Raw genomic sequence first — 57,671 nt, 5'->3', positions numbered from 1 at the left:
GGCAATGGCGTCCAGGGCAAGGCAGGTTTGCCCGGGGTCAACGGCGGCGTCGGCCAGAACGGCGGTAGCGGCGGCGACGGCGGCAACGGCGGGGCCGGTGGTAATGGCGGTGCGGCCGGGTCACTGCTCAACGGCAACGGCGCCGCCGGCACCGTCGGCAAGGCCGGCAACGGCGCGGACGGCGGCAAGGCCGGCACCCCCGGTAACGGCGGAACCGGTGCGGCCGGCACCCTTGCCAACCCCGACGGCGGCAAGGGCGGCAACGGCGGCAACGCCGGAAAGGCCGGCATCGGCGGCGCGGCGGGCACCGGCTCCGGCACACCGACCGCCGGCAACAACGGGGCATCGGTGGTCGGCCCGGCCGGCAACGGCGGTCAGGGCGGCGCGGGTTACAACCCGCTCACCCCGGGCAAGAGCGGCGGCAACGGCGGGGCCGGCGGCGACGGCGGCAACATCGGCAACGGCGGCAACGGCGGTGCCGGCGGCAACGGCGTGTCGGCCACCGTGGTGGGCGCCGACGGGACGAACCCCGGCGACAGCGGCGCGGCTGGCCGCGCCGGCGGCTCCGGCGGTCACGGCGGCGCCGGCGGCAAGGGCGGCGTGGACGGCGGCAACGGCGGCAACGGCGGGGCCGGCGGCAGCGGCGGCAACGGCACCAACGGCGGCAAGGGCGTGAACGGCAACGCCGGCAACGCCGACGCCAACAGCTACGGCAACGGCATCGGCGGCGGCCAGAACGGCGGCAACGGCGGCGCTGGCGGGGCCGGCGGCAACGGCGGCAACGGCGGGCTCGGCGGCTCGGCCACGAACGGCGTGGCGGGCGCCAACGGGGCCGGCGGCAACGGCGGCAACGGCGGCAACGCCGGGACACCCGGCAACGGCGGCAACGGCGCGGCCGGAACCGCTACCAACCCGGACGGCGGCAAGGGCGGCAACGGCGGCACCACCGCGATCGGCCAGGGCGGCACCGGTGGAACCGGCGGCGGCAGCAACGGCACCGACGGCAATGCGTTCGCAGGTGCTGTCGGCAACGGCGGCAACGGCGGCAACGGGTACAGCCCGAGCACCCCGGGCGCCAACGGCGGCAACGGCGGGGCCGGCGGCGACGGCGGGACCTACGGCAACGGCGGCACCGGAGGCAACGGCGGCAACGGCGTGGCCGGCACGAACGGCACCGGCGGGGTGGCCAAGGGCTCCAGCGGCACCGACGGCATGGCCGGCGGGGCCGGCGGTCACGGCGGCGCAGGCGGCGCCGGCGGCTCGATCTCCGGCGACGGCGGCAACGGCGGTAAGGGCGGCAACGGCGCCAACGGCGGGGACGGCGGAGCCGGTGTGGCCGGCGCCAACGGCACCTCGGGTAGCCCCCACGGCCAGGCCGGCGGCAACGGCGGCGCAGCTGGTAACGGCGGTAACGGCGGCAACGGCGGGGCAGGTGGCTCGGTGACCAACGGCGTCGTGGGCACCACCGGCAACGGCGGCAACGGCGGCAACGCCGGCAAGGCCGGAACTCCGGGCGACGGTGGGAACGGCTTCAGCAGCACCGGCACCGGCGTCAACGGCGGAAACGGCGGCAACGGCGGTAACGGCGGCAGCACGACGCTGGGCACCGGCGGGGTCGGCGGCACCGGCGCCACTCCCGGCACCAACGGCGCCGACAGCGTCGCACCCGTCGGTGTCGGCAACGGCGGCACGGGCGGCAACGGCTACAGCCCGACCAACGGCACCGGCGCCAATGGCGGCAACGGTGGCAACGGCGGTAACGGCGGCAACTACGGCAACGGCGGCGCCGGCGGCAACGGCGGTAACGGTGCTTCCGGCAAGGCAGGCACCAACGGAGTCAACCCCGGCGACAACGGCGGCAACGGCCAAGCGGGCGGCGCCGGCGGCACGGGCGGCAACGGCGGCCTGGGCGGCACGGTCTCCGGTAACGGCGGCCAGGGCGGCACCGGCGGCACCGGCGCGACCGGCGGCGCGGGCGGCAATGGCGCGGCGGGCGACGTCGACACCGCGGGCGCCGGTGGCACCGGCGGCGATGGTGGAGCCGGCGGCACCGGTGGTGCGGGCGGCAACGGCGGCAACGCCCTGGGCAAGGGCACCGGCGGCAACAGTGGCAACGGCGGTGCCGGCGGCACCGGTGGGGCGCCCGGCAGCGGCGGCAACGGCGCGGCGGGCGTCTCCGAGGAGACGCCGGACGGCGGCAACGGCGGGGCCGGCGGCACCGGGGGCAAGGGCGGCAACGGCGGCAACGCCGGCACAGTCGGCACCGGGATCGACGGCAACGGCACCAGCGGCGTCGGGGGCAACGGCGGCAACGGCGGCAGCGGCGCCAGCCAGACCGGCGGCAAGGGCGGGGACGCCTACTCCGACGCGGTCAGCGGTAACGGCGGCAACGGCGGCAATGGTGCTAACGGCGGCGACGGCGGCAACGGCGGCGCCACGGGCGGCAGCGGCGGTACCGGCGGCGGGTTCGGCGGAGGCGGTGTGGGCGGTGTCGGAGTGGGCGCCGGCAGCAACGGCACACCCGGCGACCCGGGTAGCAAGGGCGACAACGGCCTGAACGGCTAGGCGCCGTGGACCAGCACTCGGCTGCAGCGAACCCCTCCGCCGCAGCCGGGTGCTTCCACTGCTTAGAACTCCAGCGCGGTGAACCGCCAGTCCAGCACCTGGCGGTCGGGTTGGCCCGCGTCGCCCACCGCATAGACCAGCGACCGCAGCCCAAGCGCGCCGCCGTTCGATGTGGCGGCGGCGGACTCAACGTGCAGTTCGCTGTAGAGCGTGTCGCCCTCGTGCACCGGCCCGGTGTGGTCGCAGGACTCCCAGCCCAGGACCGTCACCAAGTTGGGCAACAACCGGGTGGCCTGGGCGAACGCCAACGAAATGGTGTGCCCGCCGTAGACCAACCGCTGCCCACCGACCCGCGAATCATGATGCGTGGCAGCGATGTTCAGGGTCAGTCTGGCCAATTCCGCTGCGCTGCTGACCAAGTCGGCCGTGCTGCGCAGCACCGTGCCGGCGATGCTTACTGCGTGATCCGCGAAATGCGGTCCGGGTACCCGATTTCGGTAGACCTCGGCGTCCCACTGTTCGGTCGGGTCGGTGGCCGGCGGCACGGCGTCCGCGCCCACGGTGGATAGGTCGTCGGCCGGTGCCGCGGCCGAATCGGTCTGCCAGCCCGGGCTCATGGGCAGCATGGCGCAGCGGTAGAAGTCGAGAACCAGTTGGTCGGCCTGATCGATGGTGGTCATCCGCAGCGCCGCCAACCCCGTCGGCGCACGGCCAGGTTTGACCGAGTTGGCCCGCAGCCCAACCACTTCGGTCCGGGTGTAAATGGTGTCGCCGATCATAGGGAACCGGTGGAAAGTGAGGCCCCGGTAGAACAGGTTGGCTTTGACGCGCTGGGTTGCCAACGTCGACTGGCCGATCGCCACATTGCATACCAGGCTCGGATGCGCCAGCGCCCCAGGCGTACCCGTCACCGCCCCGCACAGGTCGGCGTCCAGGGCCAACCGCAGCCGGTCACCTACGATCGCCTGGTGGGCGGCCGCCAGACCGGACGACAACGTCACCGAGGGCGCCCAGTCGAACACCTGGCCGACCGAGAGGTCGTCGAAATAGGGACCACCCTCGCGCAAGTCCGCATACCCGTTAGTCACAGAGGCACATGCTGGCAGGCTGTGGAACTGAGGGTCAAACCGGAGGGCAGCGCAAGTGAACCATGAACTGAGTGAAGACGAAGGCATGTTGGTCGCGACGGTGCGGGCGTTCATCGACCGTGACGTCAAGCCGACGGTGCGCGACGTCGAGCACGCCAACACCTATCCCGAGGCGTGGATCGAGCAGATGAAGCGGATCGGGATCTACGGCCTGGCCATCCCCGAGGAGTACGGGGGCTCGCCGGTGTCGATGCCGTGCTACGTGCAAGTCACCCAGGAGCTGGCCCGGGGGTGGATGAGCCTGGCCGGCGCGATGGGCGGACACACCGTGGTTGCCAAGCTGCTCACGGCATTCGGCACCGACGAGCAGAAGCAGAAGTACCTGCCGTCGATGGCTACCGGCGAGCTGCGGGCCACCATGGCGCTGACCGAGCCCGGCGGCGGTTCGGACCTGCAGAACATGACCACCACGGCGCTGCCGGACGGTTCGGGCGGGTTGCTCATCAACGGCGCCAAGACGTGGATCAGCAACGCGCGCCGATCCGGCTTGATTGCATTGCTGTGCAAGACCGATCCGGCTGCGACACCGCGCCACAAGGGCATCTCGGTCGCGCTGGTCGAGCACGGTCCGGGGTTGACGGTTTCGCGCGACCTGCCCAAGTTGGGGTACAAGGGCGTGGAAGCGTGCGAATTGTCGTTCGACGGCTTTCGCGCTCCAGCCTCGGCGATCCTTGGCGGGGTGCCGGGCCAGGGCTTCGCCCAGATGATGAAAGGCCTTGAGACTGGCCGTATCCAGGTGGCGGCGCGCGCCCTCGGGGTGGCGACCGCCGCCCTGGAGGACGCACTGGCCTACGCCCAGCAACGCGAGAGTTTCGGCCAGCCGATCTGGAAACATCAAGCCGTGGGCCACTATCTGGCCGACATGGCGACCAAACTGACCGCCGCGCGCCAACTCACCCGGTATGCCGCCGAACGCTTCGACAGCGGACAGCGTTGCGACATGGAGGCCGGGATGGCCAAGCTGTTTGCGTCCGAGGTGGCGATGGAGATCGCCCTGAACGCGGTGCGGATCCATGGCGGTTACGGCTATTCCACCGAGTACGACGTCGAACGCTACTTCCGCGACGCGCCGCTGATGATCGTCGGCGAAGGCACCAACGAGATTCAGCGCAACGTGATCGCTAGCCAATTGGTAGCTCGCGGCGGGATTTAGCCGGGATTAGACCGGTTTTCGACGGCTGCCGACGAGGTCGGTGCTGTATATTTTGCGGAACTTCGGCAGCTCCGAGCCAAGGGGAGGATTGCCATGAGTTATCCGTCGGATCCATATGGCGGTTCCCCGGAGTGGCAGGGGCAGCCCTCGCCCTACGGCCAGCCCTCGCCCTACGGCCAGCCCTCGCCCTACGGCCAGCCGTCGCCCTATGGCCAGCCCGGCTACGGTCCGCAGCCGAACAACTACCTGGTCTGGGCCATCCTCGCCACGGTCCTGTGCTGCCTCCCGTTCGGCATCGTGTCGCTCATGAAGTCCAACCAGGTTGGTTCGCTATGGGCTCGGGGACAATACGGCGAGGCGCAGGCCGCCTCCGCCGCCGCCAAGAGATGGGCCATCGCCAGCGCGGCCGCGTCCGTCGCCGCCTGGCTCATCTTCACCGGCTTCTACGTTCTCTTCAGTGAGTCGGCAGTCTCGAATACGCCGTCCACCGACTTCACCACTTACCGGACTTATTCCGGTTACTGAGTCGGGGCCGCCGCGACGGCGTCTACCAGACCCCAGGCCAGTGCGGTTTGGGCGTCGATCGTCTGGCCGGAAAGCACGAGATACGCTGTGCGCCAACGGCCGATTCGACGGGTGACGCTGACAGTGCCGCCGGCACCCGGGATGAGGCCTAGGCCCAGTTCCGGCAACCCGAACACCGAATTCCCGTTGGCTTCAACCCATCCGCAGAATGCGGCCATTTCCAATCCACTACCCATCACTCGACCGTGGACCTCGGCGCGACACGCCCGGCCGAGCCTGACGGTGAGTGCATCCAACGCCAGGGCGGGGCTGTGCCGGGTGCGGGCCAGGTGAGCGCTCGCTGGATCGGCGAAGGTTCCGAACTCGGCAAGATCACCCCCGCTGCAGAACGACGGCCCGTTGCCGCGCAACACGATTCCGGTGACCGATGGGTCCAATTGGGCGACGGTGAGGGCTTCCAGCAACGCCGCCCGCGCATCGGTGGAAAACGCATTGTGTCGCTGCGGACGGTTGAACGTGACGTGCAGGGTGTCGCCGTCGCGTTCGGCCAGAACCGGATCCGCGATGTCCGGCATGTCAGCCGGGCCACGCTCTTTGAGCCAGCGCGCGAACTCCGGACCGGCCTGCAGGGTCGAGTAGGCCAATGATTCGGTGACCACTCCTCCCAGCGTCGCACCGGACGGGTCGAGGGTACGCAACACGTCGTCACACACCGAACTGGCTTGCGGCCAACGCCTGCACCGCTCCTCCAAGTCGGCCAAAGTCTGCGGTACCGAGTCCACGGTGACCACCCTGCGGTCGGCGCAGGGCTCCTCCGTCAGGGTGAAAGTTGCGCAATCCAGCCAGGATTCATCGACGCGCGGACCGTACGCGACCAGCACGCCCGGCGGCTCCGCAGGACTTGAGTCCGGCGGCGCGTGCTGAGGTTGCGAAAGGTCCACCAACCGCAGCATCGGTCACCCCGAATACTTCTCGATCAACTCGTTCTTGTACAACTTGCCGGTGTCGGTGCGCGGAAGCTGCGACTCGAACGCAATGGATCGAGGACATTTGAAGTGCGACAGTCGATCTCGCAGCCACGCCAGCAGCTCTTCGCCAAAAGCGTCGGTGGCGTCGGCCGGGTCGACGGTCTGGACGGCGCCCACCACCCGCTGGCCCATCTCTTCGTCGGGAACTCCGAATACCGCGGCGTCCAACACTTTCGGGTGGGTGACAAGCATGTTCTCGGCTTCCTGCGGGTAGATGTTCACCCCGCCGGAGATGATCATGTGGTGGCGTCGGTCGGTGAGGTAGAGATAGCCGTCCTCGTCGAGGTAGCCGACGTCACCGACGGTCACCCAGCCGTGCCGGTCCCGCGACGCAGCGGTTTTCGCCGGGTCGTTGAGGTATTCGAAGGGGTAGCCGCCCTCGAAATAGATCTCCCCGGCATGCCCCGGGGGAAGTTCGTTGCCGCCCTCGTCGAGGATGTGTACGGCGCCCTGCATGGGCTTGCCCACCGAACCCGGATGCGCCAGCCAGTCCTCGGCGAGGATGAGTGTGGACCCGCTTGCTTCCGATGAAGCGTAGTACTCGTCGATGATCGGGCCCCACCAATTCATCATCTGCATCTTGATGTCCACCGGGCATGGCGCCGCCGCGTGTATCACCCGCTGCAGACTCGAGATGTCGTACGAATTGCGCACCGCTTCCGGCAGTTTGAGCATCCGCACGAACATGGCCGGCACGAATTGGCCGTGCGTCACCCGATAGCGCTCAATGGCTTGCAGCGTCCCTTCCGGGTCGAACTTCTCCAACACCACCGTGGTGATGCCCGCGGCCTGCACGGTCATCGACCACACCGACGGTGCGGTGTGATACAGCGGCGCCGGGCTCAAATACACCGAGTCGGGAGTCATCCAGAATCCAACCAGGCCCGACATCATTCCTGGAGCGTCTTCCGGACGGACATGCGGCAGTTGGCGTTTGATCCCCTTGGGCCGGCCGGTGGTACCCGACGAGTACTGCAGCAGGTCACCCTCGAGTTCGTCGTCGATGGGGGTATCCGGTTGATCCGCAACGCATTCCGGGTAGCGCTCCCAACCCGGCAAATCGCCATCGGCGATCAGAAGTAGCTTCGGGAGGCCGCCCGACAATTCGTCGGCCAGGCCGGCGCAGGTATCCCGCAGCTTGGCCGAGCCGATGATCGCTTTGGCGTTGCTGTTCTCGATGATGTAAGCGGCCTCGGCGGCGGTGAGATGGGTGTTGATCGGCACGTAGTACAGGCCGCTGCGGCGGGCCGCCCACATGACCACGTGCATGTGCTCGTTGTTTTCCATCAGGATCGCAACGGCGTCGCCCTCGCGCAGACCGTGCTGACGGAATCGGTGCGCCAGTCGATTCGCCCTTGCTTCCAGTTCGTCGAAGGTGATTACCGTGCCCGATGGGTGCAGGATGATCGCTGGCTTGTCAGCACCTACAAACTGCCGGAATTGCATGTGCCGACTGTACCTTCGCCTTCATGGCGAGCCGTTTCACCACCGGCGAGACAGGGGCGCGGCGCTGTTCGCAGCGCCGCAGCGCTGACGAGATGTCAAGATTGGCTGGTGCCCGACGTGCGCGTGGTAGTCGCCGACGACGATGTCCTGCTCCGCGAGGGCTTGTCGAGTCTGCTGCAACGGAACGGGTTCGACGTGGTCGGGCAGGCCGGTGACGGCACCGAACTCCTCGAGTTGGTGCGGCGACTGACTCCCGATCTCGTGATCGTCGACATCCGGATGCCGCCGTCGCACGACACAGAGGGGCTGGACGCGGCCCGAACCATCCGCGCCGAATCGCCCGCGACCGCCATCCTGGTGTTATCCGCTCACGTCGACGTCGAGCACGCGATGGATCTGCTGGCCGGCGGACACTCGATCGGTTACCTGCTCAAGAGCCGGGTCACCGACGTGACCGACTTCGTCGACACCGTCGGACGCATCGCCAACGGAGCATCGGTGATTGACCCCGCGTTGGTCCAGGAGTTGGTGACCGCGCGGCGCCGCGACGATCCGTTGGATGCTCTCAGCGCGCGCGAACGCGAGGTGTTGACGCTCATGGCCGAGGGCCTGTCCAACGCGGGCATCGGGCGCCGCCTCTGGGTCACCGAGGGCACGGTCGAGAAGCATGTGCGCAGCATCTTGACCAAGCTCAACCTGTCGGACACTGCCGACGATCACCGCCGCGTACGGGCCGTCATCATGTACCTCGACTCGCTGTAGCGGTTGACCGCTAGTCGTCGCGAACCAGCAGTGCCCGGATCGCCTGGGGAGACAGTGAAATCTTCGAGACGAAACCGAGAGCCGGACTGTCCGCGATCAAGTCCTGCAAGTCCTGTTCGGAGTGCGTCGAAATAAGGATTACCGACGGCGCCAGACTGTTCGCCTCGTGCAGTGCACGCGCCAGGTCAAACCCACTCTCCGCCCCCAGGTCGACGTCCACCAAGGTGACGTCCGGACGCAATCGTCGGAAACACTCCAGCGCTTCGGCACTGCTCGAGGCCATTCCGACCACGTCAAAGCCCGCGCACTGCAGCATCGAGCGCGCGGCGTCACGAAACGTCGGGCTGTCGTCCACGATCAGACAACGCAGCGCGGTCGTCATGGTTACCACCCCTGCCACGTTGCCACCTCGATCGGCTCCGGACATTCCGGCTAGCGGGAAACTTCGCTGCGCTGGCACTAATCTGCGCTGAATGGGCGAATCACTCGAGTCGGACCGCACTGAGCAGGCGGGACGCAGCTCGTGGCGCGGTCGGCTGTTGGCGATCGTGCTGCGCCCGACCGCGCGACCACTCGGCTGGGGCATCGTCGCCATGCTGGGTCTGATTGCCGGCGAAACCGCCCTGGTGTTGCTCATGAAGCGAGCGGCACCGCAAAACTCCTACGGCGCGATATACCTGCTCGGTGTGCTGCTGGTAGCGGCCGGTTGGAACTTCGGGCTGGCCCTGGCGACCGCCCTGATCAGCACGGCGATCTACGTTTACTTCCACGTCCAGGACGGCGACAACGCGCTCGCCGCGATACTTTTCTTCCTGCCCCTGGCACTGTTGGCCAGCGCGCTGGCCAGCCAGGCTCGCCTGCAAGCGGCGGAATCCGAAGAGCGTCGTCGCGAGGCCGCCGCCCTGGCCCGCCAGCAGGCGGCGCTGCGCCGCGTGGCCACGCTCGTCGCTCGAGGCGCCGAGCCGGGTGAGGTCTACCCCGTCGCGGTAACCGAATTGGCCCGAGGCCTGACTGTCGAGCATGTGACGCTGGTGGAATTCACCGCCGACGACACCGCTGTGGTGCTCGCCTCGTATGACTTCGACGACACCAAACTTTTAGTGGGCGAACACCTTTCGCTTGACGGCGACAGCGTGGCCGCGCGCGTCCGCGGGACGGGCGCACCGTCGCGAATCGACGACTACCGAACGGTGCCGGGCCCCTTGGCGGATCGGCTACGAAACTTGGGAGTTAGATCGGGCGTCGGTAGTCCCGTCACCGTCGCCGGCGCGACGCGGGGAGCAATGATCGTCGCTTCGGTGAGCGCCGATCCCCTGCCGCAGGAAACCGAAACGCGTATTTGTGATTTCGCCGATCTGGTGGCCACCGCCATCGGTAATGCGGAGGCGCGCGCCGAGGTGCAGGCGTCCCGGGCTCGCATCGTCGCCGCGGCCGACCAGGCTCGGCGCTCGATCGAGCGCGACCTGCACGACGGTGCGCAGCAGCGCGTCGTCTCGCTCGGGCTGGGGCTGCGAGCGCTGGAAGCCTCGCTCTCCGACCAGGATCCCGCCGTATCCAGGCAATTGGACAACCTCATCAACGGAATGTCGGATCTGTACACCGAACTGCAGGAGCTGTCCCGGGGCATCCACCCCGCAATCCTGTCCAAAGGCGGGTTAGGTCCGGCTCTCAAGACACTGGCTCGTCGCTCGCCGGTGCCGGTACGTCTCGAACATTCCGTCGAAGCTCGACTGCCCGAACCGGTAGAGGCTGCCGCGTACTACGTGGTCGCCGAGGCACTGACCAACGCCGCCAAACACGCACGCGCAGCAAGCGTGACGGTGCGCGTGCACCGCCACGGCGCTGACCTGGCACTCGAGGTCACCGACGACGGGGTGGGCGGGGCCGTCTCCGGTGGCGGTAGCGGACTAGTCGGACTCCGGGACAGGGTCGAGGCGGTGTCCGGCCGATTCGAGATTTCCAGTCCCCCAGGCCAGGGCACCACGGTAGCGGCCCGCATACCGACGGCTCAGGGCCAGTAGCCATACCACCTGGGACTCGGTAGCGGATTCCTGCTAGCCGGTAGCTGGGCGTCCTGTTTTCTTCCATTCAGGTTGGCCGTTGGCAGCGATGCCTCAGCGCGCGCCGGCGACCAAAGTCTTACGCAGCGGCCACATCCGCTCCCCACCAGCGAGAAAGGTTCCAGCCGATGTCCAACACCAACACGGTTCACACAGTTCACGATGTCACTTACGAGCTGCTGCGCACCTTGGGATTGACCACCGTCTTCGGCAATCCAGGATCCACCGAGCAGTCCTTCCTGCGGGACTTCCCCGACGATTTCACCTACGTGCTCGCGTTGCAGGAGGCGTCGGTGCTGGCCATCGCCGACGGGTTCGCCCAGGCGACCGGCAAGCCGGCGCTGGTCAATCTGCACACCGCGGCGGGCACCGGAAACGCGATGGGATCGTTGGTGGCTGCGTACAAAGCGAACACCCCGATGATCGTCACGGCCGGACAGCAGACCCGCGAAATGCTCTTGACCGACCCGTATTTGGCGAACCGGGAGGAAACAGTTCTGCCGCAACCATGGGTCAAGTGGGCCTACCAACCGGCCCGTGCGCAGGATGTGCCGGCGGCGTTCATGCAGGCCTACGCGGTGGCCATGCAGCCTCCTCGCGGACCCGTGTTTCTGTCGATCCCGCTCGACGACTGGGACCAACCGGCGCTGGGACCCGCGGTCGTCCGTGAGGTCAGTGGCCGTGTCGCGCCCGACGCCGATCGGCTGCGTGCTTTCGCCGAACGAATCAGTCGAGCCCAGCGCCCCCTGCTGGTGCTTGGCCCGGAGGTCGACCGTGACGACGCCTGGGACGCCGGGATCGCCTTCGCCGAGAAGCTCAAGGCTCCGGTGTTCGGCAGCGCTCTGCCCGACCGAGTGTCATTCCCCGAGGATCACCCGCTGTCGATGGGACCGCTTCCGATGACCATCGCCGGGGTGAATGAGACCGTCCGCGGCCATGACCTCGTCATCGTGATCGGCGCGGCGGTGTTCCGGTACTACCCGTACGTGCCCGGTGATTACCTGCCCGAGGGCACCGAGCTGCTACACATCACTTCCGATCCGCACCTGTCGTCCGTGGCCCCAGTGGGCGACAGCTTGATCGGCTCCGTTCGCACCGCGCTTGAGCAACTTGTCGACATGATCGAGGTGCCTGCCGATCGAGTGGCGCCACAACCACACCCGCGGCCGGCCAACACGACCGTGGAGCCGGGGACGGCACCCTTGACCGCCGATCAGGTGTATCACGTGATCAGCCAGGTCAAGCCCGACGATGCCGCGTTGGTCAACGAGTCCACGTCGACGCTGGCCGAGCAGCTCAAATGGTTGCCTACCACCCACCCGCGCAGCTTCTTCGCCACCGGCAGCGGCGGCATCGGGTGGGGCGTGCCGGCCGCGGTCGGCATCGCACTTGGCGACCGAGCCCGCGGAGTCGATCGCCACGTGGTCGCCACCATCGGCGATGGATCCTTCCAGTACTCGGTGCAAGCCATCTATACGGCTGCTCAGCACAAGCTGCCGGTCATCTTCGTGGTGCTCCGCAACGGCGAGTACGCCATCCTGAAGTCGTTCGCGGAATTGGAGAAGACGCCCGGCGTCCCCGGCCTGGACCTTCCCGGGCTCGACATCGCCTCGCTGGGAACGGGTTTCGGGCTGCACTCGGTCACCGTTGACAGCACCGATGCACTCGCGGCCGAGTTCAAGACCGCACTCAACGCCGACGGTCCCACCGTCATCGTCGTGCACACCCAGCCAGAGAAGCCCTTCCTGGGCTGATCAGCCGCAGCCGGGCAGCCGCACCCGCTGAACAGACACAAGGGCCCCCATTTCCGGATCGGAATGGGGGCCCTTGCGTCTGCTCGGTACTATTCGGCCTCGTCCAAGCGGTGCTTCAGCGCCTCGAACTCGTCCTTGATGCCCGTCGGCAGCTTCTCGCCGACGAACTCCAGCCACTCCTCGATCAGCGGCAGTTCCTGACGCCACTCGTCGACCTTGACCTCCAGCGCGGCGGCCACGTCGGCGGGGTCGACATCCAAGCCCTCGAGGTCCAGGTCCTCGGCGGCGGGAACGGTGCCGATCGGGGTGGTCCGGCCGCCCGCCCGGTGCTCGATGCGGTCGACGATCCACTTCAGCACGCGGCTGTTCTCGCCGAACCCGGGCCACAGGAACTGACCCTCGTCGCCGCGGCGGAACCAGTTGACGAAGAACACCTTGGGCAGCTTGGACTCGTCGGCGTTCTTGCCCAGGTCGATCCAGTGCTGGAAGTAGTCGCCCACGTTGTAGCCCAGGAAGGGCAGCATGGCCATCGGGTCGCGGCGCACATTGCCCACCTTGCCCTCGGCCGCGGCGGTCTGCTCGCTGCCCAGGGTGGCACCGATGAACACGCCGTGCTGCCAGTCGCGCGCCTCGGTGACCAACGGAACGGTGGTCTTGCGGCGGCCGCCGAACAGGATGCCCGAGATCGGCACGCCCTGCGGGTCATCCCACTCGGGAGCCAGGATCGGGCACTGCGACATCGGGGTGCAGTAGCGGGAGTTGGGGTGAGCGGCGGTGGTCTCGGTCTCGCGGAAGTACCAGTCGTTGCCCTTCCAGTCGATCAGGTGCTGCGGGTCGCCTTCCAGGCCCTCCCACCACACGTCGCCGTCGTCGGTCAGCGCCACGTTGGTGAACACGGTGTTGCCGGCAGCGATGGTGCGCATGGCGTTCGGGTTGGACTTCCAGTTGGTGCCCGGCGCCACCCCGAAGAAGCCGAACTCCGGGTTGACGGCATACAGGCGACCGTCCTTGCCGAACCGCATCCAGGCGATGTCGTCACCGAGCGTTTCGGCGCGCCAGCCCGGGATGGTCGGCTGCAGCATTGCGAGGTTGGTCTTGCCGCAGGCCGACGGGAACGCCGCGGCGAAGTAGTACGCCTTGTTCTCCGGCGAGATCAGCTTGAGGATCAGCATGTGCTCGGCCAGCCAGCCCTCGTCGTGGGCCATTGCCGACGCGATGCGCAGTGAGTAGCACTTCTTGCCCAGCAGCGCGTTACCGCCGTAGCCCGACCCGTAGCTCCAGATCTCGCGGGTCTCCGGGAAGTGGGTGATGTACTTGGTGTCGCTGCACGGCCACGGGACGTCTTTCTGTCCCTCTTCGAGCGGCGCGCCGACCGAGTGCAGTGCCTTGACGAAGAAGCCGTCGTCACCGAGCTTGTCCAACGCGGCCTTGCCCATCCGGGTCATGGTGCGCATCGACACGACGACGTACTCGGAGTCGGTGATCTCCACGCCCAGCTTGGGGTCCTCGGCACCGAGCGGACCCATGCAGAACGGCACCACGTACATGGTGCGACCGCGCATGCAGCCCCGGTACAGGTCGGTCATGATCGCCCGCATCTCGGCGGGGTCTTTCCAGTTGTTGGTCGGGCCGGCGTCGATCTCGCGCTCGGAGCAGATGAAGGTCCGCGACTCCACCCGGGCCACGTCGGACGGGTCGGACAGCGCGAGGAAGGAGTTCTTGTGCTTCTCCGGGTTCAACCGCTTGAACGTGCCGGCCTCGACCAACTGGTCGGACAGGCGCTTGAACTCTTCGTCGGAGCCGTCAGTGAACACCACCCGGTCGGGCTGCGTGAGCTCGGCGACCTCCCGCACCCAGGACAACAGTCCCTGGTGTTTTGTCGGCGCGGTGTCCAACCCGGGGATGGTCGCTGAGGTCATCGAACTCTCCTGAAATCTGTAGCGATGTAATGGCCAGTTGTCGGTTTGTCAGTTTTCGTACACAGCCGCCAGCAACAGTTAGCGCTTTTATACAGGTTATCGCGCATCACTTGTCGGGTAAGGCGCGGAGGGGTATAAGACTGCTCACAAGACCGATTCAGAAGCCCCCCCGCCGGCTGATTTCTCGCCATCGGTGCCCCTTGAGTCCGGTCCGGCCACCCCTCGGCCGTCGATGCTGGGTATACCCGGTTCGCCCAGCTCTGCACGTATCACATCCAGCGCCGCCTGGATCGTCGGCATCTCTCGGTCGCGCATCGCGGCGGCCCGGGCGGCGGCTATCGCGTGTTCCCGAAGTTCGGTGTCGATCGCGCTCACCCGGTCGGCGACTCGCGCGTTCTCGACTTCGTCGCTGGCACTGATTTCGGTGTTGATCATCGAGTCCGCCAACACCACCCGAATTGCAACCAGCTCTTCGGTCGTTGACCGCAGCGAGGCGATCACCTCCTCGATCCAGCGCTCCAAGACGGCACGGTCGGCCAGCAAAGCCCGGGTGCGCACCACCAGGAGGGTCAGTGCCAGGCCGAGCAGCACGCAGCCCGCGATCCCCGCCCCCACCGCGGCGGGCGCAAAGCGGGGGGCCAGACCGGCGACGACCCGACTCAGCGTCAGCGCCACACCCAGACCGAAACCGGCACCCAGCAACACCATCAGCCGATTCTCCAGCCGCCGCGATTTCAGCGGCGGGGCGGCGAACTCGACCGTCGGGGTCGGATCGGCGGGGGGTGCCTGTGGCGGCACGCCCAAGGTCTCGGCAACCTCGGCCAGTTGGGTGTCGACACCCTCGGCGACCTCGGCGACCACCTGTTCGGCCCGGTCGCGGGTGTACGCCTCGAATCCGGCTACCTGCTTCCGAGACAGGCTCGCGATGTCCTGCTGCAGTTCGCTGCGCAGCGAGGCGCACCGGTTGCGGGCGAAGTGGGTCAGTTGCACGCGCGCTTGCTGGATCTGGCCCCGCAGCGCAATCGTGGTATCCGACCGCGCCTCTCGGCGCCGCCGCAGCGCCGTGCTGCGTTCCTCGCGCAGCGCGTCCACCCTCGCCTGCCGACCCGCACCCTCCACGTCGCGGTCGAATCGCTGCGCGACCGCGTGCAGCCGAGATTCCCACGCCCGCAATCTGTTTCGCCGGGCTAGATCCGAATCGGCGAGCTGCTCCCGGACGGTGGAAACCAACTCGTCCACTTGCGGCTCACCCAACTCGGGCGCGGCGGCCGCCCCCACCCAAGGCACCAGCCGGTAGCGCGGTGCGTGCGCGGCCAACCGGTCGCGGTTGACTGCCAACACCTCACGCCAGTTTCGGTGGACGTCGATCTTCGACACCACGCAGACCACCGCGTCGGTGTCTTCGGTGGCGGCGTCAAGCAACCTGCAGTCGGATTCGGTGATCGGCGCTGCCGCGGAAACGACGAAAACCACCGCCGTCGGCGCATCGCCGGGTGCCAAGTCCGACGACTCGACGACGCGTTGCGGCAGCCGCTCACGCAATGCGACGACCACGCCGGTCACCCCCGCCAGCCAGGGGCCGGTCACCAGGACCACCCCCCGACGGTTGATGGTGGGCGCACCCAGCCGTGGATCGATCGCCGTCACCATCGCGTCGACCCGTGCGGTTGGGTCATCGCGGGAGGCGCCGATCACCATGCTTTCCCCGCCACCATCCCTCCTGTCCGGGACCAAAGACGTAGCGATCCCCTGGAGATATCGGTACCGCACGCGCGGTGCAGCTCGTTCACCGACTCCCTGCTGTAGCGCTGCCACCGCATCGCCCGCGCCAGCGGTTCGTCCGGCCCGAGCTCCAACCCAGCAGCGCCGACCACGTCCGCCGCGGCAGCCATTCGGGCCAGCACGGTGTCGTCCGCGCGCAGGAAATCGCTGATCTCCGGCTGGCTGGCGGCCAGCGCTTCGAGCTCCCCGACAGCCTCGAGCACCCGGCGATAGCGCACCTCGGCCCCGAGGGCTCTCACTCTGGCGGTGACGGGGTCGACACCGCTGAGCAGACGCAACAGGGCACGCACCTTGGCCTCGCCGAAACCGCACCGCAACGCCGCCACGACGAGCGCGGTGCCAAACACGTCCAACGAGTCCAGTAACCGCTGGCGCACCTCGATGGTGACGGGAAGATCCGCCGTTAAGAACCCGGCGAAGGATCGGTCAAGGCAGGCCCCGCCGTCGGGGTGCGCGGCCAGCGCCCGCAGCGCCGCCCAGCACACGTCGTCCAGGTCGTCGAACGCGGCGACGGCGAGCAACCCCATCAGCGGCTCTACCGGCAACCGCGCCCGTTCGGCCAGCTGCGCACACCGAGCCCGCGCCGCGCCCGACGGCCGACCGGGCGAGCCACCGAATCCGGTCAGATCCGCCTTGTTCAACAACACCAGCGCAGGCGGACGGGCCTGCAGCGCGTCGAGGTCCTCGGGCTTCAATACTTCGGCGACGACATACACCTCGATCTCGGCCGGATGAGCAAGCTCGACCCCTTCGCACGAGACAGTGACGCCGTCCGACCACGCCTGCAAAGCGCGCGCGACCGTGCGACAGCCGACGCCTCGCCGCCCACGGACGGCCACGCGGATCGGTTGCGCGGCCCGCTCCGCGATGGCGCCCACCCGTGGATCAGCGACTCCGGCCGCGAATCGGGCCAGTTCGTCGACAAAAATCGGATGCCCCCTTGTCCCCGGCCTGCGCTGCCCGGATGCTTCCCTGATGGTGGCATTCGCGTCGTCGATCAGCGAGTCAGATGACGTCCCGCTACCAGCCGAAAGCAACTGTTGGATATCAATCTGGACCACGGGCGGCTACACCACAGGATCATGCGCCACCATGGACAAATGCATGCGCGGCCCGGAGTGGGGGTGTGTCCCGTTCCCATGAACTCCGAGCCTATGAATTCCGAGCACCCTAGCCCCGAGCCCAGCGCCTGGGGCTACCTCCCGCCCACCAGCTTCCGCGCCCGTCGATCGGCGCTGTCGAATGCTCAGCGCGAAACGTGGGATCGGCTGTGGCCACGGCTCGGGATGCAGGCCCCGTCGCACCACCAATCGCCGGAGCTACGGCCGCCGGAGCCGCTAGACACGCAAGCCTGGTTCGGCCGCGACGCTCCGGTGGTCCTTGAGATCGGATGCGGCTCCGGTACCTCGACGCTGGCGATGGCCCAGGCCGAGCCCCACATCGACGTCATCGCGGTCGAGATCTATCGGCGCGGGCTGGCTCAGCTGCTGTGCGCGATCGACAGTGCCGGGGTGGAGAACATCCGGCTGATCCGCGGCAACGCCCTCGACGTGCTGCAACACCTCATCGCCCCGGAGTCACTCACCGGTGTCCGGGTGTTCTTCCCAGACCCCTGGCCCAAGGCGCGCCACCACAAGCGCCGATTGCTGCAGCCGGCGACGATTGCCTTGATCACGGACCGGCTACACCCTGGTGGTGTCCTGCATGCTGCGACCGACCACCCCGGCTACGCCGAACACATCGCCGCAGTCGGTGACGCCGAACCCGGACTCGTTCGCGTCGACCCCGATTCCGAAGCGCTGCCGATCTCTGTTGTCCGCCCCACCACCAAGTACGAGTCGAAAGCCCACGAGGCGGGCAGCGCCGTCGCCGACTATGTATGGAAGAGGCGGGGGCAAGTGACACAATCCGGAGACCAGAACGCCCCATGAGCCTCACCGAAGAAGTGACCGTGCACCCGCCCGAGCCGCTGGTTCAGCCGGCGCTGACCCCCGAGGGTCTAGCCCCCGAGGGTCTCACCGGCATCCCCAAGCCGGTCGGGCGTGTCCTGCTGGTGTGGGATGCCCCCAATCTCGACATGGGTTTGGGCTCGATCCTCGGACGCCGGCCGACGGCCCTGGAGCGTCCCCGCTTCGACGCGTTGGGTCGTTGGCTGTTGGCTCGCACCGCCGAGTTCGCGTTGAGTCGCCCCGATGTCACCGTCGAACCCGAGGCCACCGTGTTCACCAACATCGCGCCCGGCAGCGCCGACGTGGTCCGGCCGTGGGTGGACGCGTTGCGCAATGTCGGGTTCGCCGTCTTCGCCAAGCCGAAGATCGACGAGGACAGCGACGTTGACCGGGACATGCTTCAGCACATCGAGCGGCGCTACCGGGAGGGGCTCGCGGCGCTCATGGTGGCGTCGGCTGACGGGCAGGCGTTCCGTCAGCCGCTGGAAGAGGTCGCGCGCGGCGGAACCCCTGTTCAAGTGCTCGGATTTCGTGAACACGCTAGTTGGGCGCTAGCGTCGGATAGCTTGGAGTTCGTAGACCTTGAGGACATCGCGGGTGTTTTCCGGGAACCGCTCCCGCGAATCGGCCTAGATTCGCTACCCGAGCAGGGCGCATGGCTGCAGCCGTTCCGGCCGCTGTCCTCGCTGCTGACCTCGCGTGGGTGACAAACAACCGCGTCTGACTCGACGCGACTAACCAGAACTAAAGAGCAATGCGCGGGTCGCTACAGATCCAGTAAGGAGCTTACGTGTTCGCCTGGTGGGGTCGAACTGTGTACCGGTACCGGTTCATCGTAATCGGGATCACGGTGGCACTGTGCCTCTTCGGCGGCGTGTTCGGGCTCAGTCTCGGCAAGCACGTCACGCAGAGTGGTTTCTACGACGAGGGCAGCCAATCGGTAAAGGCGTCGATCCTGGGCGACAACGTCTACGGTCGTGACCGAACCGGTCACATCGTCGCCATCTTCCAGGCACCGGAAGGCAAGACCGTCACCGATCCGGCGTGGTCCAAGAAGATCAACGACGAGCTCAACAAATTCGTCGACGACCACCCCAAAGAGGTTTTCGGCTGGGTCGGCTATCTGCGCGCCCCGGACAGCAAAGATCCGCGCATCACCGGCATGGTCACCGATGACAAGCGCTACACCTTTATTTCGATGCCGCTCAATGGCGACGATGACGACACCATCCTGACCAACTACAAAAACATCGAACCGGATCTACAGAAGCTCGACGGTGGCACGGTCCAGCTCGCCGGGCTGGAACCGGTGGCCAACGCTCTGACCGGGACCATCGCCACTGACCAGCGACGGATGGAAGTGCTCGCGCTGCCGCTGGTAGCCGTCGTGCTGTTCCTTGTCTTCGGCGGTGCGGTCGCCGCGTGCCTGCCCGTCATGGTGGGCGGTCTGAGCATCGCCGGAGCCCTCGGCATCCTGCGCTTAATCGCGGTGTTCGGTCCGGTGCATTTCTTTGCCCAGCCCGTGGTTTCGCTGATCGGTCTCGGTATTGCGGTGGACTACGGCCTTTTTGTGGTGAGCAGATTCCGGGAAGAGATCGCCGAGGGCTACGACACCGAAACGGCCGTGCGACGAACCGTGATGACGGCCGGACGAACGGTCGCGTTCTCGGCGGTGCTGATCATGGCGTCGGGCGCGAGCCTGCTCATGTTGCCGCAGGGCTTCGTGAAGTCGCTGACCTACGCGCTGCTCGCCGCGGTCGGCCTGGCCGCCATCCTCTCGATCACCCTGCTGCCCGCCGTTCTGGCCGTTCTGGGCAAACACGTCGACGCGCTCGGTGTCCGGACGGCGTTCCGGGTGCCGTTCCTGCGGAACTGGAAGGTGTCGCGCGCCTATCTGAACTGGCTCGCCGACCGGCTGCAGAAGACCAAGACCCGCGAAGAGGTCGAGGCCGGCTTCTGGGGCAAACTGGTCAACTGGGTGATGCGGCGGCCGCTGGTCTTCGCCATCCCGATCGTCATCGGCATGTTCGCGCTGGTACTCCCGCTGTTCAATCTGTCGCTGGGTGGGATGAGCGAGAAGTACCTGCCGCCGAACAACTCGGTCCGGCAGTCACAGGAGCACTTCGACAGTCTGTTCCCGAAGTACCGCACCAACCCGCTGACCCTGGTCATCCAGTCGACCGACGGCAAGCCCGTCACCGACCAGCAGATCGCCGATGTCAAGAGCAAGGCGATGACGATCAGCGGCTTCATCGCGCCGGAGAACAACCGCGACGACATGTGGCAGGAGCGTTCCCAAGCACCGGGTGGCTCGAAGGATCCATCGGTGCGCGTCTTGCAGAACGGGTTGGTCAACCCGGGTGACTCGGCGACCAAGCTCCAAGAACTGCGCGCGATAACGCCACCCAACGGGGTCGACGTCTACGTCGGCGGCACGCCCGCGCTGGAACAGGACTCGATCCACAGCCTGTTCGACAACATGCCGGCGATGCTGGTCATCCTGCTCACCACCACCACGTTGTTGATGTTCCTGGCGTTCGGTTCGGTGGTGCTGCCGATCAAGGCCGCGGTGATGAGCGCGCTGACACTGGGCTCCACCATGGGGATTTTGACCTGGATCTTCGTCGACGGACACGGCTCCGGCTTGCTGAATTTCACGGCAACGCCGCTGACCGCGCCCGTCATCGCGCTGGTGGTGGCGGTCGGTTACGGCTTGGCCACTGACTACGAGGTATTCCTGGTCTCCCGCATGGTCGAAGCGCGCGAAAACGGCATGTCGACCCAGGAAGCCATCCGAATAGGTACGGCGACAACTGGTCGCCTGATCACTGCAGCCGCGCTGGTCCTTGCCGTGGTCGCCGGGTCGTTCGTGTTCTCCGACCTGGTGATGATGAAATACCTGGCCTTCGGGTTGATGGCCGCGCTGCTGCTGGACGCGACCGTGGTGCGGATGTTCCTGGTGCCGTCGGTGATGAAGCTGCTCGGTGACGACTGTTGGTGGGCGCCACGCTGGATGCGCCGCCTGCAGACACGCATCGGCCTGGGCGAGATCAAGTTGCCCGACGAGCGTAAGCGTCCGGCCGGGGTCAACGGGCGCGGTCCGCGTCCGCCGGTTACCGCGGGGCTGGTTGCCGCGGGTGCCCGCCCCCGGGCGCCGCACGACCCGACTCACCCCGGTGCCCTCGAGGCCCCGCGACGGTCGCAACCGACCGCGCTTCCGGAAGGCAGGACCACCCAGAGCGGCCCGTCTACCGCGGCCACCAACAAGATGCCGGCTCCCTCCGCCCCACAACCCGCGGAGCCACCGACGGCACGCCTGTCCGCACCCGGCGGCACGCAGCCCGCGCGCGGCCCGCTCAACGCAGCGCCATCACCTCCGCCGCCGCCACCACCTGCGCCACCGAGGCCCGCGCCGCCGTCATCACCGTCGGCGAGCGAGACCGGCAAGATGGCGAGCCCAGCCAGCGGTCCGGGCCGGGACGAGGCGGCCGACCGGACCGCTGCGACGCAGGCTCAACAGGCCGACGGCGACGAGACCGAGGCGGCCACCGAGAAGTTCAACGCTCAGGCGGGCGGCGAGAACGGCACCGACAACACGCGTCAGCGCCGCCGTGCGGGCGGCGGCTTGTCCGCCCAGGACCTGTTGCGCCGCGAGGGCCGGCTCTAGCGGTTTGAACTGGCCGTCTGACTAGCCGTCCCCGGCTGGGGTATCGGCCGAGCCGCCGTCGAGGTCGTCGGGTTTCGCGGTGACTATCGCTTTGTCGCTTTCGGCAGGGCTGTCCACCTGCTCGGCGGCTTCCTCTTCGGGATCCTGGGCCAGCAAGACCTGCATGGCGTTGTTCAGGAACGCGACCGTGGGGACAGCCAGTAGGGCACCCACGATGCCGGCGAGCACGCCGCCCGCGGCGATGGCCAGGACCACCGCCAGGGGGTGGATCGACACGGCGCGGCCCATTACCACTGGCTGCAGGATGTGGGCCTCGAGCTGGTTGACGATGATCAGCAAGGCAAGGGTCAGCAACGCATAGAGCAGGCCCTTGGCCAGCAGGGCCACCACCACGGCCAGCAGGCCCGATATCAGGGCGCCGATCAGCGGGACGAAGGCGCCGAGGAAGACGATGGAGGCCAGCGGCAACGCCAGCGGCACACCCATGATCGCCAGACCGGCGCCCACCCCGACCGCGTCGGTGAGCGCGACCAGGAACGTCGCCCGCACGTATCCGGTCAGCGCCCCGTATCCCGCGATCCCGGCTTCATGGACGCGGTCGCGGACATGGGCGGGGATCAACTTCTGCACGTACTGCCAGATGTTGCGGCCGCCGTACAGGAAGAAAATCAGTGTGAACAGCACCAACACCGCGGCCGTCAGCAGTTCGGTGATGGTGGCCGCGGTGGACAGCGCGCCGCTGGTCAGCTTCGCCTGGTTGTCGCGCAGCGCCTCGATGGCGGCGTTGCCCGCATTTTCGATCTGTTCACCCCGTACGTGTGCGGGGCCTTCCATCAACCACTTGCGGCTGGTGTCGATGCTGCGCTCGACCTGTTTCACCAGATCGGGCAGGCCAACGATGAATTGGGTGACGACGAACGTCAGGATGCCGCCCAAGATCGCAAACCCGCCCAGGATTACCACCGTTACCGCGGCACCGCGCGGTAACCCCTGCTTGTCGAGCCAGTCGACCGCGGGCACCAGCAGTGCGCTGACCATCAGCGCCAGCAGCACTGGCACCACGATCACTTCCAGCTTGTCGATCACCCACAGCAGCGCCCACGCGGCGGCCAGAATGACCAGCAGCCGCCAAGACCACGCGGCGGTCTTCCGGACTAGAGGGGATACCGATTCGTCGTCCAGCCTTGCCGACACTGGGCAAGCGTATCCGGACGTGACGCATCTCAAATGCGAGGGATGATGTGGGTGATCGCGGGTACTCCCTGGCGTATGGGCGCGACAGTGACACGAAGCGAAGAGTTCGGTGTGATCCGGCGCAACGTCGGCGAGACGGTGGTGCTGCAGGTCAGGGGCGCCCTGGACCAGATGACCGCCCCGTCGCTGGCGACCCATTTCGACTTGGCTCTGACGAACTTGCCAGCCGTCCTGGTCGTGGACCTCACCGACGTGGACTTCTTGTCTTCGGCCGGGATCACCCTGCTCGTCGAGGCCAATCGGCTGACCGCGAAGATCCCGACAGCGTTGCGCGTGGCGGCCGACGGCCCGGCCACGGCTCGGCCCCTGAACATCGTCGGCGTCGACCAGGTCATCGACCTGTATCCGACGTTGACGGACGCGATGCGCGGACGTTAGCCAACGGGGGCCGTCCCGGCCACGCCCAGCACACGCCCGGCACGATCCGATCACGGCCCTAGAACGACCCCGACACGGTCCGCGACGTGCAGGTATGGCCTTGCAACCTGCGCGGTTACCCTAAATCGGTGTCGCATGACGCACCCGTCCGAAAACACCGCCAGCGTCTGGGTCCGCTCCCGGCCGCTCGCGGCGGCGACGCCCCGCGCGGCAAGTACTGGTGGTTGCGGTGGGTGGTGCTCGGCATCGTGTCGATCGTCCTGGCCCTCGAGGTGGCCCTGGGCTGGGACCAACTGGCCAAGGCGTGGCGCAGCATGTTCGAGGCCGACTGGTGGTGGCTGCTCGCCTCCATGGTGGCCGCCGCGGCCTCGATGCACAGTTTCGCCCAGATCCAGCGCACGTTGCTGGCGTCGGCCGGCGTGCAGGTCAAGCAACTGCGGTCCGAAGCGGCCTTCTACGCCGCCAACTCGCTGAGCACCACGCTGCCCGGCGGGCCGGTGATCTCGGCGACGTTCCTGCTCCGTCAGCAACGCATCTGGGGCGCGTCGACGGTGGTCGCGTCGTGGCAGCTGGTGATGTCGGGTGTGCTGCAGGCGGTGGGGTTGGCGCTGCTCGGTCTGGGCGGCGCCCTTTTCCTGGGTGCCAAGAACAACCCGTTCTCGCTGCTGTTCACCCTGGGTGGGTTCGTCACGTTCCTACTGCTGGCGCAGGCGGTCGCTTCGCGGCCAGAGCTGATCGAGGGGATCGGCGTCCGAATCTTGGTGCGGTTGAACTCGATTCGCGGCAAGCCCGCCGACACCGGGCTGGCGAAGTGGCGCGAATTGCTGATGCAGCTCGAGTCGGTGAGCCTGAGCCGACGCGACCTGAGCGTTGCGTTCGGCTGGTCGCTGTTCAACTGGGTCGCCGACGTGGCCTGTCTGGGTTTCGCCGCCTACGCCGCCGGGGGTCACGCCTCGGTGGCCGGGCTGACGGTGTCCTATGCGGCGGCCCGCGCGGTCGGCACCATTCCGCTGATGCCGGGTGGCCTGCTGGTGGTCGAGGCGGTGCTGGTGCCCGGCCTGGTGTCAGCGGGCATGTCCCTGCCCAATGCCATCTCGGCGATGCTGATCTACCGGCTGATCAGCTGGCTGTTCATCGCCGCGATCGGCTGGGTGGTGTTCTTCTTCATGTTCCGCACCGAGAAGGTCGTCGACGCGGATTCCGACGACACGCCCACCGATCCGGAACTACGACTGCCCACGCAACGGGGCGCTGAGGATCCCGCCGAGAGTGCCCTGCAGGGGCCGTTACCACCGCTCGACCTGGAGCCGGAACCTTAACCGTCGCGCGAAGCCGTCGCCCGAGCGCGGTCAGCGGGGATTCGACCGTGCCGGTCCCGGCAGCGGTCCCACCGGCTGCCCAGCCGCCGGCGCGGTTGCCGGCGTGCCACCCGCCGCAGTCCCACCCAGCGGTGACGTGCCCGGCGTGCCCTGCGGCACGTTGGGCAGGCCGCCCGCGCCCTGAGCGGCCTGGGCCAGGCTCAGCGCCTGCGGCAGGGTGATCGGCAGCTTGCATTGCACCGACAGCACGGTCAGGGGCTGCGCGATCCCCTGCAGGTCGCTGGCGACCTTGGGATTGGCCTCGAAATAGCTCTTCACCGTCCCGAGCGACTGCGGACCGGCCTGCTGCTGCAGGGCCGACGTCATCACCTGGTTGGCGTCGGGATGCTCGTCCAGGTAGTCACCGGTCTTCTTGGCGACCGAACCGACGGTCCTGGCGACTTCGCTGGCCTTGCACGGGTCCGGGGCGCCCGTTGCCGCTGGGGTGGCGAAAAGCGCGCTCCCGGCACACGGGATCGCGGCTGCGGCCACAACGGCGAAAACGCCGCGGCGTATGGGCACAGTGCTTGGCTTCATGGATTACTCCTTAGGGGTCTGCGCATGATCTCCCCCCACGCGCGGCCACGGATCATCCTGCCATCCCGGACCGTGTCGCCGCCAAGCGAAGCCGATGTGATGACGCCCCGCCAACAGGGAGACAACGGCCCGACAACGGGCGCGTAACGAACCCCCGGATTCCGGGAAAAAATCACGTCGTCGCAGCTCAGATGCCGCAAACCCACTTAAATACATAGGTTGCTGCGGTAGGCTCGTCCGCACGCGTAACGCGAGTAATACGGGGAGTGAAGAAATCCAGCAGTTCATGATGCGGCTGAGCCGCAACTTGCGCAGATTTCGCTGGTTTGTCTTTGCCGGCTGGTTGCTCGCACTGGTGCCGGCGATCTACCTCGCGATGACGCAGTCGGGGAATCTCACCGGCGGCGGCTTCGAGGTCGCCGGCTCTCAGTCGCTGGCCGTGCACGACGAACTCGTCGCCCAATACCCGGACCTGGGCGCGTCGTCGTTGGCCTTGGTGGCGGCACCCCGCCCCGATGCCAGCTACCAGGACATCAACGACGCGGTCGCGGAGCTCCGGCGGATCGCCGGCGAGATCCCGGGCGTCACCGAGGCGCCCAATCCCACCCAGCGGCAACCCCAACCCGACCGGCCCTATGTGGTGTCGCTGCGGCTGGACGCCCGCAACCCGGGCACCAGCGACGTCGCCAAGAAGCTGCGCCAAAAGGTGGGCATCGAGGGTGATCGGGCCGGCGAAACCACCAACGGCCGGGTGCGCCTGTACGTCATCGGGCAGGGCGCGTTGTCGGCCGCGGCGGCGGCGAACACCAAGCACGACATCGCCGAGGCCGAGAAGTGGAACCTGCCGATCATCCTGATCGTCCTGCTCGCGGTGTTCGGTTCGCTGGCGGCCGCGGCGATCCCGCTGGCCCTGGGCATCTGCACCGTCGTGGTGACCATGGGACTGGTCTATCTGCTGTCCATGCACACGACCATGTCGGTGTTCGTGACGTCGACGGTGTCGATGTTCGGCATCGCGCTGGCCGTCGACTATTCGCTGTTCATCCTGATGCGTTTCCGCGAGGAATTGCGCACCGGCCGACAACCGCAGGACGCCGTCGACGCGGCGATGGCGACTTCCGGCCTCGCGGTGGTGCTGTCCGGCATGACGGTCGTCGCGTCGCTCACCGGGATCTACCTGATCAACACCCCGGCCCTGAAGTCGATGGCCACCGGTGCGATCCTCGCGGTCGCGGTCGCGATGCTGACGTCGGCGACGTTGACACCGGCGATCCTGGCCACGTTCGGCCGGGCCGCGGCCAAGCGGTCGCCGCTGCTGCACTGGTCGCGGCGCCCGGAAACCACCGTCTCGAAGTTCTGGACCCGCTGGGTCACCTGGGTCATGCGCCGGCCCTGGATGTCCGCGCTGGCCGCGTCGGCCGTCCTGCTGGTCATGGCCGCGCCGGCGACGCAGATGGTGTTGGGCAACAGCCTGCTGCGTCAGTTCGACTCGTCGCACGAGATCAGGTCCGGTGTGGCGGCCGCGTCCCACGCACTGGGTCCCGGCGCCATGGGCCCGGTGCAGGTCCTGGTCACCTTCCCGGACGGCAACGCGTCCTCGCCCGAGCACGCCCAGATCCTCGCCGGGATTCGGCAGCACATGACGCAGGCACCCAATGTCGCAACGGTGGCGCCGCCGGAGTTCGGCGACGACAACCGCAGCGCCCTGCTGAACGCCGTATTGACCGTCGACCCCGAAGATTTGGCGGCGCGGCAGACGGTCGACTGGATGCGGACGCACCTGCACGCGGTGTCTGGCATCGGAACCGCGCGCGTGGAGGTCGGTGGCCCCACCGCGCTGATCAAGGACTTCGACGAGCGCGTGTCGACGACGGAGCCACTGGTATTGCTCTTCGTCGCGCTGATCGCCTTCTTGATGCTGTTGATCTCCGTCCACTCGGTCTTGCTGGCGCTCAAGGGCGTGCTGATGACCCTGCTTTCGGTGGCGGCCGCCTACGGAAGCCTGGTGATGATCTTCCAGTGGGGTTGGGCCGAGCGACTGGGCTTCCCCGCGCTGAACTCGATCGACAGCACGGTGCCGCCGCTGGTGCTGGCGATGACGTTCGGCTTGTCGATGGACTACGAAATCTTTTTGCTCACCCGGATCCGGGAACGCTTCCTGCAGACCGGCCATACCCGCGACGCCGTCGCATACGGCGTGAGCACCAGCGCTCGCACGATCACGAGCGCGGCCCTGATCATGATTGCCGTCTTCTGCGGCTTCGCCTTCGCGGGCATGCCCCTGGTCGCAGAGATCGGGGTCGCGTGCGCGGTGGCGATCGCCGTCGACGCCACCATCGTTCGTCTGGTGTTGGTGCCGGCTCTGATGGCGGTGTTCGCCAAGTGGAATTGGTGGCTGCCCAGCTGGTTGGGTCGGGTCTTGCCGTCGGTCGACTTTGACCGTCCGCTGCCCGACGTCGACCTTGGTGATGTCGTGATCATTCCGGACGACATCACCGCAATGGTCCCACCCAGCGCGGACGTGCGGATGGTGATCAAGTCCGCGGCGAAGCTGAAAACCCTTGCGCCCGACGCTATTTGCGTGACGGACCCACTGGCCTTCACCGGCTGCGGGCGCACCCAGCCCGAGGACCAGGAAGTCGCCGGCGACGAGCTGGTCCTCGCCTCCGCGGACAGGCCCGCCGGCAACGTTTACACCGACCCCCGCGCGGGGGCTCGCAAGAGCGTCAGCCAGGCGTACCGCACCGGTATCGCGCGGGCGAAAACGTGGACCGAGCGCCCGGTCCATCCGGTGACCGTGTGGCGCGGACGGCTGTCGGTCGCCCTGGATGCCTTACAGACAAGCGCGGCGACCAGCTCCTCCTTCGAGCGGAGCAGCCCCGTCGAAACCACCAACGTGCAGCTGCCCACCGGCGACCGCCTCTCGATCCCGACCTGTGCCGAAGCGCTGCGTCTCAAGGGCTACCTGATCCTGTGCCGTAACAGCAGACGCGACTACGCCGAACTTGCAGACATGGTCGACGCAGTCGAGCCCGAGACCGCCGCGGCGGTGCTCAGCCACATGGACAGGTATTACTGTTGTCAACCGCCCGGCTCCCGGGCGCGGCGGCAGTGGATGGCCACTCAGCTGGTCCGGCGCCTGGCGGATCCGTGCCCGGCCGACCTGGATGAGGGCGAACCCGGGCCGGACGACAAGGCAGACTGGGAGCAAGTCAGGCGGCGTTGCCTGGCGGTGGCCGTAGCGATGCTGGAGGAGGCGAGGTGACGTTGGCTGCCGACCGCTGGAAGGGTGCGTCCGCACCGCCGCCTCACCGAGACCACGGTGGCCGGCTCGAAGACCAGCCGGTGGAGTTCTGGTCCACCGCCGCGATCCGTGAGGCGCTGGAGAGCGGCGACATCGCCACGTGGAAGCGCATCGCCACCGCGCTCAAACGCGACCCGTACGGTCGGACGGCGCGGCAGGTGGAGGAGATCCTGGCCGGTGCCCGTTACGGCATCTCCAAGGCGCTGTGGGAGGTGCTGGACCGCGCCCGCTCCCACCTGGAGGCCAACGAGCGTGCCGAGGTGGCGCGTCACGTGAAGCTCCTCGTGGACCGGTCGGGTCTGAGTCAGCCGGAATTCGCGTCCCGCATCGGCGTCGGTGCCGACGACCTGACCGCCTACCTGGACGGCACGGTCAGTCCGTCGGCGTCCCTGATGATCAGGATGCGGCGACTGTCGGACCGGTTCGTCCGGGTCAAGTCGACGAACGCCGAATCCAACTAGCGGGAGTTCAGCGGCGTCACATCCTCGACCAGCCAGTCGTCGCCACGCTTGGTCAGCGTGACCCGCACCGCCGGAGCCGCCCGACTGGTCTGCTCGCCGGGCGCGTTCTGCGTCACCCGCAGGATCACCGCCACGCTGGCCGCCGTCGGTCCGATCGCCTCGACTCCCGCCGACAGCGTCGTCGCCTGAGCGGTGACCTTGCGCTGGATCATCTCTTGACTGGACTTGGCGTACTGCTGCTTGAACTGCTCCGCCCGCTCGGGCAGCATCATCGCCGCCGCGCGATCCATCGAAGCGCCGGGCGCACCCGGGGAGAACGACGCCACCGCCTCCGCCACTCCACTGGCAATGCGGACCACCGTTCGGCTGTTCTCCTTGAACTCGCGGTCCGGCTTCGTCCAGTGGGTGTATCCGGTCACGACCGCCGCACACAGCGCGGCCGCACACAAGAAGGCGATCGCCAGGCGCAATCCGGGGGCGTCGTCGTCGGTACCGACGGTCACCGCGTCGCGGCGGAACAGCCAGAAGTTGACGACCACTCCCTGGACGATCAGCAGCACCAAGGCCGTGCAGGCCGATATCCACCACCACGGCCACACCAGCACATTGCCGATCGCCAGCAGCCCGGCGACCGCCGCCAACGGTGCCAGGATGTCGAAGGCCAGCAGCCGAAACGCGTTTCTCATTTGATCGACTCCAGCTTGGAGATCATCAGTTTGCCCTCGATGTCGGAGACCTCGAGCCGCAGGTTCCAGTGCACGGTCTGCGGTTTTGCGCCGGCATTCTCGGCGACCGACGTCGCCACCACCATCACCGAATCCGCCCGACTGGCGAAGGCGGGCAGTTTCGTGGTCACCACCTGCCTAGCCACGCCGGGTTGGCTGTCCAGGTCGTGGTGCACCGATTCGACGGCAACCGCTTCGATCCGTCCGACGCTCTGTGTCTGCAGCTTTTCCACCACCTGGCGGTAGGGCTGGACGGCCGCATCGAAGTCGGTGTTGAGCTGTCCGACCGTCCCGTCACGCAACTTTTGCAGGCTGGGGTTGACGTTGCTGGCGTTCATGTTGATCAGGACGTTCGTCCATTCGGCGGCGGCCTGCATGACCTTGGTCAGATAAATCCGCTCACCGGAGTCTTGTTGGCGCGCCTGGTAGATGAGCACACCGAGCACGATCGCGACGATCGAGACAACGCCGAGCACCGCTGATGCGATGCCGTAAATGGTGAACGTCGGGTCGGACAGTTCCTCGTCGGTGTCCGGGTCGGTTTCGGGGTCCGTTTCCGGGTCGTCGGCACGGGCCACCTTGGTGGCTTCCTCCTGGTCAGGCATGGCCCGATCGTCGCACTCGAAAATAGGTGTAAGTATGGCGGGGTGACGTATGCCGCCATTCGCTCCGGTATCGACCTGAGCCATGTTGACCCCGAGGCCCGCCCGCAAGACGACCTCTTCGGCCATGTCAACGGCCGTTGGTTGACCGAGTACGAGATCCCCGCCGACCGGGCCACCGACGGTGCCTTCCGCCACCTGTACGACCGGGCCGAGGAGCAGGTCCGCGACCTGATCGTCGAGGCCAGCCGGTCCGGCGCCCCCGCGGGCACCGATGAGCAGCGCATCGGCGACCTCTACGCCAGCTTCCTCGACGAAGAAGCCGTCGAGCGCCGCGGTGTGCAGCCTCTGCTCGACGAACTCGCCGTGCTCGAGGCCGCCACCGACCGCAGCGAGCTCGCCGGCGTGATCGGCGCATTGCAACGCACCGGGGTCGGCGGCGGCGTCGGACTCTACGTGGACACCGACTCCAAAGACTCGACGCGCTACCTGGTGCACTTCTCGCAGTCCGGCATCGGCCTGCCCGACGAGTCCTACTTCCGCGACGAGCAGCACGCCGCGGTGCTGGCCGCCTACCCGGGACACATCGCGCGCATGTTCGCCCTGGTCTTCGGTGGTGACACCGCCGACCATGCGGAGACGGCGGCGCGCATCGTGGCGCTGGAGACGAAACTGGCCGCCGCGCATTGGGACGTGGTCAAGCGCCGCGATGCCGAACTCACCTACAACCTGCGCACCTTCGCCGAGCTGCAAAGCGAAGGGGCGGGCTTCGACTGGACCGGCTGGGTGCAAGGGCTGGGCACCACGCCCGAGGCGGTTGCGGAACTGGTTGTGCGCCAGCCCGATTACCTCACCACCTTCGCCGAGTTGTGGACAGGCGAGGATTTCGAAGACTGGAAGCGTTGGGCGAGTTGGCGTTTGATCCGCTCACGGGCGCCCTGGCTGACCCAAGCCCTGGTCGAGGAGGACTTCGACTTCTACGGCCGCACGCTGACCGGCACCGAGCAAATCCGGGACCGCTGGAAGCGCGCCGTTTCGCTGGTGGAGAGTTTGATGGGCGATGCCGTCGGAAAGCTCTACGTGGCAAAGCATTTCCCGCCGGACGCCAAGGCCCGCATCGACACCCTGGTGGACAACCTGCGCGAGGCGTACCGGATCAGCATCAGCGACCTGGACTGGATGACGCCGCAGACCCGCGAGCGGGCGCTGACCAAGCTGAGCAAGTTCACCGCAAAGGTGGGGTATCCGGCCAAGTGGCGGGATTACTCCAACCTGGTGATCGACCGCGACGATCTCTACGGCAACTACCAGCGCGGCTACGCCGTCAACCACGACCGGGAACTGGCCAAGCTCGGCGGTCCGGTGGACCGGGACGAGTGGTTCATGACCCCGCAGACCGTCAACGCCTACTACAACCCGGGAATGAACGAAATCGTGTTCCCCGCAGCGATTCTGCAGCCTCCGTTCTTCGACCCGGATGCCGACGACGCGGCGAACTACGGCGGCATCGGCGCGGTGATCGGGCACGAGATCGGGCACGGTTTCGACGACCAGGGCGCCAAGTACGACGGCGACGGAAATCTGGTCGACTGGTGGACCGATGACGACCGCACCGAATTCGGCGCCCGCACCAAGGCCCTGATCGAGCAGTACGAGGCCTACACGCCGCGCGGACTGAACGGCGGCCACCACGTCAACGGCGCATTCACCGTCGGAGAGAACATCGGTGACCTCGGTGGACTGTCGATCGCATTGCTGGCCTACCAGCTGTCACTGGATGGCGAGCCCGCACCGGTCATCGACGGCCTGACCGGCGTGCAGCGGGTGTTCTTCGGCTGGGCCCAGGTGTGGCGGACGAAATCGCGTGACGCCGAAGCGATTCGGCGTCTGGCGGTGGACCCGCACTCGCCGCCGGAGTTCCGCTGCAACGGGGTGGTCCGTAACATCGACGCCTTCTACCAGGCGTTTGACGTCGCCGAGGCCGACGCGTTGTACCTGGAACCCGCCCGCCGCGTCCGCATCTGGAACTAATCCCCGCGAGGTCCCCTCTTCCCGCGAGCAGACGCAAACTCGTACGAAAACGCCCTCAGGCGTACGAGTTTGCGTCTGCTCGGCACGGCTCGATGCGGGCCGGCACGTGCTTGTGCCACGGGGTGCCGGCGTAGGCGTCCCGCCAGGTCGACGATGTCAGCGAGTTGGGGGCGACGCCCGGCACGACGGTGCGGCCGTCCTCGTCGACGTAGTCGAGCCCAAACCCGTTGGGCAAAGACGCATGTCCGGCCAGCATCGTCTCATTGACCTCGACCGTCGCCTCCGCGCTGCCCGCCGCGGTGGTGATCCGTGCCCGCCCGCCGTCCACCAACCCCAATTGCTGCGCATCTTCCACACTCACCCGCAGCGCGCCGTCGGCGTCGCGTTTGCGCCACGACGGATCGCGGAAGATGTCGTTGGCGGTAAAGGCACGCCGCTCCCCCACCGAGAGCACGATCGGCATGTCCGGCGTGGTCAGCTGCGTGGGCGCGGCGGCCAGACCCCTTAGGTCGCCGAGCATTTCGGGGATTTCCAGCGCGATCTTGTGATCGGAGTGGCTGATCAAGGCGAAGTCATCCGCGTAGTTGTGCGCGGTGAAGGTGACCCCCGACGGGTTGTCCATGATCGCGTCGAACAGCGCATTCCCGTCGGCATGCCCGGCCCGCCGGACGGCGTCGGGGTAGGTCATGAACACTTTCTGCGCCAGCCCCCACAACGCGGCCGCGCCGGCCATCCCGTCAGGCAGTGTCGGCCCCAACGTCTCATACAGCACGTACGGAAGCAGCTTGGCCACGGTCGGATTGCCCCCTACCGCACCGAGAAACGCCTCGGTGTAGGCCTGACGGCCCTGCCGAGCCGCTTCCCGCAACGGCCGCAGATCCTCGTCCTGCACCACTCCGAGCGCCCGTACCAACCGCGCCCAGATCTCCGGCTCCGGCAGCGTCCCCGGCAACGGGTCCAGTAGCGGCCGGCGCAACTGAAATCCGTTGTGCGGGAACTCGAAGTTGAAGAAGGTCGCCTCCGGCTTCTCGAACTGCGAGGCCGTGGGCAGCACGTAGTGGGCCAACCGCGCCGTCTCGGTCATCGCCACGTCGACGACCACGAGCAATTCCAAGGACCGGAACGCTTCGCGGCAGGCGGTCGAGTCGGCCAGCGAGTGGGCGGGGTTGCCGCTTTCCACGATCATCGCCCGGAACCGGTCGGGGTGATCGGTCAGGATTTCCTCGGGTATCACGTTGGCCGGCACCAGTCCCGCGATGATCGGCGCACCGGTGACCGGGGTGCGGCCGGTAGCGGTGCCCAGCAGGGGCGCCAGCGACGAATGCAGGTGCTGCGTGCCTTTTCTCGCGAAATTGCCGGTCAAGATCCAGAGCAGCTTGTTCAGATACGAGCAGAGCGTGCTGTTCGGCGCCTGCTGCACGCCGAGGTCTTCGAACACCGAGACGCTGCCGGCGGTCCCGATCCGCCGCGCGGCCGCCCGGATCAACTCTTCGTCCACTCCGCAGTGCTGGGCATACTCGGCCACCGGGACGTCCTGCAGCGCGGCGCGGACCGCATCGACGCCATGCACATGCTCGGCGAGAAACACTTCGTCGCAAAGGTTTTCCTGTACCAGCACGGCCGCCAGGGCGGCCAGGCACCACGCGTCGGTGCCCGGCTTTGCCCGCAGGTGGAAGTCGGCCATCTTCGCGGTGTCGGTGAGCACGGGATCGAGAACGATCATCGACCGGTTCGGGTCTTTGGCAATCTCGTTGAGCACCACCCGCGCTCGCGGAAAGCTCTGCGACATCCACGGGTTCTTGCCGATGAACACCGAGACTTCGGCGTGCTCGAACTCGCCCCGGGTGTGACCGCCATACAGACGGGCGTCCACCCATGCCTCGCCCGTCTTTTCCTGCGCCAGCGCATTGGAGCGATAGCGCGAACCGAGCGCCTTCAGGAATGCGCTGCTGTAGGCCCCACCAAGGTGGTTGCCCTGCCCGCCGCCACCGTAATAGAAGATCTTGTCCCCGCCGTACGTGTCGCGGATGCGCTTGAAGCCCTCGGCGATCTCGACAATCGCTGTGTCCCAGTCGATTTCTTCGTAGCTGCCATCGGGCCTACGGCGCATCGGAGAAGTCAGGCGGGCACGGTTGTTCTGATAATGGTCCAACCGAAGCGCCTTGTTGCACGTGTAACCCTGCGAGGCCGGATGGGCCTTGTCGCCGCGGATCCGGGCGAGTTTGCGGCCTTCGAGCTGCACCACGATGCCGCAATTGCACTCGCACAGAATGCATGCGGTCTGCTGCCAGTCGGTGGTGGTCATCATCAGGTCCTCTCCGGCAGCTGGGCCGCCAACAGGTTGCGCAGTTGTCGGTGCACGGCGTCGATGGGCGCCAGGTCGCGCCGCACGCGGGCCAGCACGATCGCGCCTTCGAGGGCCGACGTCGCCAACGCCGCCAACTCGTGCGCGCTCGCCGCAGCTATTCCGTCGGCGATGAACCGCTGCGCCATCAGATCGGACCATCGGTCGAATGCCGCCGCCGCGCGTTCGACGACCGGAGCCATCCGTTCCCGGTCCGCCGCCTCACCCGCTTCGACGGCCACCGCCACGACGGGGCAGCCGGCCCGGAAGTCGCTGTCCAACAGCTGCTGGCGATAGGTGTCCATCAGCGTGTCCAGCAACTGCATGCTGTCGGGCGCCGCGGTGATCAGGTTGGCGACGTGCTCGGCAGCGAAATCGACCGCCTCGCAGAGCAGCTGCGTGCGCCCGCCCGGGAAGTAGTGATACGCCGACCCGCGTGGCGCGCCGCTGTGTTCCAGGACGTCGGAAATGGCGGTGGCGTGGGCGCCGCGCTCGCGGATCAACAACGCAGCCGAGACCACCATCCGTTCGCGCGGGCTTCGCATATGTATGATGCTATACATAATCGCCCGCCACGAACAGACACAAAACCGCCCTCCTCCGGTTCCGCCGGAGAAGGGCGATCTTGCGTTTGGCGCGGGCTAGTTCGCGGCTAGTTGAAGACGCGCATCCAGTCGTTGGAGCCGTCGTTCCTGGTGTAGCTGCCGGTGGAGTTCTTCACGATGATGGGATCGCCGGGACCAAAGTTGGCGAAGAACCACTTGGCGTTGGCAGGGCTGAGGTTGATGCAACCGTGGCTTACGTCGCGCCTGCCCTGATCGTCGACCGACCACGGCGCACTGTGCACGAAGTTGCCGCTGTTGTCGAAGCGGACGGCGTCCGTCACCGTGATCCGGTAGCCGTTCGCCGAATTGACCGGGACCCCGTACGTCGAGGAGTCCATCACCACCGTCGCCATCTTCTCCTGGACGTAGTAGGTGCCGTTCGCGGTTTGGTGTCCACCCGAAGCCATTCCCATCGATATCGGGAACGTCTTCTCCACGACACCGTTGCGGGTGACGGTCAGCTGGTGCGTGGCGTCGTCGGCGGTCGCCACCAGCTCATCCCCGGTTCGGAAGCTCGACACGGTGCCTCCCGCGTCGACGGTTACCTCCGTATGGGCGGGCCAGAAGCTGTACGGACGCCAACGCAGCTGCGTCGGGGTCTGCCAGTAGAACACCCCGGGAACCGACGGGACCGACGAAACGCGAACCGCGGCTTCTGCGGCGCCGGCGTCATCCACCAGCGTGGGGAAGTCGATGATGATCGGCTGGCCCACACCGACCGTCGCGCCGTTGGCGGGGTTGATCCTCGGCGGTCCGAACGGCGCCACACCGATGAAAGGCGGGGGCGGCGGGGGCCCTTCGACCGCGGGAGCTCCTGGATCGCCCGGCGGGGGATCGGGCTCTGCCACCGCAGGGCCCGTGCCCAGTACCAGTGCCCAGCCCAGCACCAAAGCCATCAGGGTTGCCTTCAGGGCACCGAAGAAGCGCCCCTTCTTCCGTCCCATACGCGTCCCTCCCGGTGTTGCGCCCGCATCTCGGCGCCCAAGGGATCCTTCTGCGTCTGCTCGCGGCGCGTTACATTTGCCAGTCTGAAGCGCCGTCGGGCTTGTTGTAAATCCCGACGGAGTTCTTGACGACGACCGGATCCCCAGACCCGAAGTTGTCGAAGAACCACTTCGCGTTGGCCGGGCTCAGGTTGATGCAGCCGTGGCTGACGTTCCGTCTGCCCTGATCGGCCACCGACCACGGCGCGCTGTGCACGAAGTTTCCGCTGTTGTCGATCCGGACGGCATCCTGCACCGTCACCTTGTAGCCATTGGCCGAGTTGACCGGCACCCCGTACGTCGACGAGTCCATGACCACCGTGGGCATCTTCTCGAGCACGTAGTACGTGCCGTTTGGCGTCTGGTGGCCGCCGGACGCCATCCCCATTGACATCGGGAACGTCTTAACGACGGTTCCGTTGCGGGTGATGGTCATCTGGTGGGTCGCGTCATCGGCGGTGGCCACCAACGCATCACCGGTACGGAAGCTGGACTTGGTGCCGGCCGCGTCGATGTTGACGGCGGTGTTCGGTGGCCAGAACTGCAACGGACGCCAACGCAGCTGGGACGGTGTCATCCAGTAGAACTTGCCCGGCACCGGCGGAATCGACGAGATGTGGATGGCCTGCTCGGCCAACGCCCGATCAGCGATGGGCACCGCGAAGTTGATGATGATCGGTTTGGCCACGCCGACCAGCGCGCCGTTGACCGGGTTGAAGGTCGGCGGCCGAAACGGCGGCTCGCCGACGAACGGCGTCGGGTCCTGGCCGGCGACGGGCCCAGCGGCCACCGGCACCGCAAATGGGTCACCGGGCGGCGGTACGACGGCCGGGTCAGCCGGCGGCACCGCGAACGGGTCAGCAGGCGGCGGCACGGCGAACGGATCCGGCGGCAGAGCCAATGGCGGGAACGGGCCCGGCTCGGCCGGCTCGACTACCCCGGGTGCGGGCGGCGCGTCTTCAGGGTCGGCCAGGGCGAGGCCCGAGCCCAGGATCAGCACCGCAACCGCGCCGGCTGCGTTCAGTGCGGCGAAGAGGCGCGCCCTTTTCAGGGTCCTCATCGTGCGCGACATAATGCATCCCTTCAGTCACATTGCGACCCAGTGTGGCATAGCGAGGTGGTCGATTTCCGCTTCGTCAACGGCTGCACGCCCCGCCAGAGTCAAATTTCGCGCCGTTGACCTGCCGCGTTACTGAACATGTGAACTTGCTGCCGCATCGTCGAACGGCTGCCGGGTAGTGGCCATCCCGACCAGGGCGATCGCCATCAAGACGGCCGAGGCGGTGAGCATCATCGCGACGCTGCGCTCGTACAGCAGCCCGCCCAGCAACGATCCGGCCATGATGCCCACCTGGAACGCCGTCACATACAGGCCCGAGGCACCGTCCGGATCGTCGGCGCCGCTGCGCATCGCCGCCGACTGCAGCATTGGCGACACCGCGGTAGCCATCGCGCCCCACAGCACGATCGCCGCTGTCCCGACGAGCAACGACGTCAGCGGGGCGCGATGCCCCCCGAACGCCAGCGCCGCCAGCAGGACGAACGGGATCGTCAACCCGGCGATGCACATGACGATGGCGCCCTTGGGCCGACGGTCCAGCGGCCGCGCCACCAGGGCCACCGCGATCACCCCCGCGGCGCCGTAGGCGGCCAACATCCACGCTTGGTTGGGCCCTCGGATGCCGACGACCTCGCGGATGAGCACCACGATGTAGGTGTAGGAGACGAAGTGGCCGGTGACACCGACCATCGTGATCAGGCTGACCTTGATCAACTGCGAGTTGCGGTGATGCCGCGCCCGCGGTCCCACGTGCTGCAGTTGGTCCTCGCTGAGCGGCATTTCGGGCAGCAGCAGCCGGGCCGCGACGGTGACGACGGCGGCGGCGACCGTGACGCAGACCGCAGCCAGTCGCCAACCCCACATCAGGCTCAGGACGGCGGTCAGCGGGCTGCCCACCACCAGCGCCAGGCTGGTGCCGATGTAAATCGACATCGTGGCGCGACCGGCGTGGCTAGGCGGCACCAACCGGGTGGCGATCGGTGCGATAACCGACCAGAGCAGGCCGTGCGTGACCGCGCAGAGCACCCGTCCAGCGGCGAGCACCGCGAAGTTGGGCGCCAGCGCCGAGATCACCTGCGACGCCGTCAGACAGACCAGGCTCAGGAGCAGCGCCCGACGCCGCGGCCAGTGTGCGGTCCAGCGCACCAACGGCACCGTGGTCAGCGCCGCGACCAGCGCGTACCACGTCAACAACGTGCCCACCCAGACGACGCTGACGTGCAGGTTTCGTGCTATCGCCGACAGCGCACCGACCGGCAGGATTTCGGCGGTGACGTAGATGAAGGCCGCCGCGGCGAGCACCGATAGCTGCGCGGCGATCCGTGGCGTCCACGTGCGCGCAGCGGCAGGGGTCTTGATTTCGGCAGTCATGGCTCGTTCGGCGGTCAGGGAGGCGGGCTTGGCCACCGCACTCACCGTACGCACCGCACCGCAGGCTTTTCACCTCTTGGCGCCTTAACACGCCCGCGCGATCAAGAACGAATGATCAAGAACGCACCAGACGCGCAATGGCGGCAGAAGCTTCAGCGATTTTACTGTCCGCCTCCGCGCCGCCTTCCGCGACGGCGCGCGAAACGCAGTGGTTCAGGTGCTCATCGAGCAGGTTCAACGCCACCGACCGCAGGGCGCTGTTGACGGCGCTGATCTGCGTGAGGACATCGATGCAGTACTTGTCCTCGTCGATCATGCGCGCGATGCCACGCACCTGGCCCTCGATACGGCGCAGCCGCTTGGCGTAATTGTCTTTCTGCTGCGTATAGCCGTGCGTTTCGACTGCTTTTGTCATCGCCTCGTCATCACTCCCAAACCCGGTGGCCATTCCGTCTCGATTCTATACCCCAGCGGGGTATCGGCCCGGATTTTGGCTCAGCTGAGCGGCGCGCGCATACTTGCAGAATGGCCCTTGTGACTAATCAAGCCGCAGATCAAGCCGATATCAAACCCCGCAGCCGCGACGTCACCGACGGTCTGGAGAAGGCCGCCGCCCGCGGGATGTTGCGCGCGGTAGGTATGGGCGACGACGACTTCGCCAAGCCACAGATCGGGGTCGGGTCGTCGTGGAACGAGATCACCCCGTGCAACCTGTCCCTGGAACGACTGGCCAAGGCGGTCAAGGAAGGCGTGTTCCAGGCCGGCGGCTATCCGCTCGAGTTCGGGACGATCTCCGTTTCCGACGGCATCTCGATGGGTCACGAGGGGATGCACTTCTCCCTGGTCTCCCGCGAGGTGATCGCCGACAGCGTCGAAACCGTGATGCAGGCCGAGCGGCTCGACGGCTCGGTGTTGCTGGCCGGCTGCGACAAGTCGCTACCCGGGATGCTGATGGCCGCGGCGCGCCTCGACCTGGCCTCGGTGTTCCTCTACGCGGGCTCCGTGCTGCCCGGGGTGGCCAAGCTTTCCGACGGCAGCGAGCGCGAGGTCACCATCATCGACGCCTTCGAGGCGGTGGGCGCCTGTGCACGCGGACTGATGAGCCGCGCTGACGTCGACGCCATCGAACGGACCTTCTGTCCCGGTGAAGGCGCGTGCGGTGGCATGTACACCGCCAACACCATGGCCAGCGCCGCCGAAGCGCTGGGCATGTCGTTGCCGGGCAGCGCGGCGCCGCCGGCCACCGACCGCCGGCGCGACGGGTTCGCCCGACGCAGCGGGCAGGCCGTGGTGGAGTTGCTGCGCCGCGGCATCACCGCCCGCGACATTCTCACCAGGGAGGCGTTCGAAAACGCCATCTCGGTGGTGATGGCGTTCGGCGGCTCGACCAACGCCGTGCTGCACCTGCTGGCCATCGCCCACGAAGCCGACGTCGACCTCACGCTGGACGACTTCAGCCGGATCGGTTCCAAGGTTCCGCACCTGGCCGACGTCAAGCCGTTCGGTCGCCACGTGATGACTGACGTCGACCACATCGGCGGGGTGCCAGTGGTAATGAAAGCACTGTTGGACGCTGGCCTTTTACACGGTGATTGCCTGACGGTGACGGGCCAGACGCTGGCCGAGAACCTCGCCGCGATCGCCCCGCCCGACCCGGACGGCAAGGTGCTGCGTGCCCTGACCAACCCGATCCACCCCACCGGGGGCATCACCATCCTGCACGGATCGCTGGCCCCCGAGGGCGCCGTGGTCAAGTCGGCCGGCTTTGAGTCCGACGTGTTCGAAGGCACCGCAAGGGTTTTCGACGGCGAACGCGCCGCGCTGGACGCCCTCGAGGACGGCACCATCACCCACGGCGACGCAGTGGTGATCCGCTACGAAGGGCCCAAGGGCGGCCCCGGTATGCGGGAAATGCTGGCCATCACCGGTGCCATCAAGGGTGCCGGTCTGGGTAAGGACGTGCTGCTGCTCACCGACGGCCGGTTCTCCGGCGGGACGACCGGCCTGTGCGTGGGACACATCGCCCCCGAAGCGGTCGACGGCGGCCCCATCGCATTCCTGCGCGACGGGGACAAGATTCGCCTCAACGTCGCCGAGCAGACGCTGGACGTCGTACTGGACGACCCGGCGGAATTCGAGGCCCGCAAGCGGGACTTCACTCCCCCGCCGCCGCGCTACAAGACCGGCGTGCTGGCCAAGTACGTCAAGCTGGTCCGCTCCGCAGCAGCTGGCGCAGTCTGCGGATAGTTCGAGGCTCGCGCTATCGACGTCGCCGACCGTCTGCGACTCGACGTTCCGGTCGGACAGGCCGGGATGGGCGGGGGCCTGGCCGGCGCACCCTTGGCCGCGGCGGTCGCAAAGGCCGGCGCCCTGGGCACGCTCGGTCTCGCGCCACCCCGAGAGTTGCGCGACGCAATCGAGCAGGTGCGGTCCGAGGCGCCGGGCCGGGCGGTGGCGGTCAACCTCCTGCTGCCCTTCACCGGTCGCCGGCACGTCGAGGTTTGCGTTGCAGCGCGCGTCGACGCCGTCGTATTGGCGTTCGGCGAGCGACGTGGGCTGGTCGAGCAGCTCAGGGACGCCGGCGTCTTCGTCTTCGCGATGGTCGGCACGCGCCCGCAGGCTCAGCACGCCGTGCGACAGGGTGTGGACGGTTTGATCGCGCAGGGACGCGAGGCGGGCGGGCACCTGGTGGGAACCACGCCGGCCCTGGACTTTCTGCCGCAGGCGCTGAGCGTGGCGGGCGACCGCCCGGTCTTTCTGGCCGGCGGAATCGCCACCAGCGCCGATACACGTGCGGCCCTGGACACCGGAGCCACCGGGGTCATCGCCGGCACCCGATTCTTGCTGACGCACGAGGCCAATGCGCACCGGGAGTATCAGCGGCGAGTCACCGTCGCAGACGAGACGATCGAGACCAACCTGTTCGGTTTCACCTGGCCGCTGCGACACCGGGTGGTGCCCAACGACGCCACCCGCCGATGGTGCCGCGACGACGGCAAGGCCAAGGCATTACCGGCAGCCCTCAACGCTGCCAGCGGACACCTGGCGATCCCGCTCTACCGCGACCTGAACGCCCTGCTGCGGCTGCAGTCGGCGAATGGTCCGCTGTTCTCGCCGATCGCGCCGAACCGTGAGATGCCGGACCACTGGGTCGACCGGGCGGCGCTGTATGCCGGCGACTCGGCGCTGCGGATCAACGAAGTCACCTCGGCCGAGCAGGCGGTCAAAGACCTCACTCCGGCCTGACCGCCGCAATGGCGAACCCGTCCCACGTCTTGGAGCCCACGGTCTGCAACGCGGCGGCATCCAGACGTGGATGAACACCCATCATTTGCAGCGCCAGACGCGTGGCGACCAGCCTGGGGTCGTCGCCCTCCACCAGCACCCTGCCGTCACGAACGACGTTGTCCAGCACGATGATTGCGCCGGGCCGGGAGAGCCATATCGCCCAGTCCAGATACGGCAGGTTGTTCTCTTTGTCGGCGTCGATGAACACCAGATCGAAGGGCTCGCCGGTGACCGTCGGCAAGGTGTCCAGCGCGGCGCCGACCACTACCTCCACCCGGTCAGCCACACCGGCTCGCTGAAAGTTCGCACGAGCCACCTCGGCGTATTTGGCTTCGTATTCCAGGGTGACCACCTGACCGTCCGGATCCACGCCCCGCGCGAGCCAGATGGTGCTGTAACCGCCCAGCGTGCCGAGTTCGAGGATGCGTCGCGCCCCGATGGCACCAGCCAGCAGGCTGAGGAACTTGCCCTGCTGGGCCGAAACGGTGATGGCCGGTAGGCCGGCCGCACGACTGGACTCCAACACCGCAGTCAACACCGGATCATCGCCGATCAGCGTGCGATCCAAGAATGCGTCGACGTCGCGCGGGGTTACTTCGTTAGCCATACCAGTGTGACTAGCCGGGATCCGGACGTCCCAAACGGTTTACGGGATACCCGTATGGGGTATATAGTGGGCCGCGAGGCAACAACAGGGACCCTGGTCCCCAGCACAGAGAAGGTGGAAATCGAATGTCTCACTACGAAGCAGGAACCGTGCTGACCTGCGGCCACGAGGGCTGCGGCTGTCGCGTTCGCATCGAGCAGGAATGCCACTGCTCCCACAGCGACCAGGCCTACCGCTGCACCTGCGGCGAAGAGTTGGTTCCCGTCAAGTAAGCCGCTGCCAGTCGTGCGTTCGGGCGAGCCCCTTAGCGCCCGAACGCACGGCCGGCCAGTTCGACCTCGGCCGTGAACGCGAACGCCGCCGCTGATGCGCCGACCGCGACCGAGTAGCTGCCCGGCGTGATCCGCCAGGCGCCGTCGGCATAGTCGGCAAGCAGGCGAGGATCGGCTTCGATGCTCACCCGCCGCGACTGCCCGGGTTTGAGGTCTACCCGCTCAAATCCCAGCAACCGCAACCGGCGTCCCCCCGGGGCGCCGATCAGATACAGCTGCGCAACGTCCGCTCCGGCCCGGTTGCCGGCGTTGACGACGTCGACGCCCGCAACCACTGTCTCGCCACCCGCCACCACCAGGTCGCGGTACTCGAAGCGGGTGTAGGACAAACCGTGCCCGAACGGGAACATGGGCCTTTGTCCCGTCCGCGCGAACCAGCGATAGCCGACGTCGGCGCCTTCGGAGTAGTCGATGGGGGTGGCCGTACCCACCGGTTCACCCAGGCCGGGCAGCTCCGGTCGAGGTGTCTGGCTGAGATCGACCGGGAACGTGATCGGCAGCCGACCCGATGGATTCACCTTTCCGGCAATGATTTCCGCGATGGCACGGCTACCCGCTTGCCCTGGATACCAGGCCTCGATGATGGCGTTCACCGAGTCCCGCCACGGCATTGCGGCCGGGTTGCCCGTCTCGAGGACCACCACGGTGTTCGGGTTGACGGCGGCGACGGCGGCGATCACCTCGTCCTGGCCCCACGGCAGTGACAGATCGGCGCTGTCGAAGCCCTCCCCTTCGACGCGGATCGCGAAGACGATCACCGCGTCGGCTCGCCGCGCCACCAGCACCGCTTCGGCCGGGGTGAGGCCGCGGTCGAATTCGATTTGGGCGCTGGGGAATTGCTTGCGCAGCTCCTCCAGCGGGCTGGACGGCAGCAGGTACAGGTTACGGGTGCCGCCGGTCAGACCGGGACCGCCGATCGGGATCACCTCGGCATATCCTCCGGGCGGCACGACCGTGCTCGACCCGCAACCGGTCGGCACACCGACCTGCGCGTAGCCGCCGATGACGGCAATGCGCTCAACCGAGGCCAACGGCAGCGTGCCGTCGTTCTTCAGCAGCACGGTCCCTTCGCGGGCGATCTGTAACGCAACCTTGTTGTGGGCGTCCATGTCTGGTTCCGGCGGGTCTCCCCGTCGGTCTATCCCGACCGCGAACATCGACCGCAGGATCCGACGGACCATGTCCGACAGGCGCTCCTTGGGCAGCCTTCCCTCGGCGTAGGCCGCTCGTAATCGGTCGGTGAATTGTTCGGCTCCCCACAGGATGGCGTCGATCTGCGCGCCACACTCCTGGTCCAGTCCCGCCAGCGCACACTCCCAGCTCGGCGTCCCACCCCAGTCCGACATCACCCAACCCCGGTATCCCCACGCGGTTTTCAGGATGTCGTTGAGCAGCACGGAGTTCTGGGCGGCATAGCTCCCGTTGACCTTGTTGTACGCGGCCATCACCGCAGCGGGCCGCGCCCGCTCGATGGCGATCTCGAACGCCAGCAGGTCCGACTCGCGGTGGGCGTCGGGGTCGATGATTGCGTCCAGCCAGTGCCGGTTCGTTTCGTTGCAGTTCAACGAGAAGTGCTTGACGGTGGAGATGACGCCCTGTTGCTGGATGCCGCTGACCGACTCAGCGGCCAGCACACCGGTCAATAGCGGGTCCTCCGAGAGGTATTCGAAGTTGCGGCCGTTGCGGGGGTCGCGCGCCAGGTTCATCGAGCCCGCTAGCTGGACATTGATCCCGCGGCTGCGCGCCTCGCGGCCGATCACCTCACCGGCGGCGCGGGCGAGCGCCGGGTTGAAACTGGACGCCAGCGCCAGCCCGGCCGGAAGCGCCGTTGCGCTGTCACCCGGACGGTAGCCGGGATTGGTGACGCCCAGGCCGGCATCACTCATCATCAGCGCCGGAACTCCCAACCGCGTGACCCCGGGCACGTACCCGGCGCTCATCGACACGTCTGGGGGGATGCGCTCGTCGCGCAGCGGCCACAGGTCACCCTTCCCCAGCACACCGACCAGCAGCGAAAAGCGTTCGTCGTCGGTCATCTGCAGTTCGATCTCGCGTGCGCGGGCGTCGGGATCCTCGGGTTGGCGCTCGTTCATCGAACCCCCTCCTTCGCGTACACCACGCGCAACACGTGCCCCACCTCCGGTCCCATGACCATTTCGCTGAGTGTGCACATCGTCGCCACGAACTCCGGGCCGTGCGGCGGCGGCACCTGACACAGGTGGTGCGCGATTTCGTGCAGCACTACCAACTCGCGCATCGCCCAGTCCGCCGTGGAGCGGTCGGGCACGGCGATAATCCCTGCGCCGTCGCGGTTTTCGTAGTGTGCCGCGGTGGCAGCGCGTCGCGCTCGCACCCGCAGCGGCGACACCTCGGGCCACTGTTGGCGAACCGCCGGCACCGCGAGGACGTCGTCGACATACCGCTGCACGGAGTCCACCGAACCGAACCGCGCCTCCGGGGGCAACGTCAACTGCGTCCCGAAGAACTCCACGCTGGGTAAGCCGTGTTCGGCCGCGCGGTCGAACAGCGTCCGGACGAAGTCCTCGGCCGCGTAAACCTTCGCGCGCTGTGAATCCTTCTCAGCCAGCCCGAGTCACCGGCCCACTGCGGTGCGCGCCCCCGGCAGTTCGGGGCTGGAGCCCAGCCGCGCTCGCCGCCCAGCCCGGTCACCGGCGCGGCGCGCCGCCGACGAATACCCGGCCGAGGCCCTGGTCGCCCGCCAGGTACCGCGGGCTTTGGACGCTCTCCGATAATAGTCGTGCAATTCGAGTTCCTTGTCCCGCAAGGCGATAGCCGTTCCGGGCGCGCGCTCGCGGTCCTTGTCTACCTCCCGGCGCGCCTCCTCGCGGGCCTCGGCCAGCCGCTGGCCGACGCGAGCCCCGAACGCCAGTTGGAAGTTGAGCCGGGCGGTGATCGTCGGGGTGGGCCGGTGTGCACCGGTGGCGAGGTAGGCGTCCGACGCCCGGACCATCTGAACCACCAGGCTGGCGTAGAGGGCGTGGGTCGCATCGATGTCCTGGGGGAACCCGTAGGCATAGACGAAGGTCGAATTCGTGGCGATGTCACAGCGCACGTCGTTGGCCGCCGCGATGAGCACGAACAGCTGCACGTAGGTGCGCAGCCCGCGGGTGCCCGCCTCGCCGATGGTGATGGTGCGTTGCGTGGGGCCCTGGGCGGCCGAGCGGGTGGCCGAATGGGATCGTGCCACCGCCAGATCGATGGACGTCGCCGTCGCCAACCGTTGCGCGGCGGCCATGAACGCATCAGCTTCGTGGGGATTGTCGGTGCCCTCGGCCTGGCGGAGCAACGCCGCGATGCGGGACAACATCTTGTCGTCGGTCATGGCGCCAAACTACTTCAGCCGTCCGACATTTCCGGTTCGCGCGCCGTCACGGTCGCTTACAGCCGCTCGTTGATCCAGGCCACCACGTCGTCGAGCACCTTGTTGCGCTCGGGCTCGTTGAAGACCTCGTGGTAGAGCGGGGCGTATTCCTTGAGCTGGACATCGGTCGATCCCACGCATTCGACCAGGCGACGGCTGCCCTCGATGGGAATCAACCCGTCGTCGGTGCCGTGCACCACCAGCAGCGGCGCGGTCAGGGCCGGCGCGCGCCGCGGCATGGTCTCGCCGACCTGAATCAGCGCCCGCCCGATGCCCGCCGGCACCCGGCCGTGGTAGACCATCGGGTCCTCGTTGTAGGCACGCACGACCTCGGGATCACGCGAGATCAGGTTGAACTCGAGCTCCTGCACCGGCAGGCCGGGCACCACGGCACCAAGGATTTTCGCGGCCAGCACGACAATGGGTGACACGATGTCCTGGGCCGCCACCGCCGGCGCCGACAGCACCACCAGGTCGTAGTCGTCCGGGCGTTCGACGGCGTAGGCGAACACGATGCCGCCGCCCATGCTGTGCCCCAGCACGACGCACTTCAAGGTGGGGTTCTCGCGCTTGGCGATGCCGACGAGGGTGCCGACGTCGGCGGTGAACTCCGTGATGTCGCGTACCAGCATCCGCTTGCCGCCCGAGCGCCCGTGTCCGCGGTGGTCGAGGGCATACGTGATGAATCCGGCCTCGCCGAACCGCTCGGCGACGTGGTCGTAACGGCGGGCATGCTCGCCCAGTCCGTGCGCCAGCACGACCACCGCACGCGGCGTGGTGTCGGGAGTCCAGACGTCGTACACGATGTCTACCCCACCGTCACCGACGAAATTGCGTTCAGTTCGGGTCGTAGTCATTACCGGCAGCGTAATAGCTCCGCGAGAAGGGCTGTCAGAGACTCTGCGTAGGCTCAATCGGGTGAGTCTGCTCGCGAAAGAAGACAACGATTTCTCCGCGCTGGCCGAGCCGTACCGGCGCGAACTGCTCGCACACTGCTACCGAATGGCCGGATCGCTGCACGACGCGGAAGACCTGGTCCAGGAGACACTGCTGCGGGCCTGGAAGTCCTACGACCGCTTCGAAGGCAAGTCGTCGCTGCGGACCTGGCTGCACCGGATTGCCACCAACACCTGCCTGAGCGCGCTGGAAGGTAGACAGCGCCGGCCGCTGCCCACGGGCCTCGGGGCGCCCAGTTCGGACCCGACCGGCGAACTCGAGCAACGGGGCGAGGTGCCCTGGTTGGAGCCCCTGCCGGACTGGGTCGACGACGAGTCGGACCCGTCGGTGATCGCGGGACACCGGGAATCCGTCCGGTTGGCATTCGTGGCCGCGCTGCAACACCTGTCTCCCCGGCAACGGGCCGTCTTGTTGTTGCGCGATGTGCTGCAGTGGAAGTCAGCCGAAGTGGCCGAAGCGATCGGTACCACCACCGTTGCCGTCAACAGCCTGCTGCAGCGAGCCCGGGCCCAGCTTGACGCCGTCCGCCCCAGCGCCGATGACCGCCTGGAGGAGCCGGAATCGTCGGAAACGCAAGACCTGCTGGGTCGCTACATCGCCGCGTTCGAGTCCTATGACATCGACCGGCTGGTGGAGCTGTTCACCGCCGAAGCCATCTGGGAGATGCCGCCGTTCACCGGCTGGTACCAGGGTGCGCACAACATCGTCACCCTGATCCACCAGCAGTGTCCGGCCGAATTGCCCGGCGATATGCGCATGATCCCGCTGACCGCCAACGGGCAGCCCGCAGCCGCCATGTACATGCGGCAAGGGGAGGTGCATGTGCCCTTTCAGCTGCACGTGCTGGACGTGCAGGGTGGTCGGGTTTCGCACGTGGTCGCCTTCCTCGACGACTCGTTGTTCCCCAAATTCGGCCTACCGAGTGCCCTCTAGACGCATGGCCGTCGAATCCGTACCGGGGAAGCCGTTATTGCTGTTGGGCGCCTTCGACATTGGCGACGTCGGCTATGTAGCCGAAGAATTTTTCATCTCGGGGACGGCGTCCTCGTGCACCCAGGAGTCGCAGTCCGCTGACTACACCACCCGGATGGTCGTGCTGACCCCCACCGACCGCACACGGTTCAACGGAACGGTGCTCGTCGAGTGGCTCAACGTCAGCGGCGGCATCGATGCTCCGGCCGTGTGGATGATGGCTCATCGCGAGATCGTCCGGTCCGGTTATGCCTACGTCGCGGTGTCGGCGCAGAAGGTGGGCGTGGACGGGGGTGTGAACCTGCTCGGGATGGACATGTCGCTGAAGAGTCAGCACCCGAAGCGGTACAGCGCTTTGCGTCATCCTGGTGACGCGTACTCCTACGACATCTTCTCGCAGACCGGCAGATTGGTCCGAGAAGTCCTCGCCGACCTGCGTCCGGAACACGTGGTCGCGCTGGGGGAGTCGCAGTCCGCGATGTACTTGACGACCTACGTCAACGAGGTCGATCCGCTCGCCCAAAGCTACGACGGCTTCTTGGTGCACTCACGATTCGCCGGCGCAGCACCGCTGGACGACAGTTCGATCTTCGAGGAGGCGGAGAGCCCGCAAGCGGTGCCGTTCCGGACCGATCTGCGCGTTCCGCTGCTCACCATCATCACCGAGACCGATCTCTTCGGCGGGGTGCGGCACGGCTACTACTTCGCCCGGCAGCCCGACGGGGAACTGCTGCGGGTGTGGGAGATTCCCGGTGCGGCGCATGCCGACAACTACACGATCCAGGTCGCGCCAATCGACAGCGGATCCGCCCCACTCGATGCCCTGGTCGCCGCCTATCAGCCGACCAATAACTTGATGGGCCAACAACTTAGCCACTACATCAATTTCGCTCCCCAACACCACTACGTGGTGCAGGCCGCGATTTCCGCGCTGAACGACTGGGTCCGCACCGGGGTGCCGGCCCCAGCCGCCGCGCCCATCGAGGTACACGAGGCAGCCGCGCCCGAACCCGTTCTGGACGCCAACGGTCTGGCCGCGGGCGGCGTTCGGACCCCTTGGGTCGACGTGCCGCTCGCCCGTACGTCCGGTCTCGGCGCAGACGAGAGCGTGATGGCCATGATCTTCGGCTCCGGCGCACCCTTCGACGCCGACACCCTGCAGCGGCTGTATCCGGGCGGTGTCGACGAGTACCTAGAGCGGTTCACCGCAGCGTTGGACAGCGCGATTCAATCTGGGTTCATCCTGGCTGCGGATCGGGCGGAGATCCTTGAGTTGGCGGCGGCGACGTATCCGAGTGCTTAAGGCCGCCAGCGCGAAGCCGCACCAAAGAAAATTCAGTACTTAACCATGTAAGGGTAGGTAATGGGTTGTCGGAAAAGCACGTCGAAAACGAACGTCAATGGTTGGTTCAAAATCAGAAACGGCGCTAAAGGCGCGAGCGGCCAAAAGAACGGAATCAGAGTAAAGGCCAGCACCTGCAGGGCTGAGAGTGTAAGCACTTGGCCCAATGCCATGCGGGCGGTGTCGTAATAGCTCAGCTCCGCATTTAATCCCTGCATGAGGTAGGCGATAAGTTCCTCGATGCCAGCATATGCCTCCGCATTTGCCCGCAAGTTTTGAACAAACCCCTCCTGGTAGATCGCTGCGTCCTTTGCCATCAGCTGGTAATCCTGGCCGTGCTTGGAGAGCAACTGCGCGATACCTGCCGACACCTCATCCGCTGCCGCAGGCGCGACAGCGAGGATGGATGGGAACGCCAGCCGATGGACATCTTCGAGGGTCGAACCGATGCTCATCAGTTGCGCTGCTGCCGCGGTCATGCTGTCCGGCGACGCGATTACATATGGCATCTCTGCGCTCCCGCGTGGTACTTGGAATCCGCCGGGCCACTCGGCGGATCAACCTTCTGCACTCGTAGGATCGCTTGGGTCGGCCCGCGCGGCTGCAGTAGTTACTTACTCGAGTTGAGACGGCGAAAAGCCGAGTTATCCAAACCCTCACAGTCGCTTCGCACAGAGCAGAACAACCGTGGGCTCGACACTGCCCGAACTCGACGCCACCCTCCGGCACGCCAGGCCATTTTGGCCGAACTACCCTGACAGTCATGGCTGCCACCGTGGAGATCAGGCGCGCAGCCGACCGCGCCGTAACTAAAACCTCGTGGCTGAACTCGCGGCATTCCTTCTCGTTCGGCGACCACTATGATCCCGGCAACACCCACCACGGTCTGCTGCTGGTGAACAATGACGACCGCGTGGCGCCGGCCACCGGGTTCGATACTCATCCGCACCGAGACATGGAGATCGTGACCTGGGTGCTCAGTGGCGCACTGGCGCATCAGGATTCCATGGGCAACCGCGGCGTGATCTATCCCGGCCTGGCTCAACGCATGTCGGCGGGATTCGGCGTACTGCATTCGGAGAAGAATGATTCCGACACGGAGCCAGTGCATTTCGTGCAGATGTGGGTCATTCCCGATGAGTCCGGTATCGCACCGGACTACCAGCAACACCCCATTGACGACGAACTCCTCAGCGACCGTCTGGTTACCGTCGCCTCCGGAATCGCCCGACACGACGCCGCCATCACCCTGCACAACCGGCACGCCGCCCTCCATGCGGCGCGCTTGACGCCCGGCGCCTCGGTCGAACTACCCGCGGCGCCATACCTACATCTGTTCGTTGCGCGCGGCCGAGTCGCGCTGGAAGACGCCGGATCCCTCGCGGAGGGCGATGCGGTCCGCTGCACCGATGCCGACGGTCGCCGAATCACTGCCGACGACACGTCGGAAGTCCTGCTCTGGGAGATGCACGCCAAATTGGGCGGCTAAACAACATAGAGTGACCTCGACGAGGGGAGCCTAAATGTCTCAGACGCGAGCGCGGCACGCAGCGCCCAACCCCAACCGAAACATAAAGGCGCTGAGGACAGTGCGGTTCTGGTTGGCGCCGATCATCATCACCTTGGCACTCATGTCGGCGCTCGCGGCGCTGTATCTGGGCGGCATCCTGAATCCAACGTCCAACCTGCGCCACTTTCCCATCGCGATCGTGAACCAGGACGCCGGACCCGCGGGCAAGCAGATCGTCGACGGCCTGATGTCGGGTTTGGACAAGAACAAGTACGACATTCGAGTGGTGTCCAAGGACGAGGCCAAGAAGCAGCTCGACAGGGCCCAGGTGTATGGGCAGGCGTTGATTCCCCCTGGCTTCTCAACAAGCCTGCGGGAGTTCGCGACTGGCGCGGTGGAGCCGAAACGTGCAGAGCGGCCGACGATCACGATCACGACCAACCCGCGAGCGGGCACCCTGGGCTCCAGTATCGCCGGCCAGACCCTGACCCAGGCGCTTGCCGTCGTTAATACCAAAGTAGGTGAACGCCTTTCGGCAGATGTGGCGGCGCAGACCCAGGGCGCACCACTGACCGGCGTAGCAACGCTGGCCCTTGCCAGCCCGATCGACATCAAGTCAACGGTGTACAACCCGTTACCCAACGGCACCGGTAATGGCTTGTCCGCCTTCTATTACTCGTTGTTGCTGCTGCTTGCGGGGTTCACCGGAAGCATCGTGGTCAGCACCCTGGTCGATTCGATGCTCGGTTACGTACCAGCCGAATTCGGCCCCGTGTACCGCTTCTCCGAACAGGTGCGCATTTCGCGATTCCGCACGCTCTGGGTGAAGTGGATCCTGATGGTGATCCTGGCGCTGCTTACGTCGGCGGTCTACCTGGCGATCTCACACGAGCTCGGCATGCCCAATCCGGCCGGCTGGAAACTCTGGCTCTATGGAGTGTTCGCGATCAGCGCGGTCGGCATCACGTCGAGTTCCCTGATCGCCGTGCTGGGTTCGATGGGGCTGCTGGTCAGCATGTTGATCTTCGTGATCCTCGGGTTGCCGTCCGCGGGCGCCACGGTGCCACTCGAGGCGGTCCCGGAGTTCTTCCGCTGGCTGGCCAAATTCGAACCGATGCACCAGGTGTTCCTCGGCACGCGGTCGTTGCTCTACCTCAATGGACTGGCGGATGCCGGGTTGTCCCACGCCTTGTTCATGACCGCCATCGGCCTGATCATCGGCTTGCTGTTTGGCGGCATCATTACTCACCTGTACGACCGGAAGGGCTTTCATCGCGTTCCCGGCGCGGTCGAGTTGGCCATCGCCGCCGAACACCAAGCGCAGCACCAAGCGCGGGAGAGGGACCGCAAGGCGGCCAGCGAAGGCAAGCTCGAGGCGAAGACGGAAACCGAACCCGAGGCCAGCGCCGAATCCGAGTCCCAACCCGACGTCGCACCCGACGTCGAAGCTGCGGACGCCACGGCACCCACGGTCGAGTACCCCGACGAAACCCCAAGCGACAAAACGTAATTCCCGCGCGGCCGAACCGTCACACTGTCGTGACTTTAGTTGACAGTGTTGCTGGTGTGGTTAATGTTATTCATGTTGCATGCGGTCCGCCGAAAGGGCTATCGTGTTGTCCCCTCCTGCCGGCCTCATCAGATTGGTGAGGCGACTGACGGCGTGCTGCGCCGCCGCCGCGGCGGCCGCTACGCTCTCGGCTACCACGGGACAGCCGCTAGCCCGGGCCGCTGACGCGCTCGAGATGCTGCAGAGCGCGATCGCCAACACCAAGGGCTCCTACCTGGTCTACAACTTCGGCGCCGGCCATCCGATGCCGCTGCTCAACGGCGACGGCAGACGCTATGAGATGAACAACGGCGGCCATCTGATGATCATCAAGAGCGCGGCATCGCGGCTGCAGCCGCACCTGCTGGTCGATACCCACCGGGGTGACCAGGCACGGTGCGAGAACAACCCGGGTGCCCGCACCAGCGAAGGACTCATGCAGGCATCGGAGATCTACCCGCCGCTCAAGGCGTGGGAACGCATGGGGCGCCCAACTATTGCGATCAACGCGAACTTCTTCGATGTGCGGGGGCAGAAGGGCGGCTCCTGGCGGACAACCGGATGCAGCTCTCCCCTGGGCGCTTTCGTCGACAACACCAATGGGCAGGGCCGCGCCAATCAGGCCGTCACCGGTGCCGTCGCCTATCCCGGCAAGCAGGGACTGTCCGGCGGCAACGAGTCGTGGACGTCCTTGACGACGATGATTCTCCCCGTCGGCGGCGCCCCGTACGTGTTACGGCCCAAGGGAAGAGAGGACTACGACCTCGCCACGCCGGTGGTCGAGGACTTGCTCAACAAGAACGCGCGCTTTGTGGCGGTGGCCGGCATCGGACTGTTGTCGCCCGGCAACACCGGACAGCTACACGACGGTGGTCCCAGCGCGGCCCGCACCGCCCTCGCGTACTCGAGGGCCAAGGACGAGATGTACATCTTCGAAGGCGGCAGCTACACGCCGGACAACATGCAGGACCTGTTCCGCGGTCTGGGCAGCGACACCGCGATCCTGCTGGACGGCGGCGGTTCGTCGGCGATAGTGCTGCGTCGCGACACCGGCGGCATGTGGGCCGGGGCGGGGTCACCGAAGGGTTCGTGTGACACCCGCCAGGTGCTCTGCGACTCGCACGAGCGGGCACTGCCCAGCTGGCTGGCCTTCAACTGAGGCGCCACCCTCGTCGAACGTGGGGCTAATGCACCGCGTCCCAACGATTGCGGTGCTTTGCACGCACGCTCGGCGCCCGCGAGGCTCGGCGGCCTCCGGGGGCGTGGCCTTCCCGCCGTCAGCTGGTAAACGCCTCAGGCGATTCGCTGTCGCCGGCACCGAAGCGGAAGATCACCATGCTCACCGCGATCACCAAGGCGGCAAGCGCGAATACCGGTGCGACGGCAACCCGCGTCAGGGTCGCGCCGAGGACGGCCCCACCGCACATCGTGGCGATGACGCCGTAACGCAGCAGTTCGTTCTCGCCGGTCCCGCCGGCCAACCTGCTCTCGAAGCCGAGCGCGACGATGGTCGATGTCAGCACGGTGGTGCTCAATTCCTGTATCCCGAATTGGCGCGCTGTCGCATTCTGCAAGCCGAAGGTCATCGCGAGTCCGCCGATCAGGAACAGCTTCGTGTTGTCGTGATAGTGGAGCACCCCGGCGCCGCCCAGGATGGACAACGTGAGCAGAACGGCCACCTCGATGCCAAGCGTGATCGTGAGCCAGCGCCGAGGCTGATGACTCAGCCCCCGGGTCAGCCGACCACCGACGATGGTGCCCGCGACGAAGCAGCCGAAGGCCACGACCGCGGCGGTCATGTCTACCGCCGACTGCACAAACCAGAAGCCGAGGAAAATGACGTTCCCCGTCATGTTGGCGACGAACACATGCCCCAGCACCAGCACGCTGACGGAATCCGCCAGGCCGGTGGCGAACGTCAGCAAGAGCAGTGCCGCAATCGTCAGCCGGTGAAAGACCGGCGAGCTTACGGCCACGGACTTAAAGCCGAGGCGTGAGGTCCAGCGAGGTGATGGTCGTCATCCGGGTCACGAGCCAGCGATCGTCGTCCCGGCGCATGATCAGTCGGTAGGACAGATACTTCAGGCTCGGGATGTTCTTGGTCAGCGGGCTGGTGGTGGTCGTGTTCGTATAGACGATGGCCACCGCGTTGTCGCGATCGAGGGATTCGACGGCGACGCCGGTGACCTCGGTGCTGTTGGTCACCTTGGCCTGTTTGTTGGGTGCCGCGATCGAGTCGACGAATTTGCGGTACTGGGCGCCGAAGTCGCCGCTGAGGTAGGTCGCGGCGCGGTCGGCGAGGCTGTCCATGTTCTCGGGCGTGTAGGTCCACAGCGTCGTGATCGCATTCGCCGCGGTTCGCGCCACCTTCAGCTTGACCGCGACGGTGGCTTTGTCGGCGAGGTAGGGCTGCACCGACGCGCCCGCGAACGCGGCGGAACCGATGAACAGCAGCGACATCACGATGGTCGCCGCTACCGCAAGTCGCTTGCCGCCCAGCCTCTTACGGCGAACCTTCTTCTTCGGCTTCTCGGTCGCATCGGCCTCGGCGGAGTCGGTGGTGGAGTCGGAGTCGGTGTCGGTGGCCTCGGCGCTGTCGGTATCGGCTTCGGCGGTGTCGGTTTCAGTTTCAGCCGTGTCGGTTTCGGCTTCGCCGGCTTCGGCCTTGTCGTCGTCAGCGGCCTCGGCGGTGTCAGTCTCGTCCACCTGAGCGGAGCCGGCCTCATCCGTAACAGCCTCTGCCGCAGCCGCTTCGGCTTCGGCCATGTCCTCGGCTGCCGTGACTGCCTCAGCGGCGTCACCGCCGGCGTCCGCAGCTGAAGACTTCTCCGGCTCGACCTCGCTGTCGGCCGCGCCCTCCTGGGCAGCGGGGCCGGCACTGCGTCGCTTGCCGAACAACCGTCTGCGGCGAGCAGGCTTGGCAGGCATGGCGGGTTTCACGGCTGCCGTGTCGGCCGCACCAGCGGCAGTACCGGCCTCGGTCGTCTCTTCTTCCGCGGGGGCCGGGGCCGTGTCGGTCATACCACCTGATCTAGCTTGCTGATCTTCCACTGGTTCCCTTCCTGCTTGGCCGTGGTAGCCCAGCGATTGGTGTTCTTGTAGACCTGTTTTCCGTCCGGAGATTTGGACGTGAATTCGGTCACCACCAGGATGTTGACGCTGCCATCGTCGTTCCAGCGCTCTACGCCGACTTCAGTGACCGTGCCAGTGGCCGGCTCGGCCTGCGCTACTTGGAGGAGGATCTGGTTCGCCTTGTCGTGGTACTCCTTGGCGAAGTCACCGGTCGCATGCGACAACACCCGTTCGACGTACTCGTTGGCGTGGTACGGATCCACCGAAGTGAACTGCTCCATGAACAATTTCACGAAGTCGACCACCTCGTGCTCCTTGCGCACCGCGCGGTCGTGGGACTCCTGCGAGGCAAACAACAGGCTCGACAACGTCATTGCCGTCGCCATGACTATGCCGGTGACGACGCCGATGACAAGCAGCCGCCATGACCGCCGCGGCAGCGAACCGAGCGCGGCAAGGAGCGTCTGCTCGCCCGGCCGAAACTTGCGGCGGGGACTCATCGCCCCTCCCCCGGCGGCGGCGCCTCCGTCGGCGGAGCCTCCGCCGGTGGCGGGGGCGGCGCCTTCGGTTTGGCCAGCACGGTCAGGTCGTCAACGAGCCATTGATCGTCGTGGTCGCGGATGAAATTCGCCCGCACGGTAGCGGTGATGTACCGGACCTCCTGCCCGGTTCCGCGCCGACCCTGCATGAACAGCAGCATGGTGGCGCGATCCGGCGTGGCGGACTGGATCGCACTGGCCGTCACCCAGTACTCGTTGACAACGGGATGCCCCTTGGCGACCTTCTCCTGCTCGGCGGCCAGCTTGGGCCGATACGCGTTCGTCGTCAGCGACAGCGCACGATCGAAATCCTCACGTAGTGTGCTCGGGTCGTACGTCAGCATCCGCGAGACGAGCCGCGGACCCTCGATGCCGATCACCGACCGGGCATGATCGGTAGCCCGTTGTTGGGAGTACACCGTCACGTAGCTGATGCCCACGCCACTCAGGCTGACGCCCGCCGCGACGAGCAGCATGATCGCGATCCATCGCCGGATCTTCGGGAGCCGCTCGTCGCGCTCGACGCAACGCACCTCGGTGTGCGTCAACATGTCAGCGAACGTGCGACGACTGGTGTCCCACAACGGCCACAGCCAGCCCACGAACACCGGCAGGGTGTCGAGCAGGTGGGCCAGATCGCGGAGCAACAGCCACCACGGCCCCGGTCGCGTCCCGTCGGTTTCTGTGACGGCGATGCCGGTCAGCGCGCGTCCCAAACTCCAGCCGGTGATGCTCGGCAACAGCAACCGGTTGACCAAGACCAACAGGATGGCCAGCACCCAGACGCCGACGGATACCCACACCCACACGCTGTCGGTCGGGACGGTCAGGGAGACCAGGAACATCGTCACGATCACGGCGAGCCCGGGCAGGACGTCGATGGCTAAGGCACCGGCGCGCAACCGCCATGGTGCCAAGACTTTCTCGGGTAAGACTTGGATGGTTTCCGTGGTCTCGATGTCCTCGACCACCAGCGTCACTTCGTCACCTGGTCGAGCTTGGCGATCCGATACTGACCCTCCGCCATCGCCATGCGGACACGCAGGCGGTAGCCCGTTTCCTGGTTCTCTTGCTGGTCGTTGGACACGCGGACCCGCATCGCCACCAGCACGTCGATGGTCCCGTCGGGATTGTTGTGCTCGACCGCTGCCCGCAGGTCTGACACCTGCACGTGCACGTTCGCACTCTGATACGCCTGAACGAGCATGCTGCTGTACATGACGGCCTGGGTGCGGTAGGCATCGGTGCCGCAATCGATGATTTTCTGCTCGCTGGCAGCCATCGCCTCGGTGTCCGGTGCCTGGGTGACCGCGACGCAGTCCTTGGCGGCCTGAAGCGCTGCCTCGTTGT

50 protein-coding genes (2 of these 50 only partly in view) are annotated in these 57,671 nt (G+C 67.0%); 22 read left to right on the top strand and 28 right to left on the bottom strand.

Features of this window, described 5'->3' with window-relative positions; genetic code table 11:
* Positions 1 to 2,565: part of a hypothetical protein coding region (locus tag G6N68_RS30015; RefSeq protein WP_163719875.1), annotated on the top strand (this coding region is incomplete at its 5' end). The annotated region extends 8,176 nt beyond the left edge of the window; the window shows 2,565 of its 10,741 annotated nt.
* 62 nt (positions 2,566 to 2,627) lie between these two features.
* Here G6N68_RS30015 and G6N68_RS30010 read toward each other — a convergent pair.
* Positions 2,628 to 3,653: a MaoC family dehydratase gene (locus G6N68_RS30010; RefSeq protein WP_163719873.1), complete on the bottom strand. Its 1,026-nt coding sequence runs from the start codon at positions 3,651 to 3,653 to the stop codon at positions 2,628 to 2,630.
* 55 nt (positions 3,654 to 3,708) lie between these two features.
* On the opposite strand from G6N68_RS30010, the gene G6N68_RS30005 reads away from it, so the two are divergent.
* Both G6N68_RS30005 and G6N68_RS30000 read left to right on the top strand, forming a co-directional pair.
* On the top strand, positions 3,709 to 4,866 hold the full coding sequence (locus tag G6N68_RS30005; protein WP_263992031.1) for an acyl-CoA dehydrogenase family protein: 1,158 nt from the start codon (positions 3,709 to 3,711) through the stop codon (positions 4,864 to 4,866).
* A 93-nt stretch (positions 4,867 to 4,959) separates the two neighbouring features.
* The gene (locus tag G6N68_RS30000) at positions 4,960 to 5,391 is read left to right on the top strand and encodes a CD225/dispanin family protein (protein WP_163719872.1); all 432 of its coding nucleotides are present in this window, start codon (positions 4,960 to 4,962) and stop codon (positions 5,389 to 5,391) included.
* Here G6N68_RS30000 and G6N68_RS29995 read toward each other — a convergent pair.
* Together G6N68_RS29995 and fadD4 are read right to left on the bottom strand one after the other, a co-directional pair.
* A complete protein-coding gene (locus G6N68_RS29995) occupies positions 5,385 to 6,344 on the bottom strand; it encodes an enoyl-CoA hydratase/isomerase family protein (protein ID WP_163719870.1) in 960 nt (319 codons plus the stop codon). The two genes, G6N68_RS30000 and G6N68_RS29995, sit on opposite strands and share 7 nt — an antisense overlap.
* Positions 6,345 to 6,347: 3 nt before the next feature.
* A complete protein-coding gene (gene fadD4, locus G6N68_RS29990; protein WP_163719868.1) occupies positions 6,348 to 7,865 on the bottom strand; it encodes a fatty-acid--CoA ligase FadD4 in 1,518 nt (505 codons plus the stop codon).
* A 108-nt stretch (positions 7,866 to 7,973) separates the two neighbouring features.
* Here fadD4 and G6N68_RS29985 point away from each other — a divergent pair, with 108 nt between their 5' ends.
* On the top strand, positions 7,974 to 8,627 hold the full coding sequence (locus G6N68_RS29985) for a response regulator (protein ID WP_163719866.1): 654 nt from the start codon (positions 7,974 to 7,976) through the stop codon (positions 8,625 to 8,627).
* A 10-nt stretch (positions 8,628 to 8,637) separates the two neighbouring features.
* Here the strand turns inward: G6N68_RS29985 and G6N68_RS29980 are convergent, their stop codons facing one another.
* Positions 8,638 to 9,009 carry a response regulator transcription factor gene (locus tag G6N68_RS29980; protein WP_163720098.1) on the bottom strand — a complete coding sequence of 124 codons (372 nt, stop codon included), beginning with the start codon at positions 9,007 to 9,009 and terminating at the stop codon, positions 8,638 to 8,640.
* Positions 9,010 to 9,100: 91 nt separating this feature from the next.
* Between G6N68_RS29980 and G6N68_RS29975 the strand changes: the two genes are divergently transcribed.
* The gene (locus G6N68_RS29975; protein ID WP_163719864.1) at positions 9,101 to 10,648 is read left to right on the top strand and encodes a sensor histidine kinase; all 1,548 of its coding nucleotides are present in this window, start codon (positions 9,101 to 9,103) and stop codon (positions 10,646 to 10,648) included.
* A gap of 167 nt (positions 10,649 to 10,815) precedes the next feature.
* The gene (gene mdlC, locus G6N68_RS29970) at positions 10,816 to 12,441 is read left to right on the top strand and encodes a benzoylformate decarboxylase (RefSeq protein ID WP_163719862.1); all 1,626 of its coding nucleotides are present in this window, start codon (positions 10,816 to 10,818) and stop codon (positions 12,439 to 12,441) included.
* Positions 12,442 to 12,530: 89 nt separating this feature from the next.
* Here mdlC and G6N68_RS29965 read toward each other — a convergent pair whose 3' ends face one another.
* The 3 genes from G6N68_RS29965 to G6N68_RS29955 all read right to left on the bottom strand — a co-directional run bounded on the left by G6N68_RS29965 (position 12,531) and on the right by G6N68_RS29955 (position 17,119).
* Positions 12,531 to 14,360: a phosphoenolpyruvate carboxykinase (GTP) gene (locus G6N68_RS29965; protein ID WP_163719861.1), complete on the bottom strand. Its 1,830-nt coding sequence runs from the start codon at positions 14,358 to 14,360 to the stop codon at positions 12,531 to 12,533.
* 144 nt (positions 14,361 to 14,504) lie between these two features.
* Positions 14,505 to 16,055, bottom strand: a complete 1,551-nt coding sequence (locus tag G6N68_RS29960) for a hypothetical protein (protein WP_240356041.1) — start codon at positions 16,053 to 16,055, stop codon at positions 14,505 to 14,507.
* Positions 16,052 to 17,119: a hypothetical protein gene (locus G6N68_RS29955; RefSeq protein WP_163720096.1), complete on the bottom strand. Its 1,068-nt coding sequence runs from the start codon at positions 17,117 to 17,119 to the stop codon at positions 16,052 to 16,054. The genes G6N68_RS29960 and G6N68_RS29955 overlap by 4 nt, the downstream gene beginning before the upstream one ends.
* A gap of 105 nt (positions 17,120 to 17,224) precedes the next feature.
* Between G6N68_RS29955 and trmB the strand changes: the two genes are divergently transcribed.
* From trmB to mmpL3, 3 genes are all read left to right on the top strand, one after another.
* Positions 17,225 to 18,073, top strand: a complete 849-nt coding sequence (gene trmB, locus G6N68_RS29950; protein WP_163719857.1) for a tRNA (guanosine(46)-N7)-methyltransferase TrmB — start codon at positions 17,225 to 17,227, stop codon at positions 18,071 to 18,073.
* Positions 18,070 to 18,798 carry an NYN domain-containing protein gene (locus G6N68_RS29945; RefSeq protein WP_163719855.1) on the top strand — a complete coding sequence of 243 codons (729 nt, stop codon included), beginning with the start codon at positions 18,070 to 18,072 and terminating at the stop codon, positions 18,796 to 18,798. The genes trmB and G6N68_RS29945 overlap by 4 nt, the downstream gene beginning before the upstream one ends.
* Before the next feature lie 83 nt (positions 18,799 to 18,881).
* Positions 18,882 to 21,758, top strand: a complete 2,877-nt coding sequence (gene mmpL3 / locus G6N68_RS29940; protein WP_163719853.1) for a trehalose monomycolate exporter MmpL3 — start codon at positions 18,882 to 18,884, stop codon at positions 21,756 to 21,758.
* A gap of 21 nt (positions 21,759 to 21,779) precedes the next feature.
* Here mmpL3 and G6N68_RS29935 read toward each other — a convergent pair whose 3' ends face one another.
* The gene (locus G6N68_RS29935; RefSeq protein WP_163719849.1) at positions 21,780 to 22,952 is read right to left on the bottom strand and encodes an AI-2E family transporter; all 1,173 of its coding nucleotides are present in this window, start codon (positions 22,950 to 22,952) and stop codon (positions 21,780 to 21,782) included.
* Between the two features lie 87 nt (positions 22,953 to 23,039).
* Here G6N68_RS29935 and G6N68_RS29930 point away from each other — a divergent pair, with 87 nt between their 5' ends.
* Positions 23,040 to 23,390, top strand: a complete 351-nt coding sequence (locus G6N68_RS29930) for an STAS domain-containing protein (protein WP_240355998.1) — start codon at positions 23,040 to 23,042, stop codon at positions 23,388 to 23,390.
* Positions 23,391 to 23,518: 128 nt separating this feature from the next.
* Entirely contained in the window at positions 23,519 to 24,709 is a 1,191-nt protein-coding gene (locus G6N68_RS29925; RefSeq protein ID WP_163719845.1) for a lysylphosphatidylglycerol synthase transmembrane domain-containing protein, read from the top strand.
* 30 nt (positions 24,710 to 24,739) lie between these two features.
* Here G6N68_RS29925 and G6N68_RS29920 read toward each other — a convergent pair whose 3' ends face one another.
* Positions 24,740 to 25,285, bottom strand: coding sequence for a hemophore (locus tag G6N68_RS29920; RefSeq protein ID WP_163719843.1), 546 nt, complete (start codon positions 25,283 to 25,285; stop codon positions 24,740 to 24,742).
* A gap of 286 nt (positions 25,286 to 25,571) precedes the next feature.
* On the opposite strand from G6N68_RS29920, the gene G6N68_RS29915 reads away from it, so the two are divergent.
* Positions 25,572 to 28,550, top strand: coding sequence for an MMPL family transporter (locus G6N68_RS29915; protein WP_163719841.1), 2,979 nt, complete (start codon positions 25,572 to 25,574; stop codon positions 28,548 to 28,550).
* Complete coding sequence (locus G6N68_RS29910) at positions 28,547 to 29,050, top strand: XRE family transcriptional regulator (protein ID WP_163719839.1); 504 nt, start codon at positions 28,547 to 28,549, stop codon at positions 29,048 to 29,050. The genes G6N68_RS29915 and G6N68_RS29910 overlap by 4 nt, the downstream gene beginning before the upstream one ends.
* Here G6N68_RS29910 and G6N68_RS29905 read toward each other — a convergent pair.
* Positions 29,047 to 29,736 carry a hypothetical protein gene (locus tag G6N68_RS29905; RefSeq protein WP_163719837.1) on the bottom strand — a complete coding sequence of 230 codons (690 nt, stop codon included), beginning with the start codon at positions 29,734 to 29,736 and terminating at the stop codon, positions 29,047 to 29,049. The two genes, G6N68_RS29910 and G6N68_RS29905, sit on opposite strands and share 4 nt — an antisense overlap.
* A complete protein-coding gene (locus tag G6N68_RS29900) occupies positions 29,733 to 30,380 on the bottom strand; it encodes a hypothetical protein (RefSeq protein ID WP_163719835.1) in 648 nt (215 codons plus the stop codon). Before G6N68_RS29900 ends, G6N68_RS29905 begins: the two co-directional genes overlap by 4 nt.
* A 42-nt stretch (positions 30,381 to 30,422) precedes the next feature.
* Here G6N68_RS29900 and G6N68_RS29895 point away from each other — a divergent pair, with 42 nt between their 5' ends.
* Positions 30,423 to 32,408 carry a M13 family metallopeptidase gene (locus G6N68_RS29895; RefSeq protein ID WP_163719833.1) on the top strand — a complete coding sequence of 662 codons (1,986 nt, stop codon included), beginning with the start codon at positions 30,423 to 30,425 and terminating at the stop codon, positions 32,406 to 32,408.
* A 55-nt stretch (positions 32,409 to 32,463) separates the two neighbouring features.
* Here the strand turns inward: G6N68_RS29895 and G6N68_RS29890 are convergent, their stop codons facing one another.
* From G6N68_RS29890 to ricR, 6 genes are all read right to left on the bottom strand, one after another.
* Entirely contained in the window at positions 32,464 to 34,713 is a 2,250-nt protein-coding gene (locus G6N68_RS29890; RefSeq protein WP_163719830.1) for a molybdopterin-dependent oxidoreductase, read from the bottom strand.
* Between the two features lie 2 nt (positions 34,714 to 34,715).
* A complete protein-coding gene (locus tag G6N68_RS29885) occupies positions 34,716 to 35,297 on the bottom strand; it encodes a TetR/AcrR family transcriptional regulator (RefSeq protein ID WP_163719828.1) in 582 nt (193 codons plus the stop codon).
* 107 nt (positions 35,298 to 35,404) lie between these two features.
* Positions 35,405 to 36,301: a L,D-transpeptidase gene (locus G6N68_RS29880; protein WP_163719826.1), complete on the bottom strand. Its 897-nt coding sequence runs from the start codon at positions 36,299 to 36,301 to the stop codon at positions 35,405 to 35,407.
* Positions 36,302 to 36,371: 70 nt separating this feature from the next.
* The gene (locus G6N68_RS29875) at positions 36,372 to 37,412 is read right to left on the bottom strand and encodes a L,D-transpeptidase (RefSeq protein ID WP_163719824.1); all 1,041 of its coding nucleotides are present in this window, start codon (positions 37,410 to 37,412) and stop codon (positions 36,372 to 36,374) included.
* Positions 37,413 to 37,529: 117 nt separating this feature from the next.
* On the bottom strand, positions 37,530 to 38,771 hold the full coding sequence (locus tag G6N68_RS29870; RefSeq protein WP_163720095.1) for an MFS transporter: 1,242 nt from the start codon (positions 38,769 to 38,771) through the stop codon (positions 37,530 to 37,532).
* Positions 38,772 to 38,886: 115 nt separating this feature from the next.
* Positions 38,887 to 39,186: a copper-sensing transcriptional repressor RicR gene (gene ricR / locus G6N68_RS29865; RefSeq protein WP_163720093.1), complete on the bottom strand. Its 300-nt coding sequence runs from the start codon at positions 39,184 to 39,186 to the stop codon at positions 38,887 to 38,889.
* Positions 39,187 to 39,296: 110 nt separating this feature from the next.
* On the opposite strand from ricR, the gene ilvD reads away from it, so the two are divergent.
* Both ilvD and G6N68_RS29855 read left to right on the top strand, forming a co-directional pair.
* The gene (ilvD, locus tag G6N68_RS29860) at positions 39,297 to 41,018 is read left to right on the top strand and encodes a dihydroxy-acid dehydratase (protein ID WP_163719823.1); all 1,722 of its coding nucleotides are present in this window, start codon (positions 39,297 to 39,299) and stop codon (positions 41,016 to 41,018) included.
* A 15-nt stretch (positions 41,019 to 41,033) separates the two neighbouring features.
* Positions 41,034 to 42,017, top strand: coding sequence for an NAD(P)H-dependent flavin oxidoreductase (locus G6N68_RS29855; RefSeq protein ID WP_163720091.1), 984 nt, complete (start codon positions 41,034 to 41,036; stop codon positions 42,015 to 42,017).
* Here the strand turns inward: G6N68_RS29855 and G6N68_RS29850 are convergent.
* Positions 42,004 to 42,666 (bottom strand): O-methyltransferase, encoded by a 663-nt coding sequence (locus G6N68_RS29850; RefSeq protein WP_163719821.1) that lies wholly within the window; start codon positions 42,664 to 42,666, stop codon positions 42,004 to 42,006. The genes G6N68_RS29855 and G6N68_RS29850 overlap by 14 nt on opposite strands.
* Before the next feature lie 125 nt (positions 42,667 to 42,791).
* Here G6N68_RS29850 and mymT point away from each other — a divergent pair, with 125 nt between their 5' ends.
* Complete coding sequence (mymT, locus tag G6N68_RS29845; RefSeq protein ID WP_163719819.1) at positions 42,792 to 42,938, top strand: copper-binding metallothionein MymT; 147 nt, start codon at positions 42,792 to 42,794, stop codon at positions 42,936 to 42,938.
* A gap of 32 nt (positions 42,939 to 42,970) precedes the next feature.
* Here the strand turns inward: mymT and G6N68_RS29840 are convergent, their stop codons facing one another.
* Genes G6N68_RS29840 through G6N68_RS29825 form a run of 4 tightly spaced genes read right to left on the bottom strand, consistent with a single transcriptional unit; the run spans position 42,971 to position 47,237 of the window.
* A complete protein-coding gene (locus G6N68_RS29840; RefSeq protein WP_205351555.1) occupies positions 42,971 to 45,091 on the bottom strand; it encodes a beta-glucosidase in 2,121 nt (706 codons plus the stop codon).
* Complete coding sequence (locus tag G6N68_RS29835; RefSeq protein WP_163720087.1) at positions 45,088 to 45,585, bottom strand: TIGR04338 family metallohydrolase; 498 nt, start codon at positions 45,583 to 45,585, stop codon at positions 45,088 to 45,090. The genes G6N68_RS29840 and G6N68_RS29835 overlap by 4 nt, the downstream gene beginning before the upstream one ends.
* A gap of 6 nt (positions 45,586 to 45,591) precedes the next feature.
* Positions 45,592 to 46,341, bottom strand: a complete 750-nt coding sequence (locus G6N68_RS29830; protein ID WP_163719818.1) for a DUF2786 domain-containing protein — start codon at positions 46,339 to 46,341, stop codon at positions 45,592 to 45,594.
* A 56-nt stretch (positions 46,342 to 46,397) separates the two neighbouring features.
* Entirely contained in the window at positions 46,398 to 47,237 is an 840-nt protein-coding gene (locus tag G6N68_RS29825) for an alpha/beta hydrolase (protein WP_163719816.1), read from the bottom strand.
* Here G6N68_RS29825 and G6N68_RS29820 point away from each other — a divergent pair.
* Both G6N68_RS29820 and G6N68_RS29815 read left to right on the top strand, forming a co-directional pair.
* The gene (locus G6N68_RS29820; RefSeq protein WP_163719814.1) at positions 47,185 to 48,270 is read left to right on the top strand and encodes a sigma-70 family RNA polymerase sigma factor; all 1,086 of its coding nucleotides are present in this window, start codon (positions 47,185 to 47,187) and stop codon (positions 48,268 to 48,270) included. The genes G6N68_RS29825 and G6N68_RS29820 overlap by 53 nt on opposite strands.
* 4 nt (positions 48,271 to 48,274) lie before the next feature.
* Positions 48,275 to 49,612 (top strand): alpha/beta hydrolase domain-containing protein, encoded by a 1,338-nt coding sequence (locus G6N68_RS29815; protein WP_163719812.1) that lies wholly within the window; start codon positions 48,275 to 48,277, stop codon positions 49,610 to 49,612.
* A gap of 32 nt (positions 49,613 to 49,644) precedes the next feature.
* Here G6N68_RS29815 and G6N68_RS29810 read toward each other — a convergent pair whose 3' ends face one another.
* On the bottom strand, positions 49,645 to 50,160 hold the full coding sequence (locus tag G6N68_RS29810; protein ID WP_163719810.1) for a PE family protein: 516 nt from the start codon (positions 50,158 to 50,160) through the stop codon (positions 49,645 to 49,647).
* A gap of 254 nt (positions 50,161 to 50,414) precedes the next feature.
* On the opposite strand from G6N68_RS29810, the gene G6N68_RS29805 reads away from it, so the two are divergent.
* From G6N68_RS29805 to G6N68_RS29795, 3 genes are all read left to right on the top strand, one after another.
* Complete coding sequence (locus G6N68_RS29805) at positions 50,415 to 51,140, top strand: pirin family protein (RefSeq protein ID WP_163719808.1); 726 nt, start codon at positions 50,415 to 50,417, stop codon at positions 51,138 to 51,140.
* Positions 51,141 to 51,174: 34 nt separating this feature from the next.
* Positions 51,175 to 52,671, top strand: coding sequence for a YhgE/Pip domain-containing protein (locus G6N68_RS29800; RefSeq protein WP_163719807.1), 1,497 nt, complete (start codon positions 51,175 to 51,177; stop codon positions 52,669 to 52,671).
* 79 nt (positions 52,672 to 52,750) lie between these two features.
* Complete coding sequence (locus tag G6N68_RS29795) at positions 52,751 to 53,869, top strand: phosphodiester glycosidase family protein (protein ID WP_163719805.1); 1,119 nt, start codon at positions 52,751 to 52,753, stop codon at positions 53,867 to 53,869.
* 118 nt (positions 53,870 to 53,987) lie between these two features.
* On the opposite strand, the gene G6N68_RS29790 is transcribed toward G6N68_RS29795, so the two are convergent.
* The 5 genes from G6N68_RS29790 to G6N68_RS29770 form a co-directional block, all read right to left on the bottom strand.
* Positions 53,988 to 54,686 carry a YoaK family protein gene (locus tag G6N68_RS29790; protein ID WP_163719803.1) on the bottom strand — a complete coding sequence of 233 codons (699 nt, stop codon included), beginning with the start codon at positions 54,684 to 54,686 and terminating at the stop codon, positions 53,988 to 53,990.
* 4 nt (positions 54,687 to 54,690) lie between these two features.
* Positions 54,691 to 55,476 carry a mammalian cell entry protein gene (locus tag G6N68_RS29785; RefSeq protein WP_163720085.1) on the bottom strand — a complete coding sequence of 262 codons (786 nt, stop codon included), beginning with the start codon at positions 55,474 to 55,476 and terminating at the stop codon, positions 54,691 to 54,693.
* A 251-nt stretch (positions 55,477 to 55,727) separates the two neighbouring features.
* A complete protein-coding gene (locus G6N68_RS29780) occupies positions 55,728 to 56,282 on the bottom strand; it encodes an Rv1363c family protein (protein ID WP_163719801.1) in 555 nt (184 codons plus the stop codon).
* Positions 56,279 to 57,301: an RDD family protein gene (locus G6N68_RS29775; protein ID WP_163719799.1), complete on the bottom strand. Its 1,023-nt coding sequence runs from the start codon at positions 57,299 to 57,301 to the stop codon at positions 56,279 to 56,281. Before G6N68_RS29775 ends, G6N68_RS29780 begins: the two co-directional genes overlap by 4 nt.
* Positions 57,298 to 57,671, bottom strand: partial view of an Rv1363c family protein gene (locus G6N68_RS29770; RefSeq protein ID WP_163719797.1) — the 3' portion only. 409 nt of this gene lie beyond the right edge of the window; the window shows 374 of its 783 coding nt (coding positions 410–783); the start codon falls outside the window, past its right edge; the stop codon is at positions 57,298 to 57,300. Before G6N68_RS29770 ends, G6N68_RS29775 begins: the two co-directional genes overlap by 4 nt.

It is taken from the genome of Mycobacterium bourgelatii (genome assembly GCF_010723575.1).
GTDB lineage: Bacteria > Actinomycetota > Actinomycetes > Mycobacteriales > Mycobacteriaceae > Mycobacterium > Mycobacterium bourgelatii.
This window is presented reverse-complemented; position numbering and strand designations above follow the sequence as displayed.

What these genes read in the sequence shown, in the direction of transcription:
- G6N68_RS30000 (WP_163719872.1), top strand. Translation starts at nt 4,960, where the DNA reads ATGAGTTATCCGTCGGATCCATATGGCGGTTCCCCGGAGTGGCAGGGG.
- G6N68_RS29995 (WP_163719870.1), bottom strand. Translation starts at nt 6,344, where the DNA reads ATGCTGCGGTTGGTGGACCTTTCGCAACCTCAGCACGCGCCGCCGGAC.
- fadD4 (WP_163719868.1), bottom strand. Translation starts at nt 7,865, where the DNA reads ATGCAATTCCGGCAGTTTGTAGGTGCTGACAAGCCAGCGATCATCCTG.
- G6N68_RS29980 (WP_163720098.1), bottom strand. Translation starts at nt 9,009, where the DNA reads ATGACGACCGCGCTGCGTTGTCTGATCGTGGACGACAGCCCGACGTTT.
- G6N68_RS29975 (WP_163719864.1), top strand. Translation starts at nt 9,101, where the DNA reads ATGGGCGAATCACTCGAGTCGGACCGCACTGAGCAGGCGGGACGCAGC.
- mdlC (WP_163719862.1), top strand. Translation starts at nt 10,816, where the DNA reads ATGTCCAACACCAACACGGTTCACACAGTTCACGATGTCACTTACGAG.
- G6N68_RS29965 (WP_163719861.1), bottom strand. Translation starts at nt 14,360, where the DNA reads ATGACCTCAGCGACCATCCCCGGGTTGGACACCGCGCCGACAAAACAC.
- trmB (WP_163719857.1), top strand. Translation starts at nt 17,225, where the DNA reads ATGCGCCACCATGGACAAATGCATGCGCGGCCCGGAGTGGGGGTGTGT.
- G6N68_RS29945 (WP_163719855.1), top strand. Translation starts at nt 18,070, where the DNA reads ATGAGCCTCACCGAAGAAGTGACCGTGCACCCGCCCGAGCCGCTGGTT.
- G6N68_RS29920 (WP_163719843.1), bottom strand. Translation starts at nt 25,285, where the DNA reads ATGAAGCCAAGCACTGTGCCCATACGCCGCGGCGTTTTCGCCGTTGTG.
- G6N68_RS29915 (WP_163719841.1), top strand. Translation starts at nt 25,572, where the DNA reads ATGATGCGGCTGAGCCGCAACTTGCGCAGATTTCGCTGGTTTGTCTTT.
- G6N68_RS29905 (WP_163719837.1), bottom strand. Translation starts at nt 29,736, where the DNA reads ATGAGAAACGCGTTTCGGCTGCTGGCCTTCGACATCCTGGCACCGTTG.
- G6N68_RS29900 (WP_163719835.1), bottom strand. Translation starts at nt 30,380, where the DNA reads ATGCCTGACCAGGAGGAAGCCACCAAGGTGGCCCGTGCCGACGACCCG.
- G6N68_RS29890 (WP_163719830.1), bottom strand. Translation starts at nt 34,713, where the DNA reads ATGACCACCACCGACTGGCAGCAGACCGCATGCATTCTGTGCGAGTGC.
- G6N68_RS29885 (WP_163719828.1), bottom strand. Translation starts at nt 35,297, where the DNA reads ATGCGAAGCCCGCGCGAACGGATGGTGGTCTCGGCTGCGTTGTTGATC.
- G6N68_RS29880 (WP_163719826.1), bottom strand. Translation starts at nt 36,301, where the DNA reads ATGGGACGGAAGAAGGGGCGCTTCTTCGGTGCCCTGAAGGCAACCCTG.
- G6N68_RS29875 (WP_163719824.1), bottom strand. Translation starts at nt 37,412, where the DNA reads ATGTCGCGCACGATGAGGACCCTGAAAAGGGCGCGCCTCTTCGCCGCA.
- G6N68_RS29870 (WP_163720095.1), bottom strand. Translation starts at nt 38,771, where the DNA reads ATGACTGCCGAAATCAAGACCCCTGCCGCTGCGCGCACGTGGACGCCA.
- ricR (WP_163720093.1), bottom strand. Translation starts at nt 39,186, where the DNA reads ATGACAAAAGCAGTCGAAACGCACGGCTATACGCAGCAGAAAGACAAT.
- ilvD (WP_163719823.1), top strand. Translation starts at nt 39,297, where the DNA reads ATGGCCCTTGTGACTAATCAAGCCGCAGATCAAGCCGATATCAAACCC.
- G6N68_RS29850 (WP_163719821.1), bottom strand. Translation starts at nt 42,666, where the DNA reads ATGGCTAACGAAGTAACCCCGCGCGACGTCGACGCATTCTTGGATCGC.
- mymT (WP_163719819.1), top strand. Translation starts at nt 42,792, where the DNA reads ATGTCTCACTACGAAGCAGGAACCGTGCTGACCTGCGGCCACGAGGGC.
- G6N68_RS29840 (WP_205351555.1), bottom strand. Translation starts at nt 45,091, where the DNA reads ATGAACGAGCGCCAACCCGAGGATCCCGACGCCCGCGCACGCGAGATC.
- G6N68_RS29830 (WP_163719818.1), bottom strand. Translation starts at nt 46,341, where the DNA reads ATGACCGACGACAAGATGTTGTCCCGCATCGCGGCGTTGCTCCGCCAG.
- G6N68_RS29820 (WP_163719814.1), top strand. Translation starts at nt 47,185, where the DNA reads ATGTCTACCCCACCGTCACCGACGAAATTGCGTTCAGTTCGGGTCGTA.
- G6N68_RS29825 (WP_163719816.1), bottom strand. Translation starts at nt 47,237, where the DNA reads ATGACTACGACCCGAACTGAACGCAATTTCGTCGGTGACGGTGGGGTA.
- G6N68_RS29815 (WP_163719812.1), top strand. Translation starts at nt 48,275, where the DNA reads ATGGCCGTCGAATCCGTACCGGGGAAGCCGTTATTGCTGTTGGGCGCC.
- G6N68_RS29810 (WP_163719810.1), bottom strand. Translation starts at nt 50,160, where the DNA reads ATGCCATATGTAATCGCGTCGCCGGACAGCATGACCGCGGCAGCAGCG.
- G6N68_RS29805 (WP_163719808.1), top strand. Translation starts at nt 50,415, where the DNA reads ATGGCTGCCACCGTGGAGATCAGGCGCGCAGCCGACCGCGCCGTAACT.
- G6N68_RS29800 (WP_163719807.1), top strand. Translation starts at nt 51,175, where the DNA reads ATGTCTCAGACGCGAGCGCGGCACGCAGCGCCCAACCCCAACCGAAAC.
- G6N68_RS29795 (WP_163719805.1), top strand. Translation starts at nt 52,751, where the DNA reads ATGCGGTCCGCCGAAAGGGCTATCGTGTTGTCCCCTCCTGCCGGCCTC.
- G6N68_RS29785 (WP_163720085.1), bottom strand. Translation starts at nt 55,476, where the DNA reads ATGGCCGAAGCCGAAGCGGCTGCGGCAGAGGCTGTTACGGATGAGGCC.
- G6N68_RS29780 (WP_163719801.1), bottom strand. Translation starts at nt 56,282, where the DNA reads ATGAGTCCCCGCCGCAAGTTTCGGCCGGGCGAGCAGACGCTCCTTGCC.